The following is a 50,417-nucleotide window of genomic DNA, read 5'->3' on the forward strand; positions in this document are numbered from 1 at the left end:
CTATAACCCCAAGCGTCGACACAGCAGTGCTATGCAGCTGTCGCCAGTAGAGTATGAGAAACGCTATTTTCTGAGCTTGGAGAGTGTCTAGTAAACCAGGGGCGATTCAGAGTGAAGTCGAGTTGGCATTGGCCGAAGCCCGGCGCCTTGTGGCCGATGACCCAGTAGCTCCCATCGAATCAGACGAAGATGCAAGGGTTAGAGAGCTCCGCGCCGTGGTGGTACGTGAGGGCCAGGGGGATTTCAAGGACGACCTGCTGAAGGCATACGGTGAGAAATGTGCGATGACTGACTGTGCAGTTGTTCAGATCTTGGAGGCCGCACATATCAAGCCCTATCGAGGCCCGGAGACGAATCGTGTAGATAATGGGCTGCTGCTACGGGCTGACATCCACACCCTGTTCGACAAGGGGCTACTTTGGGTCGACGAGCATTTTCTGATTCAGATATCAAACCGATTGCACGGCAGTGAATACGCCATTCTTTCCGGGAAACCACTGCGTATGCCCAGCGATGCATCAAGCAGACCCCACCCGGATCACCTTGCTGCTCACCGTAGAGCGATTCTCAAAATTTAGATGGATACTAACCCGCAACGGTTTGAATCGCCTCTAGTTTCGTAGATACCCTCAGCCCCAATTAACGCCTTCTAAGCCAGCGCGGAACAGTCCGCTTTTGGTCGTTCTCTTTCGATCATGGTTACAACGCGTGTTGGTCAAACCTGTTGACGCTGACCGAAAACTGAACCGCCCCGGTGGGTCAACTTTCAATTAAGGTCAACAGTCAAACCCGATGAAATCGTTGGTCGGGTCGAATGCAAACGGGTGGTCAAGTGAAGCGCAATTTCGCAGGCACTGATGTTGGGTCAACGTATCGAGATGACTTTTCTATCTTGATTTTCTCTTATAGCTGACACCGACAGGTTGCCTGTAGCAGCTTCCTGGATGTGGTCGCTCCACCACGCCATCATGGGGCGTCTGCGTTCTATGTAATCTGCTCGATTGTACGCGCTACGTACCTCGTCTTTATCGACGTGGGCAAGCGCAACCTCGATCAATTCAGGATCCCAGCCGTGCTCGTTGAGGATGGTGCTCGCCATAGAGCGCATCCCATGGCTTACCAGGCGCCCTTCGAAACCCATGCGTTTCAGTGCCATATTGGCGGTTTGGCTGTTGCAGTGGGTACGAGGGTTTCGGTCTGCGGGGAACACATACTCCCGATGTCCACTGTAGGGCTTGATCGCTTCCAGGAGCGCGAGAGCCTGCTCCGTGAGCGGGACAATGTGCGCGCGGCGCTTCTTCATGCGCTCCGCAGGAATCGTCCAGATCTTCTTCTCGATGTCGATATCTGCCCAGCGGGTGGTTGCTGCCTCGACTGGCCGGGTCATGGTGTGGAGCTGCCACTCGATCAGGCAGCGGGTTGTTCTTTTTATGCTGGCATTGGCGATTGACACCATGAGCTCTTTCAGCTCATCGGGGGGTAGAGCCGCCATGTTTTTCTTTTTCGGTTTCTTGAAGACGGAGCGGATTCCGCTGAGCGGGTTCGCGTGAATCAGTCCCGAGTTGACCCCGTAGGTCATGATCTCGTTGAGCCGCTGCGTCAGCCGCTTCACGGTTTCAAGGCTGCCCTTGGTTTCGAGTGGTCGGAGCAGATTGATGACTTGCGGTGCGCTGATGGCTGAGATCGGTGTGGAGCCCAAGTCCGGGAATATGTGCAATGTTAGCGAGCGCCAGATGTCCTCAGCGTAGGCCGGCGTCACAGCATCCTTCTTCAGTTCATACCAGGACGTCGCCACGTTCTGGAGTGTGTGCTCAGTCGCAGCTTGTTTAGCTTGCAGCACAGCATCCCGTTTCTCTTTAGGGTCGATGCCGTGGGCAAGTGCTTCCCTCGCTTCAACGGAACCCTTGCGTGCTTGCGCCAACGAGACTTCGGGGAAGGTTCCCAGTCCCATGTTGATCCGCTTCTTCGTCACAGGGTGTCGGTAGTTGAAGTTCCATAGCTTAGAGCCATTGCTTCTCACTCGCATTTGAAGTCCGCCGCCATCAAATAGGACATAGTCCTTTTCAGCAGGCTTGGCAGATTTGACTTTGAGTTCAGAGAGGCGGGTAGCTTGTGCGCACATTGGCATTCCAGACTTGATTTTGGCATTCCAAAAATTAGCACCTACGGGCTTGGAATGCCATCTGGAATGCCAAAAGGTGTAGCTGCTCATGGACGTCCGTGGACGCCGATGGCCTTGAAAGTCGCGTATTCTCTGGCTTTCAGGCACAAAAAAAGACGTCCGTGGACGTCTTTAGATGTAAATGTGGTGGAGCCGGGGGGATTTGAACCCCCGTCCGCCAGTACTCCGCTGTCGGTACTACATGCTTAGCCGTGTCTACTGATTTAATCCGCAGCCGCCCGACGGGCAGGGTGCTTTGGATGAGTTGGGTAAGTTTTAGTCGCTTTGCCCCCAACGTGCTACACGACGATCCTGTTCTGTATGACAATCATTTCGGGTTTACAGGCATCCCCTGATGATTGCTGGAGCCGAAGCTACCAGGAGAGCGGGCTCAGCTGCTTACGCAGCGAGAGCGTAACCCTCGTAGTTTTCGTCATTGGCAACTATAGAAAGTTGCAACAGTGGATTTACGAGTTCTGTTACCAACTCGGCATGCACCTAGAGTTTCGCTACCGGCGTCGAATCCTAATCGGCCCCACACTAGCTCTAGCTAACGCACCTTACGGCACGTGAGGCGAGTATACGCCATTGCGCGGGCGACGTCGACAACTGGTCCGGTCGCCCGCACCAGGGGTCACGATCCGCTGCCGCCGCTGCCTTTTTCAGTTTTTTCCAGGCGCTCCAGCACTTTGCTGGTGATGGCGATGCATTCTTTGGTGTCGCCCGAGGCCTGCGCGGCCTTGGCTTTGTCGACGTGCTCGGTCAGGGCTTTGTCCAGGCCTTCGGAGGTGGCGCCGGCGGTGGCCATGCTGTCATCGATCTTTTGCAGGTTAGTGGTGCAGAGGTCGTCGGCGGCAAACACCGGCGATGCCAACAAGGTGGCGGCCGCGAACAGGGCCGATAGCGCGGTACCTTTCATGGGTGTCTCCTTCTAAGGCCTCTGGAAGGTGGGCCTGTTAAGTGGACTGCGCAGATTTGGCGTGGGTTCAATCGGGATGCTGGCAGGGCGATATGATGCGGCTGTAGGGGGATTCTGAACTTGAAACTAAATGCTTCGTGGTGGATGGGTTTGGGAATTATCCTACTGGCGCTGCAGCGGTTTCTCTGTTGTCGATGATGGGCGTTGGGGCTAGTTTCCCTGGGTCGCTGAGGTTTGGCGATCGGGTGTGAGAGCCCGGCGATTACATCGTGCCTTTGTTATGGCAGCCGTTCGTGGGCAGGCTTCGGCCTGGCCGGAATCCCGATGTTCGCCGGTCTCTCACCCCGCGTTCGGCTGCCGCCTTCTGTCTGTGAGAGGAAAGAGGGTGACGGCTCCGCATATGAGCTCGGAGAAATCACCATGAAGAAACTCGTTCCAGATCCACCCAGCCAAATGTCGCCACGTCCGTTCTATACCATCGACAACAAGGTCCCTTCACCGGAGGCGTTGCTGTACGCCATTCAGCTGATGCGCGGGATTGAAGACACGTTGGACGAATACATTTGCGGCAATGCCGGTGAGCCGGGGATCGGCATGCTGGTGAATTCGGTGCATAACGTGCAGATGAGTAGGGCGTTGGCGGAGCTGGTGTTGGCGCGCGAGCCGTGATGTTAGTCAGTTGAGGCCAGTGGGGTCGCTGCGCGACCCATCGCAGGCAAGCCAGCTCCTACAGGGGGGGTGTGCAGCTTTCGAGGGCAGTGTTAGCTCTGAGGTAGGAGTGGGTGAGCAGGGCATTTTTGGCGCCTGTGCGATCGAGCGCCGCCCGCGCGGCGCATCGCGAGCAACGCTCGCTCCTACGTCTGTTTCGGGCCAGTCACGCCTGTGCCTGCGCGCGCGATCGCCTCGTTTGTTCGACGCGATATCGCGCCATGCGCCAAAGGCGGTCGCGCGCATATGCCCCAGGAATAATTGGCCCGAAACAAACGTAGGAGCGAGCGTTGCTCGCGATGCGCCGCGCGGGCGGCGCTCGATCTCATAGGCGCTGAAAACGCCTTGGCGAACACACCACACACCACCCCTAGCCGATGCTAGGCATCAGATAACACGCGGGCGGGTGACGCGGTCTACCAGGTACACCAGGCCGTGGTAGTCGATGCCGCTGTGGCTCGACAACCCGATTTCGCAGGTGCGGCTGGTGGAAATGCCTTCGCTGCAATACTGCACCGCATCCTTCAGGCTGCGCAGCGCGTGGGCATTGAGCTCCGGCGTGGTGAAGCCTTTATCACCGGCAAACCCGCAGCAGTGAATACCTTCCGGGATCACCACCTGGTTGCTGCAACGCCGCGCCAGGTCGATCAGCGCTTGGCTTTCGCCCAGGTGCTGGGTGCTGCAGGTCACGTGCACGGCCACCGGCTCGTCCTGGGGGGTGAACTCCAGTTTGTCCAGCAGGTGGGTGCGGATGAAGCGCACGGGGTCGTACAGGTCCAGGCGGGTGTCGCCCAGGTCTTGCACCAGGCGCAGGGTGCACGGGCTTGTGTCGCAGTAGATCGGGTCGAGGCCGCCGCGGCTGGCGTGCAGCAGGGCGTTGATCAGTTCCTGGCGCTTGTGCTCGGCCTGCTCTGGGTAACCTTTGGAGGCGAACGGTTGGCCGCAGCAGAGGCTGTCGGCATTGTCGGGGAACACGACTTGGTAACCGGCTTTTTCCAGCAGGGTGCGGGTTTTGTCCAGCAGCGAGCTTTGCTCGCGGTCGGCATAGGCGGGGCCCATCACGCGCGAGACGCAGGCGGCCAGGTACACGACGCGGGGGCGGGCGTCGTTGCTCGCTGGGCCGAAGTCGATGGCGCGCAGCGGCTGGGGCATGGCGGGCGTCCATTGGGGCAGCCGGCCGTTGCTGGCGTTGCTCAGCGATGCGGTCAGGCGGCTTAGGCGTGGGGCGCCGAGCAGCTTGCGGGCGGTGTTGGCGGCGGTGAGGGTGAGGCGGGCGCCACTCAAGGCCGTGTGGAAATGGTCGGCCAGCCAGTCGGCGGTTTTTTCGTGCTCGGCGGCCTGGCTGCGCAGCTTCTTCACCAGCTCGCCGGTGTTGATGCCGACTGGGCAGCGCTGGGCGCACAAGCCGGTGGCGGCGCAGGTGTCGAGGCCTTGGTATTGGTAGGTTTTGAGCAGTTCACGGGTATCGAGGCCGGCGCGTTTCTTGGCCTGGATATCACGCCACATGACGATGCGCTGGCGTGGGCTGAGGGTCAGGCCTTTGGAGGGGCACACGGGCTCGCAGAAGCCGCACTCGATGCACTTGTCGACGATTTCGTCGGCAGCCGGCAGGGGCTTGAGGTTTTTCAGGTGGATGTCTGGATCGATGCTCAACACTACGTCGGGGTTGAGGATGCCGTTGGGGTCGAGCAGGCGTTTGAGTGCCCACATCAACTGGTAGGCGTCATGGCCCCACTCCAGTTCCACGAACGGCGCCATGTTGCGCCCGGTGCCGTGCTCGGCCTTCAGCGAGCCACCGAACTCCACGGCCACCAGCTGTGCGACGTCGTCCATGAAGGCTTGGTAACGCGCGACTTCTTCGGCGCTGTTGAAGCCCTGGGTGAAGACGAAGTGCAGGTTGCCCTCAAGGGCATGGCCGAAAATGATCGCCTCGTCATAGTGGTGCTTGTCGAACAGCTGAATCAGGCGGTTGACGCCCTCGGCCAGTTGCTCGACGGGGAAGGTGACGTCTTCGATGATCACTGTGGTGCCGGTCTGGCGCACGGCGCCGACGGCGGGGAAGGTGTCTTTGCGGATTTTCCACAGCTGGTTGTACACCGCTGGGTCTTCGCTGAACTCGACCTTTTGCTCCAGGGGGTAGTCGGCAATCGATGCCATTACGTGGTGCAGTTGTTCGTGCAGCAGCGTCTGGCTGGCGGCGCGGGATTCGATCAGCAGCGCGCAGGCATTGTCTGACAGGCCTTTTACCCACAGGGGCATGCCGGGCATGTTTTGCACCGAGCGCAGGCTGCGGCGGTCGAGCAGTTCGACGGCGGAAACGGGCTGGCGCTTGAGCACGGTTACCGCGCGGCAGCAGCTCTCGACGCTGGGGAACACCAGCAAGGCGCTGGCCTTGTGCGGGTGGTCAGGCACGGTGTCGTAGGTGACGGCACTGATGAAGCCCAGCGTGCCTTCAGACCCAACCAGCAAGTGCTGCAGGATATCGAGTGGCTGGTCGTAGTCCACCAGCGCATTGAGCGACAGGCCGGTGGTGTTCTTCAGCCGGTACTTGTGGCGGATGCGGTCTGCCAGTTCGGTGTTGGCGCGGGTTTCGCGGCCCAGGCGGGCCAGGGCTTCCAGCAGGTCGGCATGGCTGTGCTCGAAGGCCGCGACGCTGGCCGGGTCTTCGCTGTCCAGGCGGGTGCCGTCGGCCAGTACCAAGCGCAGGCCCGCGAGGGTGTGATAGGTATTTTGCGCAGTGCCGCAGCACATGCCGCTGGCGTTGTTGGCGACGATGCCGCCGATTTTGCAGGCGTTGATCGAGGCGGGGTCTGGGCCAATCTTGCGGCCATAGGGGGCCAGCCAGGCGTTGGCCTGGGCGCCGATGACGCCGGGCTGCAGGCGGATCTGCTCGCCCTGGCCGCGGATCTCGCGGCCGTTCCAATTGTCGCCGAGCACAATCAGTACCGAGTCGCTGATGGCCTGCCCAGACAGGCTGGTGCCGGCGGCGCGGAAGGTCACCGGCACGCGCTCGCGCTGGGCCAGCTGCAGCAGGCCGACCACTTCGTCTTCAGACTCGACGCGCACCACCAGCTTGGGGATCAGCCGATAGAAGCTGGCATCGGTGCCAAAGGCCAGGGTGGAGGTCGGGTCATCGAAACGGCGTTCGGCAGGTATCAGGCGCTCGACATCACGCAGGAACGCAGCGGGCAGGCTCATGCAATCTCCTCGCGGGGCCACGGCGTCTGGTGCGCCGCATGCCCCGGTCAATCAGGCGGTGTTTCGTGGGGGCGCGTTCAGGCGCCCAGTTCGCGGACCAGCGAGTCGCGGGTGATTTCGCTGATCGACTTGGCACCGGTCAGCACCATGGCCACGCGCATTTCCTTCTCGAACAGTTCGAGCAGGTTCTTCACCCCGGCTTCGCCATGCACGGCGAGGGCCCAGAGGAAGGCGCGGCCGATCAGCACGGTGTCGGCGCCCATGGCGATCATGCGCACCACGTCGAGGCCGCTGCGGATGCCGGAGTCGGCGAGAATCTTCAGGTCGCCTTTCACCGCGTCGGCAATCGCCGGCAGGGCGCGGGCGCTGGACAACACGCCGTCGAGCTGGCGGCCGCCGTGGTTGGACACGACGATGCCGTCAGCACCGAACTTGACCGCGTCGCGGGCATCGTCGGCATCCAGGATGCCCTTGATGATCATCGGGCCTTCCCAGAAGTCGCGGATCCACTCCAGGTCTTTCCAGGAGATCGACGGGTCGAAGTTGTTGCCCAGCCAGCCGATGTAGTCGGCCAGGCCCGTGGGGTTGCCACGGTATTTGGAGATGTTGCCGAGGTCGTGCGGGCGGCCCATCACGCCGACGTCCCACGCCCATTCAGGGTGGGTCATGGCTTGCAGCACGCGGCGCATCGGCCCGTTTTTGCCGCTCATGCCGGAGTGGGCGTCGCGGTAGCGGGCGCCGGGTACGGGCATATCGACGGTGAACACCAGGGTCTTGACCCCGGCCGCCTTGGCCCGCTCCAGCGCATTGCGCATGAAGCCGCGGTCCTTGAGCACGTACAGCTGGAACCACATCGGCCGGTTGATGGCTGGGGCGACTTCCTCGATCGGGCACACCGACACCGTGGACATGGTGAACGGGATGCCGTGGGCCGCGGCGGCGCGTGCGGCCTGGACTTCGCCACGGCGGGCGTACATGCCGGTCAGGCCGACCGGGGCTAGGGCCACGGGCATGCTCAGGGTTTCGTCGAACAGCTGGGTTTCCAGGCTGAGCTCGGACATGTTCTTCAACACGCGCTGGCGTAAGGCGATGCTAGCCAGGTCCGAGACGTTGTGGCGCAACGTGTGCTCGGCGTAAGCGCCGCCGTCGGCGTAGTGGAAGAGGAAGGGGGGCAGCTTGCGTTGGGCCGCGGCGCGATAGTCGGTAGAGGCGGAAATGATCATGGATTCTCGCAGCGTTGCTTGAGGGGATTGCCGGGCGCAGCGTGGCGCCCGGCCCCTTTCACTTTAGTGATGAACCAGCATGCCGGTCAGCCAGTAAGCCTGGATCAGGGTGATCAGGCCCACGATGGTGGCGAAGAACAGGCTGTGCTTGACGGTGAAGCGGAACAGGTCGGATTCCTTGCCCACCAGGCCGGTGGCGGCGCAGGCCACGGCGATGGACTGTGGCGAGATCATCTTGCCGGTCACGCCGCCGCTGGTGTTGGCGGCCACCAGCAGGGTGTCGTTTACCCCGATCTGGTGTGCGGTGGTGGCTTGCAGCGAGCTGAACAGGGCGTTGGACGAGGTGTCCGAGCCTGTCAGGAACACGCCCAGCCAGCCGAGGAACGGCGAGAAGAACGGGAACGCGGCGCCGGTGCCGGCCAGGACCAGGGCCATGGTCGAGGACATGCCCGAGTAGTTGGTGACGAAGGCGAAGGCCAGCACCATGCCGATCGACAGGATCGGCCAGCGCAGTTCCCAGAACGTCTCTTTGAAAGTGGTCAGACCAGTTTTGAAGTTGATCTTGAGCACCGCCATGGAGATCAGCGCCGAGAGGAAGATCGCGGTGCCGGTGGCGGAGATCGGGTCGAGCTTGAACACCGCTGGCATGGCGGTCGGCGCGGCAACGATCGGCGCGGTCTTGATCACCAGTTGGTCAAGGTGCGGGATGGCGAAGTTGAACACGAAGTTGTACATCGCACCGCCTGGCGCGAATGCGGCCTTGAATGGCTTCAAAGTCCAGATGGTGACCAGCACGGTGAGGATCAGGAACGGCGACCAGGCCTTGAAGATCTCGCCGAAGCTGTAAGGGCTTGGCTGGCTGCCGCCGGATTGCACGACGGCGGCGCCGACGCTGCCCTTGGCTTGTGCGAACGAGCGCTTGGGCTGCCAGACTTTGAGGAACAGGGTCAGGCAGATCAGGCTGGCCAGGGCCGAGGTGATGTCCGGCAGCTCTGGGCCGATGAAGTTCGAGGTGAAGTACTGGGTAACCGCGAAGCTCAGGCCGGCGACGAGGGCGGCGGGCCAGGTTTCTTTCACGCCGCGCAGGCCGTCCATCATGAACACCAGCCAGAACGGCACGAACAGCGACAGCAGCGGCAGTTGGCGGCCGGTCATGGCGCCAATGTGGAAGGCGTCGATGCCGGTGACCTGGCCGGCCACGATGATCGGGATGCCCAGCGCGCCGAAGGCGACCGGCGCGGTGTTGGCGATCAGGCACAGGCCGGCGGCGTACAGCGGGTTGAAGCCCAGGCCCACCAGCAGTGCGGCAGTGATAGCCACCGGGGCGCCGAAGCCGGCCGCGCCTTCGAGGAAGGCACCGAAGCAGAAACCGATCAGCAGCACTTGCAGGCGCTGGTCGTCGGTGATCGACAGCACCGAGCTGCGGATCACTTCGAACTGGCCGCTCTTGACCGTGAGTTTGTACAGGAACACCGCGGCAACGATGATCCAGGCAATCGGCCAGAGGCCGTAGAGGAAGCCATAACCCGCGGCGGCGAAGGCCATGTCGACAGGCATCTGGAAGGCGAAGATCGCCACCAGGATCGACAGCGCGAGGGTGATGCTGCCGGCGACGTGGCCTTTGAGGCGGAACACGGCGAGGGCGAGGAAGAAGAACACGATAGGGATGACCGCCGCCAGCGCGGACAGGCCAAGACTACCAAGCGGGCTATAGAGTTGTTGCCAGGTTTGCATATGGGGTGGCCCCTAATTGTTGTTGGTCAGCACTGGCATTGGATAATTGGTAAGACCAATTTACAATGTCTGGGCGCTAGGTTAAAAGCGCTGTCGTGGGTGTGTCAATTTGTCCGACACAAAACTTTGGTCGCGTGCCGATGAGCGGGCGTCTGATGGCCTTGGAAAAACCCAGGGTGATGGGTGTGTGCGCGGCGCGGATCGGCGAGAATAGGGCCCCCTGAAATTTGCCGGGGGTTTGTGGAGAGCATGTGATGGTTTTTGATCAGGTCCGCCAACGGCGCCTGTCCGACGACATCGTCGATCGGTTGGAAGGGATGATTCTCGAAGGCACGCTGACCTCGGGCCAGCGCTTGCCGGCTGAGCGCGTTCTGGCCGAACAGTTCGGTGTGTCGCGCCCGTCACTGCGTGAGGCGATTCAGAAGCTGGTGGCCAAGGGGCTGCTGATCAGCCGCCAGGGCGGTGGCAACTTTGTTGCTGAATCGCTGGGGTCGACGTTCAGCGACCCGCTGTTGCAGCTGCTTGAGCACAGCCCTGAAGCGCAGCGCGACCTGCTCGAATTTCGCCATACCCTCGAGGCGTCCTGCGCGTATTACGCGGCCCAGCGCGCCACCGAGCCTGACCGTGCACGGCTGAAAGAGGCTTTTGACACGCTGCAGGACTGCTACACCCGCGTTGACGAAGTGACCCGGGCAGAGGAGGGCGCCGCTGACGCGCGCTTCCACCTGGCGATAGCCGAGGCCAGCCATAACGCGGTCTTGCTGCATACCATCCGCGGTTTGTTCGACCTGCTAAAGCGGAACGTGGTGACCAATATCGGTGGCATGTACCAGCAGCGGACTGAAACGCGGGACATGCTGATCAGTCAGCACCGGGAGCTGTACCTGGCGATTGTCGAGGGCAGGGCGGAGGATGCTCGGGAGGTTTCCAGCCGGCACATTTTGTATGTGCAGGAGGTGCTGGAGGAGGCGCACGAAGAGGCCGGAACAGGCTAAAGAAGATCTAGTCTTCCTTGCCCTTGTTACGCACGGCACGCTGCAGCTCGCGGTTGGAATCGCGTTCGCGCACGGTGTCGCGCTTGTCGAATTCCTTCTTGCCCTTGCCAAGCGCGATCTCGCACTTGATCAGGTGCTTGCTCCAGTACAGCGCCAAGGCCACACAGGTGTAGCCTTTCTGCGCCACGGCCGCTTCCACCCGCTCGAGCTCGCGCTTGTTCAGCAGCAGCTTGCGTGAGCGGATAGGGTCGGCGATGACGTGGGTGCTGGCCGTGGTCAGCGGGGTGATGTGGCTGCCGAACAGCCAGGCTTCGCCATCCTTGAGCAGCACGTAGCTGTCGGTCAGGTGCGCCTTGCCGGCCCGCAGGCTCTTTACTTCCCAACCGGACAGGACCAGCCCGGCCTCGAACTTGTGTTCGATGAAGTAATCGTGTCGCGCTTTCTTGTTTTGCGCGATGGTCCCGGTCGGATGTTTCTTTTGTTTAGCCATAGGGGCGGCATTATAGGCAACTCGATGCGTGGTCGGCTATGGGATTTCGGTGTGCTTGAGCCACCGCAATGAATACCGGACAATACAGGCCCTGTCGTAGGTACAGAACCTGCTTTTGGCACGCTGCGAAGCGCCGCCACCCAGCCTTGGAAGTGACGCCTGGATGACTACCCATATTCAACGCTCCGCCCTGCTGCCGTATCCCGCCCAGGCGCTTTACGATCTGGTCAATGACGTGGCCAGCTATCCGCAATTTCTGCCGTGGTGCTCGGCATCGACGGTCATCGAAGCCAGTGATACGCACATGCGCGCCAAGCTGGAGGTTGCCAAAGGTGGCATGAGCCAGCATTTCGTCACGCACAATGTGCTGGTGCCTGGGCAGTCCATCGAAATGAACCTGGAAGAGGGGCCGTTCTCCCAGCTGCACGGTGTGTGGGTGTTCAAGCCGCTGGGCGAGAAGGCCTGCAAGATCAGCCTGGACTTGTCCTTCGATTATGCCGGGCCGTTGGTGCGGGCGACGTTGGGGCCGCTGTTCAATCAGGCCGCCAACACCTTGGTAGATGCCTTCTGCCAGCGCGCCAAGCAGCTCAATAGCTGAGTAGTGGCGCACAAAAAAGCCCGGGCCAAGGCCCGGGCTTTTTTATGACCGCCGCGCTTACTGCGGGGAGGTTTCCAGCGGTGCCGGCGTCGGGACCGGAGTGGTCTCGATGGTGTCGATCTCGCGCTGGATGGATTCTTCCACCGAACCGGGTTTGGCCGGTTTCTCTTCAGGCTGCGGCGTGGCCTGCTCTGGCTGGGTCGCCGGGCTGACCGTGGTGTCGCTGCTGCCACCAAGGATTTCCTGGTCGCGGCTCACACCTGGCATGAAGTCGCCAGACAGGCTGACCAACTGGTCGCTTTCGTTGAAGAAAATGCTCATGCGCTCTTGCTGGCGTTTTCCACCACCAGGCTGCAGGCTGTACAGGTAGTCCCAACGGTTGGTGTTGAACGTGTCCTGAATCAGGGGGTTGCCCATGATAAACCTTACTTGCCGTCGGGTCATTCCCGGGCGTAATTGGTCTATCATGTCCTGCGTGACGACATTGCCCTGCTGGATGTCGATTTTGTAAACCCCGGGAAACGAGCAACCGGCGAGTGCGAGCAGTCCCACTAGGGTGAGGCTGGTTAGCAAGAGCTTGGTGTTTTGCATCGGTGGGCGACTTCCACTATCTTGGCTGGACAACGTAAACCCCGATCATACCCGTATTAAGAGAAGCTGCGAAGCAGCATCGGCGAGAAAGCTGACCATGGTTGAAAATAGCGAATTACGCAAAGCCGGTCTCAAGGTTACCCTGCCTCGAGTAAAGATCCTTCAGATGCTCGACTCTACCGAGCAGCGTCACATGAGTGCCGAGGATGTCTACAAGGCCTTGATGGAGGCTGGTGAGGACGTCGGCCTGGCCACCGTCTACCGCGTACTGACCCAGTTCGAAGCGGCGGGTCTGGTGGTTCGCCACAACTTCGACGGCGGTCATGCGGTCTTCGAACTGGCGGATGGCGGTCACCACGACCACATGGTCAACGTGGAGAACGGTGAAGTCATCGAGTTCATGGATGCTGAAATCGAGCGGCGTCAGCGCGAGATCGTGGCCGAGCATGGCTACGAGCTGGTGGACCACAACCTGGTCCTCTATGTGCGTAAGAAAAAGTAACGATTTCGATCGTTATAAATAGCAAAGGCGACCTTCGGGTCGCCTTTGTGCTTTTGGGGTAGGAGCAGCCTTGTGCTGCGAAGAGGCCGGTGGCAGCGGCACAGTCCTACTGTGTTTTCACCGGCCTCTTCGCAGCACAAGGCTGCTCCTACAGGTAAGCGTAGGCCAGTTATTAAGCAGGTAATGCATAGGTCAGTCATTAAGCAGGTGAGGTGTAGGCCAGTCCATTAAGCAGTTAATGCATAGGCCAGTCACTAAGCCTTGCCGCTGACTACCATCTTGCGTGCATGTGCCAGGGATTCCTTGGTCAGGTCGATGCCGCCCAGCATGCGCGCCACTTCCTCGACCCGTTCGCGTTTACCCAGGCTGGCCACCGCCGTGTGGGTGGTGTCGCTGTGGCGCACCTTGTGCACGAACAGGTGGTGATGCCCTTGTGCCGCGACCTGTGGCAGGTGAGTCACGGTCAGTACTTGGCCGCGGTCACCCAGCCGGCGCAGCAGTTGGCCGACGATCTCGGCGGTGGGGCCGCCGATGCCGACGTCGACTTCGTCGAACACCAGGGTGGGGATGCGCGAGGTCTGTGCAGTGATCACCTGGATCGCCAGGCTGATGCGTGACAGCTCGCCACCCGAGGCGACCTTGGCCAGGCCTTTGAGTGGCTGGCCGGGGTTGGCGCTCACCAGCAGTTCGATTTGCTCAAGGCCGTGGGGCGACAGGTCGTTGCCTTCGTTGGGGGTAAGCTCGATGCAGAAGCGCCCACCCGGCATACCCAGGCGTTGGACTTCTTGCTCGACCGCGACCGCCAACTGTTGCGCGGCCTGCTGGCGCAAGGCGCTCAGCTCGCGAGCCCGCTCTTTATAGTGCTGGGCATAGGCGGCCAGCTCTTCGCCCAGGCGTTCGATCGATTCGTCGCTGGCGTTCAAGCCTTCCAGCTCTTCCATCAAGCGCTGCTGCAGATGCGGCAGTTCGGTGGGGTGCACGCGGTGTTTGCGGGCCAGGGTGTAGATCGTGTCGAGGCGCTCTTCCAAGGCCTGCAGGCGCATGGGGTCGGCGTCGAAGTGATCCAGGAAGCGGTTGAGCTCGCCCACGGCTTCTTCGACCTGAATCTGCGCGCTGGCAATCAGGTTGGCGGCTTCGCCCAGTGCCTTGGGTGAGTTGGTGGCGGCACCCAGCCGATTGAGGCTGGAGGTGAGGGCGCTGAGCACGTTGCCCGAGTCGCTCTCGCTGCACTGGTCGATGACCTGGCGGCAGATGCCGAACAGGGCTTCGGCGTTGGTCAGGTTTTTGTGTTCCTGCTCCAACTGCACCAGCTCGTTTTCGCCCAGGCCGAGGTTGTCCAGCTCCTCGAGCTGATAGCTCAACAGCTGGTGGCGGGCGCGTTGCTCATCACCGGAATTGGACAGGCGCTCCAGCTCCAGGCGGGTCTGGTTCCAGCGCTTGGCGGCCAGTTGCACCTGGCGGGCCAGGTCGATGGCGCCGGCGTATTCGTCCAGCAGGCGCCGATGGGTGTCGGTTTTGAGCAGCGACTGGTGCTCGTGCTGGCTGTGGATGTCGATCAGCAGTTCGCCAAGCGATTTGAGGTCGCTGAGCGGGCAAGGCGTGCCATTGATGTAGCCACGGCTGCGGCCTTCGGCGGTGATCACCCGGCGCAGGATGCACGGGCCGTCGTTGTCCAGGTCACGCTCGGCCAACCAGGTGCGGGCTTCGGGGATGTCTGCCAGGTCAAAGGTGGCGAGGATGTCCGCCTTGTCTGCACCGGGGCGCACCACGCCGCTGTCTGCGCGGTCGCCGAGGGCCAGGCCGAGGGCGTCGAGCATGATCGATTTGCCTGCGCCGGTCTCGCCGGTGATGACGGACATGCCGCGGGCAAGCTCGAGGTCGAGGTGTTCGACGATGGCGTAGTTGTGAATGGACAGGTGCACCAGCATGGGGGCGGCTCCCGAAGGTTCAGGTCTGGTTATTTATACAGTACTTTTTTCCACCCTGACAATGCCCGCTCACAGATTCTCATGTGGCCCGGAAAACCACGCTGCCCCTTGAAGCTGGTTTTTCCGGCCCCATATAGCCGACAACAAAGGCGAGCCTGGCTCGTAATCCAGAAATTTGCGCAGGAGAGACCCAATGGCTGACGAACAGCTGAATGAGAAAGACCTTAACGTCGAAGAAACCGGTGCAGATGCTGTCGGCGCCCGTGTTCTGGAGCTCGAGGAACAGCTGGCCGCCGCCAAGGATCAGTCGCTGCGCGCTGTTGCCGATTTGCAGAACGTGCGCCGCCGCGCCGAGCAGGATGTCGAGAAGGCCCACAAGTTCGCCCTGGAGAAGTTCTCCAGCGACCTGCTGCCGGTGATCGACAGCCTGGAACTGGCCCTGACGCATTCCAGTGACGAAGATGAGCAGGTCAAGGCCATCCGTGAAGGCGTCAAGCTGACCCTCAAGATGTTCCAGGACACCCTCAAGCGCTACAACCTCGAAGTCGTCGATCCGCATGGTGAGCCGTTCAATCCAGAGCACCACCAGGCCATGGCCATGCAGGAAAACGGCGAAGTAGAGCCGAACAGCGTGTTGAACGTGTTCCAGAAAGGCTACCTGCTCAACGGCCGCCTGCTGCGCCCCGCCATGGTGGTGGTCAGCAAGGCGCCAAGCGCAGCTCAGCCTTCGATCAATGAACAGGCTTGAAATCCGCCGGGGCAACCCCATCTAGGTGTCAAGCCTTCAAGTATTACCGCAGTTGGCCAAAGTAGTCGCTGCTACCAAATTCAAGTTTCGGGAGATTTAACATGGGTAAAATCATCGGTATCGACCTGGGGACCACCAACTCGTGCGTCTCCATCCTGGAAAACGGTAACGTCAAAGTCATCGAAAACGCCGAGGGTGCGCGTACTACCCCTTCGATCGTGGCGTACGCCAACGATGGCGAAATCCTGGTGGGTCAGTCGGCCAAGCGCCAGGCTGTCACCAACCCGCACAACACCCTGTTCGCAGTGAAGCGCCTGATTGGCCGCCGCTTCGAAGAGGATGTCGTGCAAAAAGACATTCAGCTGGTTCCGTACAAGATCGCCAAGGCCGACAACGGTGACGCCTGGGTTGAAGTTAACGGCCAGAAAATGGCACCGCCGCAAATCAGCGCCGAAGTGCTGAAGAAAATGAAGAAGACCGCCGAAGACTACCTCGGCGAGCCTGTCACCGAAGCGGTCATCACCGTTCCGGCCTACTTCAACGACAGCCAGCGCCAGGCTACCAAAGACGCCGGCCGCATCGCCGGTCTGGACGTCAAGCGCATCATCAACGAGCCGACCGCTGCTGCACTGGCGTACGGCATGGACAAGGCCAAGGGCGACCACACTGTCATCGTTTATGACCTGGGTGGCGGTACCTTCGACGTTTCGGTCATCGAAATCGCCGAAGTCGACGGTGAGCACCAGTTCGAAGTACTGGCGACCAACGGTGACACCTTCCTGGGTGGCGAAGACTTCGACATGCTGCTGATCGACTACCTGGTCGAGGAGTTCAAGAAAGAGTCCGGCATGAACCTGAAGGGCGACCCTCTGGCCATGCAGCGTCTGAAAGAAGCCGCGGAAAAGGCCAAGATCGAGCTGTCTTCCGCTCAGTCGACCGACGTCAACCTGCCGTACATCACTGCAGACGCCACCGGTCCTAAGCACCTGAACGTGAAGATCTCCCGCGCCAAGCTGGAGTCGCTGGTAGAAGGGCTGGTGCAGCGCACCATCGAGCCTTGCCGCATCGCGCTGAAAGACGCTGGCATCGAAGCCAGCAAGATCGACGACGTGATCCTGGTCGGTGGCCAGACCCGTATGCCGCTGGTACAGAAAACCGTTGCTGACTTCTTCGGCAAGGAAGCACGCAAGGACGTCAACCCGGACGAAGCCGTCGCCATGGGCGCCGCTATCCAGGGTGCCGTTCTGGCCGGTGACGTCAAAGACGTTCTGCTGCTGGACGTCAGCCCGCTGACCCTGGGTATCGAAACCATGGGTGGCGTGATGACCGCGCTGATCGAGAAAAACACCACCATCCCGACCAAGAAGTCGCAGGTGTTCTCGACTGCCGACGACAACCAGGGCGCAGTGACCATTCACGTGCTGCAGGGTGAGCGTAAGCAAGCTTCGCAGAACAAGTCGCTGGGCAAGTTCGACCTGGCTGACATCCCGCCAGCACCGCGTGGTGTTCCGCAGATCGAAGTGACCTTCGACATCGACGCCAACGGCATCCTGCACGTCGGCGCGAAAGACAAGGCCACCGGCAAGACCCAGTCGATCGTGATCAAGGCCAACTCCGGCCTGTCCGACGAAGAAATCGAGAAAATGGTGCGTGATGCCGAGGCCAACGCCGAGGAAGACCGCAAGTTCGAAGAGCTGGCCGGTGCCCGTAACCAGGGTGACGCGCTGGTTCACTCGACCCGCAAGATGGTTGCAGATGCAGGTGACAAGGTTACCGCTGAAGAAAAAACTGCCATCGAAGCTGCAGTCGTTGCCCTGGAAGCCGCTGTAAAAGGCGACGACAAGGCCGCGATCGATGCCAAGGTCGAAGAGCTGTCCAAGGTGTCGGCACCGGTTGCCCAGAAGATGTACGCCGAGCAGTCGGCCGAACAGCCTCAGGGCGGCGCGCAGCAGGCCGAGCCGGAAGCCAAGCACGATGACGTGGTTGACGCCGAGTTCGAAGAAGTAAAAGGCGACGACAAGAAGTAATCGTTGCATGTTGTCGGCCAGCTCACCGGCGGTTGTCGGTGAGCTGGTAGGATGTCGCCGCGCGGGGGCTTGCTCCCGCGTTGGCGTATCTGGAATTCGAGAATTTTTACAGCATCTGTCAGGGCCATTCGTGGTGTTTGGGCAGGTGCTGATGGCGCGGCGCAGATGCCGAACGCCCAACAAGGTGCAAATGACCTATGTCCAAGCGTGATTATTATGAGGTCCTGGGTGTCGAGCGCGGCGCCAGTGAAGCTGACCTGAAAAAGGCCTATCGCCGCCTGGCGATGAAGTTCCACCCGGACCGCAACCCAGGCGACAAAGAGTCGGAAGACAAGTTCAAGGAGGCCAACGAGGCCTACGAAGTGCTGTCTGATGCCAGCAAGCGCGCGGCGTTCGACCAGTACGGCCACGCCGGCGTCGACCCAAGCATGGGCGGCGGTGGTGCAGGCTTCGGCGGCGCCAACTTCTCTGACATCTTTGGTGATGTGTTCAGTGACTTCTTCGGTGGCGGCGGCGGCCGCGGCGGCGGTCGTGGTGGTGCCCAGCGTGGCAGCGACCTGCGCTACACCCTGGAGCTGAACCTGGAAGAAGCGGTGCGTGGCACCACGGTCAGTATCCGCGTGCCGACGCTGGTCAATTGCACGCCTTGCGACGGTTCTGGCGCGAAGAAGGGCTCGACCCCGTCGACCTGCCCGACGTGCGGCGGTATTGGCCAAGTGCGTATGCAGCAAGGCTTCTTCTCGGTGCAGCAGACCTGCCCGCGTTGCCATGGCCAGGGCAAGATCATTACCGACCCTTGCAATTCGTGCCATGGCGAAGGCCGTGTCGAGGAATACAAGACGCTGTCGGTCAAGGTGCCGGCAGGTGTCGATACCGGCGACCGCATTCGCCTGTCGGGCGAAGGCGAGGCCGGTACCCACGGTGGCCCGACCGGCGACCTGTACGTGGTGATCAATGTGCGTGAGCACGAGATCTTCCAGCGTGATGGCAAGCACCTGTACTGCGAAGTGCCGATCAGCTATACCGATGCAGCGCTGGGTGGCGAGCTGGAAGTGCCAACCCTCGATGGCCGCGTGAAGCTGAAGATTCCGGAAGGTACCCAGACCGGCAAGCAGTTCCGCTTGCGTGGCAAGGGTGTTGCGCCGGTGCGCGGTGGCGGTGCCGGTGACCTGCTGTGCCGTGTGGCGGTGGAAACCCCGGTCAACCTCAGCCGTCGTCAGCGCGAGCTGCTCGAAGAGCTGCGTGATTCGCTCGAAGGCGACAGCTCCCATTCGCCTAAGGCCAGTGGCTGGTTCGACGGTGTAAAGCGCTTCTTCGGCGATCTCTGACAAGGAAATAGCGATGCGACGTATTGCAGTGATGGGTGCAGCAGGGCGGATGGGCAAAACCCTCATCGAGGCCGTGCAGCAAACGCCAGGAGCCGGGTTGACGGCGGCGATCGATCGCCCTGACAGCTCGCTGGTCGGGGCTGATGCAGGTGAGCTGGCGGCCCTCGGTCGGATCGGCGTGCTGCTGTCCGATGACCTGGCCAAGGTTGCCGACGAATTCGATGTGCTGATCGACTTCACCCACCCTTCGGTAACCCTGAAAAACCTGGCCTTCTGCCGCAAGCACGGCAAGGCGATGATCATCGGCACCACCGGTTTCAGCGTCGAAGAGAAGCAATTGCTGGCTGACGCGGGCAAGGAAATCCCGATCGTGTTCGCTGCCAACTTCAGTGTGGGCGTCAACCTCAGCCTCAAGCTGCTGGACATGGCGGCGCGGGTGCTGGGTGATGATGTCGACATCGAGATCATCGAAGCGCACCACCGTCACAAGGTCGATGCGCCGTCGGGTACTGCGCTGCGCATGGGCGAAGTGGTTGCCAATGCGTTGGGCCGTAACCTGCAGGAAGTGGCGGTGTATGGCCGTGAAGGCCAGACCGGCGCGCGTGATCGCAAGACCATCGGCTTCGCCACCGTGCGTGCCGGTGATGTGGTGGGTGACCACACCGTGCTGTTCGCTGCTGAAGGCGAGCGCCTGGAGATCACCCACAAAGCGTCGAGCCGCATGACGTTCGCCAAGGGCGCGGTACGTGCCGCGCTGTGGCTGGACGGGCGGGAGCCGGGCCTGTACGACATGCAGGACGTTCTGGGGCTGCACTGATCCTTGCTGAGTTGCTGATGGCCCAATTGCCGGCAAGCCGGCTCCCACGGGGGAGTGCAAGCCTTCGGGTTGGTGCTGACTGGTGGGAGCCGGCTTGCCGGCGATGGGGTGCAAGGCACCCCCTGTCGCAATCATGTGTTTTAGAGGCACATATACGGTAGACCCAAAAAGCACTTTTCTGTAAGCTACAGCTTTAGTGTGTCCACTAAAAGCGCGCAGCGAATTGAATTCAGCACATGAAAGCGGGGTGACGTGTCCATACGTCACTCCGCTTTTTTGCAACCTGCGATCGCCCTTTCATGCTTGATTTACGGGAGGTCTTCTTGACAAAGCCAGCCATACTCGCCCTTGCCGACGGCAGTATTTTTCGCGGTGAAGCCATCGGTGCCGACGGTCAGACCGTTGGTGAGGTGGTGTTCAACACCGCTATGACCGGCTACCAGGAAATCCTTACAGACCCTTCCTACGCCCAGCAAATCGTTACCCTGACCTATCCGCACATCGGCAACACCGGTACTACCCCGGAAGACGCCGAGTCGAACCGTGTCTGGTCTGCCGGCCTGGTCATCCGTGACCTGCCGCTGCTGGCCAGCAACTGGCGTAACACCCAGTCGCTGCCGGACTACCTCAAGGCCAACAACGTCGTCGCCATCGCTGGCATCGACACCCGTCGCCTGACCCGTATCCTGCGTGAAAAGGGCGCTCAGAACGGTTGCATCCTCGCCGGTGACAACATCAGCGAAGAAGCCGCCATCGCCGCCGCCCGCGGCTTCCCAGGCCTCAAGGGCATGGACCTGGCCAAGGTCGTCTCCACCAAAGAGCGCTACGAGTGGCGCTCCAGCGTGTGGGAACTGAAAACCGACAGCCACCCAACCATCGAAGCTTCCGAGCTGCCGTACCACGTGGTCGCCTTCGACTACGGCGTCAAGCTGAACATCCTGCGCATGCTGGTGGCCCGTGGCTGCCGCGTGACCGTGGTGCCTGCCCAGACCCCGGCCAGCGAAGTGCTCGCGCTCAACCCCGATGGCGTGTTCCTGTCCAACGGCCCTGGCGATCCGGAGCCTTGCGACTACGCGATTCAGGCAATCAAGGAAATCCTTGAAACCGAGATCCCGGTGTTCGGCATTTGCCTCGGCCACCAGCTGCTGGCCCTGGCCTCCGGCGCCAAGACCGTCAAGATGGGCCACGGCCACCACGGTGCCAACCACCCGGTCCAGGACCTGGACACCGGCGTGGTCATGATCACCAGCCAGAACCACGGTTTCGCCGTCGACGAAGCCACCCTGCCGGGCAACGTCCGCGCCATCCACAAGTCGCTGTTCGACGGTACCCTGCAGGGCATCGAGCGCACCGACAAGAGCGCGTTCAGCTTCCAGGGCCACCCTGAAGCGAGCCCAGGCCCGACTGACGTCGCGCCACTGTTCGATCGTTTCACCGATGCCATGGCCAAGCGCCGCTGAGCATCCTGCATCAAGGCCCCGGGCCGGCTTGCGCCGCGCCCGGAAGCGCCTGACCCAGATTGTTCAAGACGGCTTGCCGACTGACCCGCGGATTTGAGTGACAACCATGCCAAAACGTACAGACATCAAAAGCATCCTGATTCTCGGCGCTGGCCCGATCGTGATCGGCCAGGCCTGCGAATTCGACTACTCCGGCGCCCAGGCTTGCAAAGCCCTGCGCGAGGAAGGTTTCCGCGTCATCCTGGTGAACTCCAACCCGGCCACCATCATGACCGACCCGGACATGGCCGACGCCACCTACATCGAGCCGATCAAATGGCAGTCGGTGGCCAAGATCATCGAAAAAGAGCGCCCAGACGCGGTGCTGCCGACCATGGGTGGCCAGACCGCGCTGAACTGCGCCCTGGACCTGGAGCGCCATGGCGTTCTGGAAAAGTTCGGCGTAGAGATGATCGGTGCCAACGCCGACACCATCGACAAGGCAGAAGACCGCTCGCGCTTTGACAAGGCGATGAAGGACATCGGCCTGGAGTGCCCGCGCTCCGGTATCGCCCACAGCATGGAAGAGGCCAATGCGGTCCTCGAGAAGCTCGGCTTCCCGTGCATCATCCGCCCGTCGTTCACCATGGGCGGCACCGGTGGTGGTATCGCCTACAACCGTGAAGAATTCGAAGAAATCTGCGCCCGTGGTCTGGACCTGTCGCCGACCAAAGAGCTGCTGATCGACGAATCGCTGATCGGCTGGAAGGAATACGAGATGGAGGTGGTCCGTGACAAGAAGGACAACTGCATCATCGTCTGCTCGATCGAAAACTTCGACCCGATGGGCGTGCACACCGGTGACTCGATCACCGTTGCGCCAGCGCAGACCCTGACCGACAAGGAATACCAGATCATGCGCAACGCCTCGCTGGCGGTGCTGCGTGAAATCGGTGTCGAAACCGGCGGTTCCAACGTGCAGTTCGGTATCTGCCCGAACACCGGCCGCATGGTCGTGATCGAGATGAACCCGCGCGTATCGCGTTCGTCGGCCCTGGCTTCCAAGGCTACCGGCTTCCCGATCGCCAAGATCGCCGCCAAGCTGGCCGTCGGCTACACCCTCGACGAACTGCAAAACGACATCACCGGCGGCCGCACCCCGGCGTCGTTCGAGCCGTCGATCGACTACGTCGTCACCAAGCTGCCACGCTTCGCCTTCGAGAAATTCCCGAAAGCCGACGCCCGCCTGACCACCCAGATGAAATCTGTGGGTGAAGTCATGGCCATCGGCCGTACCTTCCAGGAATCCCTGCAGAAAGCCCTGCGCGGCCTGGAAGTCGGTGCCTGCGGCCTGGACCCGAAAGTCGACCTGGCCAGCCCAGAAGCTGCCAGCATCCTCAAGCGCGAACTGACCGTGCCGGGTGCCGAGCGTATCTGGTATGTCGCTGACGCCATGCGTTCGGGCATGACCTGCGAAGAAATCTTTGCCCTGACCGGCATCGACATGTGGTTCCTGGTTCAGATGGAAGACCTGATCAAGGAAGAAGAGAAGGTCAAGACCTTGGCCCTGTCGGCCATCGACAAAAACCTGATGCTGCGCCTCAAGCGCAAAGGCTTCTCGGACCAGCGCCTGGCCGTACTGCTCGGTATCACCGACAAGAACCTGCGTCGCCACCGTCACAAGCTGGAAGTGTTCCCGGTCTACAAGCGCGTCGACACCTGCGCCGCCGAGTTCGCCACCGACACTGCCTACCTGTATTCGACCTACGAGGAAGAGTGCGAGGCCAACCCGTCGACCCGCGACAAGATCATGATCTTGGGTGGCGGCCCTAACCGTATCGGCCAAGGTATCGAGTTCGACTACTGCTGCGTACACGCGGCGCTGGCCCTGCGTGAAGACGGTTACGAGACCATCATGGTCAACTGCAACCCAGAAACCGTCTCCACCGACTACGACACCTCCGACCGCCTGTACTTCGAGCCGCTGACCCTGGAAGACGTGTTGGAAGTCTGCCGCGTCGAGAAGCCGAAAGGCGTCATCGTGCACTACGGCGGCCAAACCCCGCTGAAACTGGCCCGTGCCCTGGAAGAAGCTGGCGTACCGATCATCGGTACCAGCCCGGACGCCATCGACCGTGCCGAAGACCGTGAGCGCTTCCAGCAGATGGTTCAGCGCCTGAACCTGCTGCAGCCGCCAAACGCTACCGTGCGCAGCGAAGAAGAAGCGATCCGCGCTGCGGGCGGTATCGGTTACCCACTGGTCGTGCGCCCGTCGTACGTACTGGGGGGTCGCGCCATGGAAATCGTCTACGAACTGGACGAACTCAAGCGCTACCTGCGTGAAGCGGTACAAGTGTCCAACGACAGCCCGGTGCTGCTCGACCACTTCCTCAACTGCGCCATCGAGATGGACGTGGATGCGGTCTGCGACGGCACCGACGTGGTGATCGGCGCGATCATGCAGCACATCGAGCAGGCGGGTGTGCACTCCGGTGACTCGGCGTGCTCGCTGCCACCGTACTCGCTGCCGGCTCATGTGCAGGACGAAGTCCGCGAACAGGTCAAGAAAATGGCCCTGGAGCTGGGCGTGGTCGGCCTGATGAACGTGCAGCTGGCCCTGCAGGGCGACAAGATCTACGTGATCGAAGTCAACCCGCGCGCCTCGCGTACCGTACCGTTCGTCTCCAAGTGCATCGGCACTTCGCTGGCGATGATCGCGGCCCGCGTCATGGCTGGCAAAACCCTGAAAGAGATCGGTTTCACCAAAGAAATCATCCCGAACTTCTACAGCGTCAAGGAAGCCGTCTTCCCGTTCGCCAAGTTCCCAGGGGTTGACCCGATCCTCGGCCCTGAGATGAAATCGACCGGTGAAGTCATGGGTGTTGGTGACAGCTTCGGTGAAGCCTTCGCCAAGGCCCAGATGGGTGCCAGCGAAGTGCTGCCGACCGGCGGTACTGCGTTCATCAGCGTGCGTGACGACGACAAGCCACAAGTGGCTGGCGTTGCCCGCGACCTGATCGCCCTGGGCTTCGAAGTGGTTGCCACTGCCGGCACCGCCAAGGTTATCGAGGCGGCTGGCCTGAAAGTGCGCCGTGTGAACAAAGTGACCGAAGGTCGCCCGCACGTGGTCGACATGATCAAGAACGACGAAGTGTCGCTGATCATCAACACCACCGAAGGCCGTCAGTCGATCGCTGATTCCTACTCGATTCGTCGCAATGCGCTGCAGCACAAGATTTACTGCACCACCACCATTGCGGCCGGTGAAGCCATCTGCGAAGCGTTGAAGTTTGGTCCTGAGAAGACCGTTCGTCGCTTGCAAGATCTGCATGCAGGACTTAAAGCATGAGCATTACCAAGTACCCGATGACCGTCCAGGGCGCTCGCGCCCTGGAAGAAGAGCACCTGTTCCTGAGCAAGACCGAGCGCCCGCGCCTGAGCCAGGCGATTGGTGAGGCGCGCGAGCTGGGCGATCTCAAGGAAAACGCCGAATACCATGCCGCCCGTGAGGAGCAGGGCATGGTCGAGGCGCGTATCCGCGACATCGAAGGCCGCCTGCAGAACTCGGTCGTGATCGACGTGACCACGATCCCTCACACCGGCAAGGTGATTTTCGGCACCACCGTGGTGCTGGCCAACACCGAAACCGATGATGAAGTGACCTACCAGATCGTCGGCGAGGATGAAGCCGACGTGAAACAGGGCAAGCTTTCGAGCGGCGCACCCATTGCCCGTGCCATCATCGGCAAGGAAGAAGGTGATACCGTCGTCGTCAAGACGCCAAGTGGCACGGTCGAGTACGAGATTGTCGAAGTCAAACACATCTGATCGGCGCCTGCGGGCGCCATCCCTTGAAGGGATCCTCTGGCAGCTGGCCCAGGTGTTCTGGGTCGGCGGCTTGTGGGTGTTTCATGTGGGGCTGGTGCCCGCGCTCAAGGTCACTGGCCTGGCGCCCCTGCTGGTGCAGGATGTCGCTGGGCAGATCGACCGCTGGTTGATTGGCGTGGCCTTGCTAGGCTTGTTGACCCAGCTGGCGGTATTGGCGAGGGTAGAGGGGCTGTCTGCCTGGTGGCGGCAGTTCCGTGGCCAGATGCTGTTGCTCGGCTTCGGTGCTTGTGTGGGGTATTACACCTTGCGCTACGGCATTTCAGTGGGCGAGCGCTGGCAGATGTTTTGTTTCCTGGTACTGGGTTTTTCCGGCATCGTGCTGGTGGCCCAACCCGTACCGGTCAGGGCGCGCCAGGCGCGCCACTGATCGGAGCCGCTATTATTTGAAGCGGTGGATGTTGGACAGCTGTTTGTTCGGCTGTGGGTTCTTCCGGTAGATCAGCGCTTTCTTGCCGATGGTCTGCACCAGTTCGGCGCGGCCAACCTTGCACAATTCGGCAATGGCGGCGGCTCGTTCTTCACGATCTTCGGAGCGAATCTCGACTTTGATCAGTTCATGATCGGCGAGTGCGCGTTCCAGTTCGGCGGCAACGCCTTCGTTAACACCGTTGCCAGCAACGATCAGGACCGGCTTCAGGTCATGACCAATGGACTTGTATTGCTTCTTCTGCTCGTTATTGAGCGGCATAATCTGACCCTTTCCGTCTGATTCTGTAAAATTGACAGGCATTTTACCCGAGGGCCCCTGGCTCCGCCCAGTCAATCACGACGCATATCATCGAGGTGCCCCGTGGTACAACGTTCCAAAAGCAGCGCTAACTGGCTGCGAGAGCATTTTAACGACCCTTTTGTGAAGCAAGCGCAGAAGGATGGCTACCGCTCGCGTGCGAGCTACAAACTGCTTGAGATCCAGGAAAAGGACCGTTTGATCCGTCCTGGCATGAGTGTGATCGACCTCGGCGCAGCCCCGGGTGGCTGGTCGCAGGTGACCAGTCGTCTGATTGGTGGCCAAGGGCGCCTGATCGCCTCCGACATCCTGGAAATGGACTCGATCCCTGACGTTACCTTCATTCAAGGCGACTTCACCCAGGATGCAGTCCTGCAGCAGATCCTCGACGCAGTCGGTGATTCTCATGTAGACCTTGTGATTTCCGACATGGCCCCCAATATGAGTGGTACGCCTGAAGTGGATATGCCGCGCGCCATGTTCCTGTGCGAATTGGCACTGGACCTGGCAACCCGCGTGCTCAAGCCTGGTGGTGACTTCCTCATCAAGATTTTCCAGGGCGAAGGCTTCGACATGTACCTGAAGGACGTGCGCACCAAGTTCGACAAGGTACAGATGCGTAAGCCGTCGTCTTCGCGGGATCGTTCGCGTGAGCAGTACCTGCTGGGTAAAGGTTTCAAAGGCGTGTGAAAGGCGTGCCACGGGGTGGTCGATAGTTAATTCCAATCGGCCGCTCCGTCTGTATCGTCCGAACTTCGTGTAGTCTAGGTTTCACAAAGGGTTACAGACGGTGCCTGCGGATGCGTAGGTAATGTAGTAAGTTAGGGCGATGAATATCATGCGAGGCACGGCTGCGTCGTGCGCCGGCCTCAGAGGGTAGCGAATTGAACGACATGGCAAAGAATCTGATCCTGTGGTTGATCATCGCAGCTGTCCTGGTGACAGTGATGAACAACTTCTCCAGCCCTAACGAGCCGCAGACCCTCAACTACTCCGACTTCATCCAGCAGGTTAAAGACGGGAAAGTCGAGCGCGTGACCGTCGACGGCTACATCATTACCGGCAAGCGTGCCGACGGCGACAACTTCAAGACCGTGCGCCCGGCCATTACCGACAACGGCCTGATCGGCGACCTGGTCGACAACCACGTGGTCGTCGAAGGCAAGCAGCCTGAACAGCAGAGCATCTGGACGCAGTTGCTGGTCGCCAGCTTCCCGATCCTGGTGATCATTGCCGTGTTCATGTTCTTCATGCGCCAGATGCAAGGTGGCGCGGGCGGTAAGGGCGGGCCGATGAGTTTCGGCAAGAGCAAGGCGCGCCTGCTGTCCGAAGACCAGGTCAAGACCACCCTGGCTGACGTCGCCGGTTGCGACGAAGCCAAGGAAGAAGTCGGCGAGCTGGTCGAGTTCCTGCGCGACCCGGGCAAGTTCCAGCGCCTCGGCGGTCGTATTCCGCGCGGCGTGCTGATGGTTGGCCCACCCGGTACCGGTAAGACCCTGTTGGCCAAGGCCATCGCAGGTGAGGCGAAAGTGCCGTTCTTCACCATTTCCGGTTCGGACTTCGTCGAAATGTTCGTCGGTGTCGGTGCGAGCCGTGTGCGTGACATGTTCGAACAGGCCAAGAAGCACGCCCCGTGCATCATCTTCATCGACGAAATCGACGCCGTTGGTCGCCACCGTGGCGCCGGCATGGGCGGTGGTCACGATGAGCGTGAGCAAACCCTCAACCAGTTGCTGGTAGAGATGGACGGCTTCGAAATGAACGATGGCATCATCGTCATTGCCGCCACCAACCGTCCGGACGTGCTGGACCCTGCGCTGCTGCGTCCTGGGCGCTTCGACCGTCAGGTCGTTGTGGGCCTGCCAGACATCCGTGGCCGTGAGCAAATTCTTAAAGTGCACATGCGCAAGGTGCCGATTGGCGAGAACGTCAACCCGGCGGTCATTGCCCGTGGTACCCCAGGCTTCTCCGGTGCAGACCTGGCCAACCTGGTCAACGAAGCTTCGCTGTTTGCCGCGCGCTCCAACAAGCGCCTGGTCGAAATGAAAGAGTTCGAGCTGGCCAAAGACAAGATCATGATGGGCGCCGAGCGCAAAACCATGGTCATGTCCGAGAAAGAAAAACAGAACACCGCCTACCACGAAGCCGGTCACGCCATCGTCGGTCGACTGGTGCCTGAGCATGACCCGGTCTACAAGGTGTCGATCATCCCCCGTGGTCGTGCCCTGGGTGTCACCATGTTCCTGCCTGAGGAAGACCGTTACAGCCTGTCCAAGCGCGCGCTGATCAGCCAGATCTGCTCGCTGTACGGCGGCCGTATCGCCGAAGAAATGACCCTGGGCTTCGATGGCGTCACCACCGGTGCCTCCAACGACATCATGCGCGCCAGCCAGATTGCCCGGAACATGGTCACCAAGTGGGGCCTTTCCGAGAAACTCGGCCCGCTGATGTATGCCGAAGAAGAGGGCGAGGTGTTCCTCGGTCGTAGCGCCGGCAGCCAGCACGCCAGCGTCTCGGGTGAAACCGCCAAGCTGATCGACTCGGAAGTGCGCAGCATCATCGACCAGTGCTACGCCACGGCCAAGCAGCTGCTCACCGACAACCGCGACAAGCTCGATGCCATGGCCGAAGCGCTGATGAAGTACGAGACCATTGACGCCGACCAGATCGACGACATCATGTCGGGCCGTACCCCTCGCGAACCGCGGGATTGGGATGGTGACTCGGCTTCGGGCAACCCTGCAGCTCAGGGTGACCGCCCGGAATCGCCAATCGGCGGCCCAGCGGCTCAACACTAAGGGCATCTATGAGTTCAGTGCAGTACCCAACCCGGTTGCCTTGCGGCAACCGGGTTCTTGATTTGTCGCGTACCCATGTCATGGGTATTCTCAATATCACCCCCGACTCATTCTCCGATGGCGGGCGCTTCAGCCAGCGCGATGCTGCGCTGCGCCATGCCGAAGCCATGGTTGCCGCGGGCGCCACGCTGATCGACATCGGTGGCGAATCGACGCGCCCTGGCGCGCGTGCGGTGTCCGTGATCGAAGAAATCGAACGCGTGGCACCGATGGTCGAGGCGATCAACAGTCGTCTGGACGTGGTCATTTCGGTCGATACCTCCACGCCTGCGGTCATTCGTGAATCCGCACGGCTGGGGGCTGGCCTGATCAACGACGTTCGTGCCCTGGAGCGCGATGGCGCCCTGGATGCGGCGGCGGACACCGGCCTGCCGGTGTGCCTGATGCATATGCGCGGTGAGCCGGGCAATATGCAGGACGACCCGCACTACGATGATGTGACGGCCGACGTAACGCGATATCTTGAACAGCGGATGGCCGCCTGTGCTGCGGCGGGCATCCCTGCAGACAAAATCATTCTTGACCCGGGCTTCGGTTTCGCCAAGACATTGGCGCATAACCTAAGCCTGTTCAAACACATGGAAGCGCTCTATCGCCTTGGGCGCCCACTGCTGGTGGGTGTTTCACGAAAGAGCATGATCGGCCTGACGCTGGATCGTCCGGTCGGCGAGCGTCTGTACGGCAGCCTGGCGCTGGCAGCGTTGGCCATGACCAAGGGCGCGAGCATCCTTCGCGTCCATGATGTGGCCGAAACTGTCGATGTAGTGCGCATGATCGCTGCGGTACAAAACGCCGAATAAGAATATTGGAGCCGCTATGAGCAGAAAATACTTTGGTACCGACGGCATTCGTGGCCGCGTCGGCGAATACCCGATCACGCCGGACTTCATGCTGAAACTCGGCTGGGCCGCCGGCATGGCCTTCCGCAAGCAGGGCCATTGCCGTGTGCTGGTGGGCAAGGACACGCGTATTTCCGGTTACATGTTCGAGTCCGCGCTCGAGGCGGGGCTGTCTGCAGCCGGTGCCGACGTGATGCTGCTCGGGCCGATGCCGACGCCGGCCATCGCCTACCTTACGCGTACGTTCCACGCCGAAGCCGGTATCGTCATCAGTGCCTCGCACAACCCGCACGACGACAACGGCATCAAGTTCTTCTCCGGGCAAGGCACCAAGCTGCCTGACGAAGTCGAGCTGATGATCGAGGAATTGCTCGATCAGCCCATGACGGTGGTCGAGTCGAGCAAGCTGGGCAAGGTTTCGCGCATCAACGACGCCGCCGGCCGCTACATCGAGTTCTGCAAGAGCAGCGTGCCCTCGAGCACCAGCTTCGAAGGCCTCAAGCTGGTGGTCGATTGTGCCCATGGTGCCACCTACAAGGTCGCGCCGAGCGTGTTCCGCGAGCTGGGTGCTGACGTGACCATTCTGCATGCTCAGCCAGATGGCCTGAACATCAACGAAGGGTGCGGTTCGACCCATATCGAGTCGCTGCAGGCGGCCGTGCTGGTCGGTCATGCTGACCTGGGCATCGCCTTTGACGGCGACGGCGATCGGGTGCTGATGGTCGACCACACCGGTGCCATCATCGACGGTGACGAACTGCTGTTCATCATCGCCCGTGATCTGCACGACCGCGGCAAGCTGCAGGGCGGGGTAGTGGGTACGCTGATGAGCAACCTGGGCCTTGAGCTCGCGCTCAAGGATCTGGATATCCCGTTTGTGCGGGCCAAGGTCGGCGACCGTTACGTCATGGCCGAACTGCTCGAGCGCGAGTGGCTGATCGGTGGCGAAAACTCCGGGCATGTCGTGTGCTGCAACCACACCACCACCGGTGATGCGATCATTGCCGCGCTGCAGGTGCTGATGGCGCTCAAGCGTCGCGGCGAAACCCTGGCCCAGGCCCGTCAGGCCCTGCGCAAGTGCCCACAGGTGCTGATCAACGTGCGCTACGGGGCAAGCAAGGTCGACCCGCTGGAGCACCCAGCAGTCAAGGAAGCCAGTGCCAAGGTGACCGAGGCGATGGCCGGTCGCGGGCGTGTGTTGCTGCGCAAGTCGGGTACCGAGCCGTTGGTGCGCGTGATGGTCGAAGGCGATGACGAAAGTCAGGTTCGCGCCCATGCCGAAGCGCTGGCGAAACTGGTCGGCGAAGTTTGTGTCTGAAGGCGCTTGCCAGCGCAGATCTGGTTGGGTAAGATCTGCGCCCACTTTGACCGACGAGGTAAAGCATGCGTCGCCCTATGGTAGCTGGTAACTGGAAGATGCACGGTACCCGCGCCAGCGTCGCTGAGCTGACCGAGGGCTTGAGCAATCTCGCCCTGCCGAGCGGAGTGGAAGTCGCGGTGTTTCCACCGGCCTTGTTCATCAATCAAGTGATTGATGGCCTGGCAGGTAAAGAAATAACTGTCGGCGCACAGAATTCTGCTGTACAACCCGAACAGGGTGCGCTTACCGGCGAAGTTTGTCCGGAACAGCTGGCCGAAGTGGGCTGCAAGTTGGTGTTGGTTGGGCATTCGGAGCGTCGCCAGATCATTGGTGAAACCGACGAAGTGCTTAACCGCAAGTTTGCAGCCGCACAGGCTAAAGGTTTGAAGCCGGTGCTGTGCATAGGGGAAACCCTTGAAGAGCGCGAGGCTGGCAAGACACTCGAAGTTGTCGGGCGTCAACTAAGCAGTATCATCGAAGCGTTCGGTGTTAAGGCTTTTGCCAATGCAGTAATTGCTTATGAGCCTGTATGGGCCATCGGCACTGGCTTAACGGCCACGCCACAGCAGGCTCAGGATGTGCACGCCGCCATCCGTAGTCAGCTGGCGGCAGAAGATGCTGAAGTGGCTGCGAAGGTGCAGCTGCTCTACGGCGGCAGCGTGAAGGCGGCCAATGCGGCCGAACTGTTCGGCATGCCGGATATCGATGGGGGGCTCATTGGTGGAGCGTCCCTGAACGCAGACGAATTCGGTGCAATTTGTCGCGCCGCAGGAAACTGAACAAATGCTGGAAACAGTCATCGTTGTTTTTCATCTGTTGGCAGCGCTGTCGCTAGTAGTGCTGGTACTGTTACAACAGGGTAAAGGTGCGGAAGCAGGTGCATCTTTCGGCGCAGGGGCCTCAAACACTGTGTTCGGAAGCCAAGGTTCTGCAACCTTCCTAAGTAAATTCACTGCAATACTCGCTGCCACTTTCTTTTTGACAGCACTTGGGTTAGGATACTTCGCCAAGGAACAAGCTCAAAAGCTGAACCAGGCGGGCCTTCCAGATCCAGCAGTATTGGAAGTGAAAGAGCAGAAGCCGGCAGTAAATGATGATGTACCGGTGCTCCAACAGCAGAAGAGCGAAACTGCCCCTACAACGGGTGATGTACCTCCTCCGGCAGAAGAGCAGAAGTAACGGGTTTCAAATGTAGTATTGCCGAGGTGGTGGAATTGGTAGACACGCAACCTTGAGGTGGTTGTGCCCATAGGGTGTAGGGGTTCGAGTCCCCTTCTCGGTACCAATTGAAGCAAGAGAGCCCGCTTTATGCGGGCTTTCTTGTAGGTGGAGGTCGGATTGACCCAGCACTGGGTTCAGTCTTATACTTTCGCCCCAGCTTTGTCGCGGGGTGGAGCAGCTTGGTAGCTCGTCGGGCTCATAACCCGAAGGTCGTTGGTTCAAATCCAGCCCCCGCAACCAGCTTCAGCGGAGCCCCTTTTCAGGGGCTTTTTGCTAGCCGAACAGTTTTCGGCGTCGTTGTCCAACGGCGCTTTCAGGGATGGGCGCTTCGCCCATTTTTTATTTGCACAGCATGCACGAGGGGGTTCAGGTGTCGAGCAAGCTAGAACAGTTGCAGGCCTTGTTGGCCCCGGTTGTCGAGGGTCTGGGCTATCAGTGCTGGGGGATCGAGTACGTTTCCCAGGGTAAGCATTCGGTACTGCGCATCTACATCGATAAGGAAGACGGGATCCTGGTTGACGACTGCGAAGCAGTCAGCCGTCAGGCCAGCGCCATTCTTGATGTGGAAGATCCGATCAGCAGTGAATATACCCTTGAAGTGTCGTCTCCAGGCATGGATCGCCCGCTGTTCACTCTGGAACAGTTTGCCTCGCATGCCGGCGAACAAGTGAAGATCAAGCTGCGCTCACCCTTCGAGGGTCGTCGTAACTTCCAGGGCCTTCTCCGCGGTGTGGAGGAGCAGGATGTGGTGGTCCAGGTGGACAATCAAGAGTTCCTGTTGCCGATCGACTCGATCGACAAGGCCAATATTATTCCCAGTTTTGACTGAGACGTGCCGGGCCCGGCGGACTATCCGGGCCCAATGGCTTGCGCAAGGCGAGGCGTACGATGAGCAAAGAAGTACTGCTGGTTGTTGAATCGGTATCCAACGAAAAAGGTGTACCGCCCGGCGTCATTTTCGAAGCGCTGGAAGTGGCCCTGGCCACTGCAACCAAAAAACGTTTTGAGGACGAAGTCGACCTGCGTGTGGAAATCAACCGCCACACCGGTAGCTACGAGACCTTCCGTCGCTGGACCGTGGTCGATGAAGCCGATCTTGATGATCCGGCGATCGAGACCTGGTTGAGCAAGATTCACGAGACCCACCCTGAAGCCAAGGTCGGTGACGTGATCGAGGAGAAGATCGAGTCTATCGAGTTCGGTCGTATCGCCGCCCAGACCGCCAAGCAGGTCATCGTGCAGAAGGTCCGTGAGGCCGAGCGCGCCCAGGTGGTCGATGCCTACCGCGAACGCGTGGGTGAGATCATCTCCGGTACCGTCAAAAAAGTTACCCGCGACAACGTCATCGTTGACCTGGGCAACAACGCCGAGGCCTTGTTGGCTCGCGAAGACATCATTCCCCGCGAGACTTTCCGTGTGGGTGTGCGCCTGCGTGCACTGCTCAAGGAAATCCGCACTGAAAACCGTGGCCCTCAGCTGATCCTGTCGCGCACTGCGCCACAGATGCTGATCGAGCTGTTCCGCATCGAAGTGCCGGAAATTGCCGAGGGTCTCATTGAAGTCATGGCTGCATCCCGTGATCCGGGGTCGCGAGCCAAGATCGCCGTCCGCTCCAAGGACAAGCGTATCGACCCGCAAGGTGCCTGTATCGGCATGCGCGGTTCGCGCGTCCAAGCCGTATCCGGAGAGTTGGGTGGTGAGCGTGTGGATATCGTCCTCTGGGACGATAACCCGGCGCAGTTCGTCATCAACGCTATGTCGCCGGCTGAAGTCGCGGCGATTATCGTTGACGAGGATGCCCATGCCATGGACATCGCCGTCGCCGAAGACAACCTTGCCCAGGCCATTGGTCGTGGCGGTCAGAACGTTCGTTTGGCCAGTCAGTTGACCGGCTGGACCTTGAACGTGATGACCGAAAAGGACATCCAGGCCAAGCAGCAAGCAGAAACCGGTGACATCCTGCGCAATTTCATCGATGAACTGGAAGTCGACGAGGAGCTGGCCCAAGTGCTGGTCGACGAAGGCTTTACCAGCCTCGAAGAAATTGCCTACGTACCGTTGGAAGAAATGCTCAACATCGATGGCTTTGACGAAGATATCGTCAATGAGCTCCGCGCTCGAGCCAAGGACCGTTTGTTGACCAAGGCCATCGCTACCGAAGAAAAACTGGCAGACGCCCATCCGGCCGAAGACCTGCTCTCCCTTGAGGGCATGGACAAGGACCTGGCGGCGGAACTGGCGGTGCGCGGCGTGGTTAACCGCGAAGACCTGGCCGAGCAGTCGATTGACGACCTGCTCGACATCGACGGCATCGACGAAGAGCGTGCCGGCAAGTTGATCATGGCCGCCCGAGCCCACTGGTTCGAGTAATTAGGCGCGGCCTGAGGAGAGAAGTGCATGACGCAAGTCACGGTGAAAGAACTGGCCCAAGAGGTCGAGGCACCGGTAGAGCGCCTGCTGCAGCAGATGCGTGAGGCAGGTCTGCCGCACACCGACGCCGGTCAGGTAGTGACCGACAATGAGAAGCAGACCCTGCTGACTCATTTGAAAAGCAGCCACAAGAGCAAGGCGGAAGAGCCGCGCAAGATTACCTTGCAGCGCAAGACCACCAGCACGCTGCGTGTCGCCGGTAGCAAAAGCATCAGCGTAGAAGTACGCAAGAAGAAAGTATTCGTTCAGCGCAGCCCGGAAGAAATCCAGGCTGAGCAAAAACGCGAGCAGGACGAGCGCCGTGCGGCCGAAAACGCTGCGCGCGACAAGGTTGACGCCGAAGTTCGCCAGCGCAACGAAGAGCAGGCCCGTCGTCACGCTGATGCCGCCCCTGCGGCCCCAGCTGCCAAACCGGCTGCCGCTGCTAGCGCTGCTGCACCTGCCCCGGCACCTGTAGTCGCTGACGCGCCTGCATCGGAAGATGCCGCCGCACGTGCCGCCGAACGCAAAAAAGACGAGACCCGTCGCAACGAAAGCCGCACTCGCGATGACGACCGTCGTCGTGGCGAAGCGCCTCGTGTGTCGATCAAGGTCAAGGTCAAGGAAAAGGAAAAGGCGCCGACTCCGCGTGCTGCTCCGCGTACCACCGACGAAGAGAGCGATGGCGCTCGTCGTGGTCGTGGTGGCAAGGGCAAGCTGAAGAAGCGTAATGCTCACGGCTTCCAGAACCCGACCGGCCCCGTCATCCGTGACGTGACCATCGGCGAGACCATCACGGTCTCGGAACTGGCCAACCAGATGTCCGTCAAGGGCGCTGAAGTGGTCAAGTTCATGTTCAAGATGGGCACCCCGGTTACCATCAACCAGGTGCTCGACCAGGAAACCGCTCAGCTGATCGCAGAAGAGCTGGGCCACAAGGTGACCCTGGTCAGCGATACTGCCCTGGAAGACTCCCTGGCCGAATCGCTGAAGTTCGAAGGCCAAACCGAATCGCGTGCCCCGGTCGTTACCGTCATGGGCCACGTTGACCACGGTAAGACCTCGCTGCTCGACTACATCCGTCGTGCCAAGGTTGCTGCTGGCGAAGCCGGCGGTATCACCCAGCACATCGGCGCCTACCACGTGGAAACCGACCGCGGCATGGTCACCTTCCTCGATACCCCGGGCCACGCTGCGTTCACTCAGATGCGTGCTCGTGGTGCCAAGGCGACCGACATCGTCATCCTGGTGGTGGCGGCGGACGACGGCGTGATGCCGCAAACCCGTGAAGCCGTTCAGCATGCCAAGGCTGCTGGCGTCCCACTGGTTGTCGCAGTGAACAAGATCGACAAGCCAGGTGCTGACCTCGACCGCATTCGCAACGAGCTGTCCGTCGAAGGCGTAACCTCCGAGGACTGGGGTGGTGACACGCCGTTCGTCAAGGTTTCGGCCAAGATGGGTACCGGTGTTGACGAACTGCTCGAAGCCGTTCTGCTGCAGGCCGAGATCCTCGAACTGACCGCTACCCCGACCGCCCCAGGTCGTGGTGTCGTCGTCGAATCGCGCCTGGACAAGGGCCGCGGCCCAGTGGCCACCATCCTGGTTCAGGACGGTACGCTGCGTCAGGGCGACATGGTCCTGTGCGGCTCCAACTATGGCCGCGTACGTGCCATGCTCGACGAGAACGGCAAGCCTGTGAAGGAAGCTGGCCCGTCGATCCCGGTCGAGATCCTTGGCCTGGACGGTACCCCGGAAGCCGGTGACGAGCTGTCGGTGGTGGCTGACGAGAAGAAAGCCCGCGAAGTTGCCCTGTTCCGTCAAGGCAAGTACCGCGAGGTCAAGCTGGCCCGTGCTCACGCTGGCAAGCTGGAAAACATCTTCGAGACCATGGGTCAAGAAGAGAAGAAGACCCTCAACATCGTCCTCAAGACCGACGTACGTGGTTCCCTGGAAGCACTGCAGGGTTCGCTCGGCGGCCTGGGCAACGACGAAGTTCAGGTTCGCGTGATCGGTGGCGGCGTAGGTGGTATCACCGAGAGCGACGCCAACCTGGCGCTGGCGTCCAACGCGGTGCTGTTCGGCTTCAACGTGCGTGCCGATGCCGGTGCGCGCAAGATCGTCGAGCAGGAAGGTCTGGATATGCGTTACTACAACGTGATCTACGACATCATCGAAGACGTCAAGAAAGCCCTGACCGGCATGCTCGGCAGCGATGTTCGCGAGAACATCCTGGGTGTCGCCGAAGTACGTGACGTGTTCCGTTCGCCGAAGTTCGGCGCCATCGCTGGCTGTATGGTCATCGAAGGTACCGTGTACCGCAACCGTCCGATCCGCGTACTGCGCGAAGACGTTGTGATCTTCGAAGGCGAGCTGGAATCGCTGCGTCGCTTCAAGGACGACGCTGCCGAAGTACGTTCGGGCATGGAGTGCGGTATTGGCGTCAAGAGCTACAACGACGTCAAGGTCGGCGACAAGATCGAAGTCTTCGAGAAAGTCCAGGTGGCTCGTACCCTCTAAGGGCGAGCTTGCCGCAAGCCCCCGCTACAGGGCGGTTGGCGGCGCCTTTATAGGTAGCGCCCGGTCAGGCATCAGCCTGACCGGGCGTTTGCCGCTTTAAGTTACAGGTAGCAAGAATGGCCAAAGAATATAGCCGTACCCAACGTATCGGTGATCAGATGCAGCGCGAGCTGGCTGAACTGATCCGCCGCGAAGTCAAGGACCCACGTGTGGGTCTGGTGACCATCACTGCCGTGGACGTCAGCCGCGACCTGGGCCATGCCAAGGTGTACATCACCGTCATGGGCGAGGAAACGCCAGACGCCGTGAAGCAGTCGCTGAAAGCGCTGAACAGCGCCGCCAGCTTCCTGCGTCTGCACCTGGGGCGTTCGATGCAACTGCGCAGCGTGCCCCAGCTGCATTTCCACTTCGATGAAAGCGTCAGCCGCGGTGTACACCTGTCGGCGCTGATCGAGCGTGCAGTGGCCGAAGACCGCTTGCACAAGGATACAGACGAGCTGGACACCAAGGAGTAAGCGGTGGCCCAGGTCAAACGTATTCGCCGCAACGTCAGCGGCATCATCCTGCTCGACAAGCCGCTCGGCTTTACCTCCAACGCGGCACTGCAGAAGGTCCGCTGGTTGCTCAATGCGGAGAAGGCTGGCCACACTGGCAGCCTCGATCCGTTGGCCACCGGCGTGCTGCCACTGTGCTTCGGTGAAGCGACCAAGTTTTCGCAGTACTTGCTCGATTCCGACAAGGGCTACGAAACCGTCATGCAGATGGGGCAGACTACCAATACTGCCGATGCTGAAGGCGAGGTTTTGCAGACCCGTGAGGTGACCGTTGGTCGTGCCGACATCGAGGCCCTGCTGCCACGTTTTCGCGGCCCGATCAGCCAGATACCGCCAATGTACTCGGCACTCAAGCGCGATGGTCAGCCGCTGTACAAACTGGCACGTGCTGGAGAGGTAGTGGAGCGCGAGGCGCGTTCTGTTACTATTAACCGCTTGGAGTTGCTCGAGTGCGAAGGCACCCGTGCACGGCTCAGTGTAGGATGCAGCAAAGGCACCTATATCCGCACCCTGGTGGAGGATATCGGCGAAGCCCTTGGCTGTGGCGCCTATGTCGCAGAGTTGCGCAGGACCCAGGCCGGGCCCTTCGCACTGGCACAGACGGTGACCCTCGAAGCACTCGAACAGGCCCATGCCGAAGGCGGCAACGAAGCGCTTGATCGCTTCCTGATGCCTTCCGACAGCGGGTTGCAGGACTGGCCAATGGTCAGCCTGTCTGAACACAGTGCGTTCTACTGGCTGCATGGGCAGGCAGTACGCGCGCCGGATGCGCCGCAGTTTGGCATGGTCCGGGTACAAGATCACAACGCGCGCTTCATCGGTATCGGTGAAGTGAGTGAAGACGGGCGCATTGCGCCACGTCGGTTGATTCGGTCGGAATGACCGAAACCGCAGGGCGAGGCTTCGGCTGAACCCTACGGAATCAAGGGTGGCTGTCAGTAGGCACGGTCACACCTTTCTTATTAATACAGGGATTTGTCCCTGGCCTATTGGACCCCGTTCGCGGGATCCGTTATCAGGAGAAGCCAAATGGCCCTCAGCGTTGAAGAAAAAGCTCAAATCGTTACCGACTTCCAGCAAGCAGCTGGCGACACTGGTAGCCCGGAAGTTCAGGTTGCTCTGCTGACCGCGAACATCAACAAGCTGCAAGGCCACTTCAAGGCCAACGGTAAAGACCACCACTCGCGTCGTGGCCTGATCCGTATGGTTAACCAGCGTCGTAAGCTGCTGGACTACCTGAAGGGCAAAGACACCACTCGTTACAGCGCCCTGATCGGTCGCCTGGGCCTGCGTCGCTAATAGCGGCCTGGTCAGTGGTGTGCATGGCGTCTCATGCATTGGCAACGCTGCCTGGCAGCGTTGTCTTTGGGCGCGCCATGCGTATCTCCGAGGCTGGCAGCCTGGTTACGTTGTGCGGTTTTCCGCGCTTCGGCCAGGCTCCCAGCCTCGTGTTGTATCTGGACGGTCAATGGGGCCGATTCCCCGTTCTGCCCAAGAATTCGCAAGAAACCAGTTCCCCCAAGAGCCACTGAAAAGGTAGGAAACCGTGAACCCGGTAATCAAGACATTCCAGTTCGGTCAATCGACCGTTACTCTCGAAACGGGCCGTATTGCCCGTCAGGCCACCGGCGCAGTGCTGGTCACTGTAGACAACGACGTCACCGTGCTGGTGACCGTGGTCGGTGCCAAGCAAGCCGATCCAGGCAAGGGTTTCTTCCCTCTGTCGGTCCACTACCAGGAAAAGACCTACGCCGCCGGCAAGATCCCAGGTGGTTTCTTCAAGCGTGAAGGCCGTCCTTCCGAGAAAGAGACCCTGACCTCGCGCCTGATCGACCGTCCGATCCGTCCGCTGTTCCCTGAAGGCTTCATGAACGAAGTCCAGGTCGTCTGCACCGTGGTTTCCACCAGCAAGAAGACCGATCCGGACATCGCTGCGATGATCGGTACCTCGGCTGCCCTGGCAATCTCCGGCATTCCGTTCGAAGGCCCGATCGGCGCCGCCCGCGTTGCTTTCCACGAAAGCACCGGCTACCTGCTGAACCCGACCTACGAGCAACTGGCTGCCTCGAGCCTGGACATGGTCGTTGCCGGTACCTCCGACGCCGTTCTGATGGTTGAATCGGAAGCCCAAGAGCTGACCGAAGACCAGATGTTGGGCGCTGTTCTGTTCGCCCACGACGAATTCCAGGCTGTTATCCAGGCTGTTAAAGAGCTGGCCGCCGAAGCTGCCAAGCCGACCTGGGACTGGAAACCTGCCGTTGCCAACACCGAGCTGTTCAACGCCATCCGCGCTGAATTCGGCGAGGCTGTTTCGCAGGGCTACACCATCACCGTCAAGGCCGACCGCTACGCGCGCCTGGGCGAGCTGCGCGATCAGGCGATCGCCAAGTTCTCCGGTGAAGAAGGCCAGCCATCGGCTTCCGAAGTCAAAGAAATCTTCGGCGAAATCGAATACCGCACCGTTCGCGAGAACATCGTCAACGGCAAGCCGCGTATCGATGGCCGTGACACCAAGACCGTTCGCCCGCTGAACATCGAAGTCGGCGTCCTGCCGAAGACTCACGGTTCGGCGCTGTTCACCCGTGGCGAAACCCAGGCCCTGGTCGTTGCGACCCTGGGTACTGCCCGTGACGCCCAGCTGTTGGACACCCTCGAAGGCGAGAAGAAAGACCCCTTCATGCTGCACTACAACTTCCCGCCGTTCTCGGTTGGCGAGTGTGGTCGTATGGGCGGTGCTGGCCGTCGCGAAATCGGCCACGGCCGTCTGGCTCGTCGCTCGGTCCAGGCCATGCTGCCTGCCGCTGACGTGTTCCCGTACACCATCCGTGTGGTTTCGGAAATCACCGAGTCCAACGGTTCGAGCTCGATGGCTTCGGTCTGCGGTGCTTCCCTGGCACTGATGGACGCGGGTGTGCCGATGAAGGCGCCGGTTGCCGGTATCGCCATGGGCCTGGTCAAGGAAGGCGAGAAATTCGCGGTCCTGACCGACATCCTGGGTGACGAAGACCACCTGGGCGACATGGACTTCAAGGTTGCCGGTACCGCCAAAGGCGTTACTGCACTGCAGATGGACATCAAGATCAACGGCATCACCGAAGAGATCATGGAAATCGCCCTGGGCCAAGCCCTGGAAGCGCGCCTGAACATCCTCGGTCAGATGAACCAGATCATCGGCCAGTCGCGTACCGAGCTGTCGGCCAACGCTCCGACCATGATCGCGATGAAGATTGACACCGACAAGATCCGTGACGTCATCGGCAAAGGCGGCGCCACCATTCGCGCCATCTGCGAAGAGACCAAGGCTTCGATCGACATCGAAGACGACGGCTCGATCAAGATCTTCGGCGAAACCAAGGAAGCAGCTGAAGCAGCCCGTCAGCGCATCCTGGGCATCACTGCCGAGGCCGAAATCGGCAAGATCTATGTAGGTAAGGTCGAGCGCATCGTTGACTTCGGTGCCTTCGTCAACATCCTGCCTGGCAAAGATGGCCTGGTGCACATCTCCATGCTGAGCGATGCTCGCGTCGAGAAAGTCACCGACATTCTGAAAGAAGGTCAGGAAGTCGAAGTGCTGGTACTGGACGTGGACAACCGCGGCCGTATCAAGCTGTCGATCAAAGACGTTGCCGCGGCCAAGGCCTCCGGCGTCTAAGCGACTGACGCGCAATAGAAAAAAGAGCCCTTCGGGGCTCTTTTTTTTCGCCTGACGGGAACCTTTTGTACAGTTGCATCTTGCACGCAGGTTTACCTCGCAGGTTGCAAAATGCACGACTCATGCAACTGGATGAAAATGCTAACTCATTGATTTGTAAGCATTTAAGCGAAGCGGAAAAGCTGGCACAGCACATGCAACTACCTTCATACCTGCAGCCAGGAACAACGGCGCAGACCTTTCGAAAAACAGGAGTGACTCACATGAAGAAGTTCGCCATTGCTGCCGCTACTGCTACCGCTCTGACCCTGACCATGGCTAATGCGGCATTTGCCCAACAGTCCACCCAGGCCCCTATGACGCTGGCGGCCGGTGAGGTGACCAAAGCCAAGGAAGCTACTTCCGATACTTGGATCACCACCAAGGTGAAGGCTGACCTGATGACCGAGAAAGGTGTACCTGGCAGCGACATCAAGGTTGAAACCAACAAAGGTGTCGTATCGCTGTCCTCTGATGTGGCAGTGACTGACGCGCAGAAAGAGATGGCAGTTGCCATCGCCAAGAAGATCAAAGGTGTTCAGGCCGTTTCGGCTGATGGCCTGAAGTCCGAATAAGGGACGTCCCTCGGCCAAAAGGATTTGGCCACCAACACAAAAAGCCCCGGCAACCTGCCGGGGCTTTTCTTTGGCTGCTTCAAAAGCCCGGGTTGCGGGCGATTACATCGCTTTCGAAGCAGTCCTGCTCGGCGATCAGCGGCTCAACCAGTGGGCGGCTGTCGCGAAAGTGTGCCGTCTGGGTGTGTGCTTCATAGGCGGCGTCGTCCTGGTAGATCTCGTAGAGGTAGATGACCTCGGGGTCTAGGCGGTCCTGGGAGACGTCGAACACCAGGCACCCTGGCTCGTTGGCCACTGATGCAGCGGCATTGACCTTGATGGCCGTCAGAAAAGCCTCGGCGCAACCGGGCTTCACGCGTGTCTTGATAAACAGGCTATACACATGGCACTCCTTTTGTTTTACATTCTTATGTGAATTGTATACAAAAGTGGAGTCGCGCCAATGTCTGAATTGCCTGAACGCCCTGGTCGCTTTAACGGCTTGCGCCACATTGCCTTATTGGTACCCAACCTTGAGGAGTGCGAGCGCTTTTACGTCGACGTGCTGGGCATGGAGGTGCTCAACCGCGCCAATGAAGACCTGGTCTACCTGACCTGCGGTAACGACAACCTGTCATTGGGGCGCGGCGCCGGGGCCGCTAATGGCTTGCAGACGCTCGATCACTACGGCTTCATCGTCGACAGTGTGGAGGAGCTGGAGGCTTGGTATCAGTACTTCAAGGCGCACGGGGTGACCCTGCTGGACCGCCCGTTCAACCACGGTGACGGGGCGCGCAGCTTCCATTTGCTGGACCCGGCGGGGAACAAGGTGCAACCGCTGTATCACCCGGCAGTGTCGGGGCAGCGGCTGGTTTGAATGCATGGCCTTGCGGTGACTGTACTGGCCTCTTCGCGGGTGAACCCGCTCCCACCCGAACTGTGTAGCCTCCAAATCTAGCGCAGATCCTGTGGGAGCGGGTTTACCCGCGAAGGGGCGAGCACTGGCTCATTCGGCATCCAGGTGCATCGGTGTAATTACCCGGCCATCACTCTCGGCCTTGCCCAGGGTCGTGTCGATGAAGTACACCCGGTCATCTTCCAGCTTGCCTTTGTCCACCAGGTAGTCCTTGATGCTGCTGGCCCGCTCCTGGCCCAGCGTGCGTAGCAACGCGGCACTTTCGGCCCAGGACTTGATCACCGCCTCGCGCAGCTTGGCAGTGCGCTCGTCGCGGCCAAGTTGTTCCCATTCGGCCGGTGGTTGCTGCTTCAGGCGGGTGCGGTAGATGCCTTCGAGCATCGCCGGCTTGTCGCTGTCGTCGACCACCAGCATCGAAGCATTGGCAGGCACCTTGTCGCCACGACGTTGCAGGATCTTGTACCAGGTGGCCTGGTATTCGCGGTCCAGGCGCTGCTGGGCGATCAGCGGGCCGTCGCTGGTCTGCGCACTGGTGCCTTCGATTTCCAGACGCAGTTCCGGGCGCTCTTTGAGCGCCGAGGCCAGTTTGTCCAGGGAGGACTGAGCATCGCCCGTGAGCTCACTCGAGCCCGGGGCGAACGCGACAGTGCCAAGGTCTTCGGAACCCCCGCCAGCAATCAGCCCGCCGATAAACTTGAAGGGTGCCTGGGCCGCGCGCAGCACCAGGTTGCGCAGGGTTTGCCAGACGATCGGCATGACGCTGAACTGCGGGTTGTTGAGGTCACCGGTCACCGGCAACTCGATGGAAATCTTGCCCTCGGTGTCCTTGAGCAGCGCGACCGCCAGGCGGATCGGCAGGTCCACGGCATCTGGGCTGTCGACCTTCTCGCCCAACTGCAGTTGCTCGACCACCACTTTGTTCTCGGCCTTGAGCTGGCCGTTGGTGATCAAGTAATGCAGGTCGAGGTTGAGCCGCCCCTTGCGGATACGGAAGCCCGCGAACTTGCCGGAGTAGGGCGTCAGCGTGGTCAGTTCGACCCGCTTGAAGCTGGTGGCGATATCCAGGCTGGCCAGCGGGTTGAACGGGTTGAGCGCGCCTTTGATGGTGACCGGGGCATAGCGGTCGACCTTGCCCTTGATGTCCACCTTGGCCGGGTTCGGCTTGCGGTTGTCGATGGTGCCGATCTGGCCGTTGAGCTGCTGCACGGCGGTGGCGAAGTTGGGCGTAAGGGACAGGTCGGCGAAGTTGGCCGAGCCGTCATTGATGTCGATCTGGCCAATATGGATGCCCAACGGCTTGTCGCTGCTGGCCGGTTTCGCGGCCTTGGCTGCCGGCGCATCGGCCGGCTGCGGGATTAGCAGGTCGTTGACGTTGGTGGTGCGGTCTTCGTTGATGATGAAGCGAGCATAGGGCTGCAGCAAGGTCACCTTGTCGATCGACAGGGCATCACCGTGCACATAGGACAGGCCATCGACATTCACCTGCTGCCATTTCACGAAGTCGCGGCTCTTGATCGTGTCGAGGGTATGCAACTGGTTGACCTGGGCCTTGCCGGTGACGTTAAAGGCCAGTGGCTCGGTGCTTTTCAGGTCGACCTTGAGGTCGCTGGCAAGCATGCCGCTGCGCAGCTCCAGCAGAATGAACGGGCTGATGTAGGCCTGGGCCACACGCAGGTCGATGTCGCGTGTGCTGACATCCAGCTTGGCCCAGACAGGCGCCAGATTCACTTGGCCGGCAGCCTGCAATTTGCCTTGTTTGCCCACGCCGGTGTCGAGTTTGAGCGTGAAAGGCGACTGGTTGAGGCTGTCGAAGCCTTGCAGGTCGACATTGAGCGGGCCGACATCCAGTGCCACCGGTTCTTTCTGGCTACGGTCTGCCAGGTGCACGTTGTAGTTGCGCAGCTGGACGTCCTTGAGCAGCACTTGCCACGGCTTGCTCGGCGCTTGGGCGGCTTTTTCTGCAGGCGTAGGTTCGGCGGCGGCGGGCTCGGCCTTTTCTTTCGGCGTGGCCTTGGCCGGTTGGCTGGCGAACAGCTTCTGCCAGTCGAGCTGGCCGTCTTTTTCCAACGCGGCCCAGGTTTCGAGCTTGTCGCTGCGAATCTTGCCGACGATGACTTTTTGCTTGGCCAGGTCGATAGAGGTGTCGCTGACTTCGAGGTTGGCCAGGCGTACCAGTTGGCGGCCATCCGGAGCCTTGATGGCGAACGGCGCCACTTTTACCGAGGTGTTGTCCAGCAGCAGCTCGGTCTCTTTGGACAGGTTGAAGGTGTAATGAGTGTCGAGGCTGATGACGCCTTCTTCCAGCACCAGTGGTACGGCGTCACGCACATACGGCCAGAACGCCTTCATCTTGCCGTCGGTGACCTTCAGGGTGCCTTCGGAAGCAATGGGCGAAAGGCTGATTGTGCCACTCCAGTCGATCTGCCCGCCGTACGGGCCCTTCGCTACCAGGGTCATGTCGGCATTGTCGTCCGGGAGAGTGCTGAGGTTTTTCAGCTCCAGGTTCATGTTGTCGTACAGAAACTCGATCGGCTCGCTCGGGCGCTCGTCCTGGAAGTGCAGGTAACCTTCGTTGAGCTTGATGCTGCCGATGCGCAGCGGGAATGGGTCGCTGGGCGGCTGCTCGGGCTTGGCTTCGCTGGGGGGCAGCTTGAACAACTGGGTCAGGTTGAGCTGCCCGCCCTTGGCGAACAGCACTTCGCTGCGCGGTTTGTCGAGCTCTACCGCCGTCAGGTGCAAGGCGCCATTCCACACGCTGTCGAGCGCAAGGTTGGCATAGAGCCGCTCGAAGCCGACCTGTTCCTTGCCAGGTTCGCCAATTTGCAGGCCCCACAGGGTCAGTTCGAGGCTGAAGGGGTTGAGCTCGATGCGCTGCAGGTGAGCAGGCACGGTGGCATATTGCGCCAATTGCTGATTGGCAATGCGCAGTGCGACACCGGGGAGAATGAGGAAGCCGAGCAGGCTGTAGAGGGCTACGAGAGCCACCATGGCGCCGAGGGCGCGAATCAATCCTTTGTACATGTGTCGCTTCGTCTGTCTAAGCAGGAGTGCTTGGAGTATGGCAGGTTAAATCAGTTCCGCTGAGGCGACCGATTCGCCTCATTCGATGCCCATTCGCCGTTTCGCTCGGTGCGCCGAACCATCGCGCATGGCCCAGCGCAAAACCGGTGCAGTGCGTTGCAGGCCGAGGCGGATCAGGCGCCGCTGCAATGGCCCGTGCTGCAGCCCGAGCATGGCTTGGGCCCAGTCGGGCAGCAGGTCGATGCCGGCGTTCAGCATGAGCTTGCCGACAGGTTGTGCCAGGCGGCTGGGCGCCGGGGCGGCAAGCAGGATGTCGACCACCTCATGGCTACGGGCATCGCACTGCAGCTGCGGGCGCATGTGCCTGAGGTAGTCCTCGACCTGCTGGCAGGAGCGCGGCACATCGCGCGCGCCCAGGCGTTCGGCGATCAGGGCAATCTCGTTGTAGTAGGCATCCTGCTCGGCGCGGGGCAGGTGCGGGTTGCGGTAACGCAGGTGGGCCGCGAGGAAGCTGCTGACTTCGGCCACATGCACCCAGGTCAGCAAGCCAGGATCACTGGCGGCATACGGGCGGCCATCGGCGGCGGTGCCGGTGACTTGCAGGTGGATGGTGCGGACTTTTTCGATCAGCCACTCGGCGTCGCGGGTCGAGCCAAAGGTGGTGCCGGAGATGAACTGGCTGGTGCGACGCAAGCGGCCGAGCAGGTCTTGGCGAAAGTTCGAATGGTCCCACACGCCGGCCAACGCCAGCGGGTGCAGCAGTTGCAGCATGAGGGCACTGATACCGCCGACCAGCATGCTTGGGAAATCGCCGTGCACTTGCCAGCTGATGCTCTGCGGGCCAAACAGCCCAGGGTCGCCCTTGGGCGATTCCAGGTCGAGCTGGCCGAGGGCCAGCCCGGTAAGGCTCATGACCTGGGTTTCGATGCGGCGGCGAAGGGCTTCCATGGCGACCTGTCGTTCAGGGCGGCCATGAAAGGGGCCGCCAGCTAATGGTTGAGACGTTTGTCGATCAAGCCCTGAACCACACTCGGGTCGGCCAGGGTCGAGGTATCGCCCAGGTTTTCCAGCTCGTTGCAGGCGATTTTGCGCAGTATACGCCGCATGATCTTGCCCGAGCGGGTTTTGGGCAGCGCCGGTGCCCACTGGATCAGTTCCGGTTTGGCGAAGCTGCCGATTTCCTTGCTGACCAAGGCCAGCAATTCGGCCTTGAGCGCGTCGCTGGGGTCGACGCCGTTCATGGGGGTGACAAAGGCATACACACCCTGGCCCTTGAGGTCATGGGGGTAGCCCACCACCGCGGCCTCGGCGACGCTGTCGTGCAACACCAGGGCGCTTTCCACTTCGGCGGTGCCGATGCGGTGGCCGGAGACGTTGATCACGTCGTCGATGCGCCCGGTGATCCAGTAATCGCCGTCGGCATCGCGGCGTGCGCCGTCGCCGGTGAAGTAGTAGCCGGGCATGGGTTTGAAGTAGGTTTCGACCATGCGCTGGTGGTCACCATAAACGCTGCGAATCTGCCCGGGCCAGCTGGCTTTGATGGCCAGCACGCCAGCGCCAGGGCCTTCAATGGGGGTGCCTTTTTCATCCAGCAGCACCGGCTGTACGCCGAACATCGGTTGGGTCGCGCAACCCGGTTTGAGCCGTTGCGTGCTGGGCAGGGGCGTGAGCATGATGCCGCCGGTTTCGGTCTGCCACCAGGTATCGACGATCGGGCAGCGCTTTTGGCCGACTTCCTCGAAGTACCATTCCCACGCTTCCGGGTTGATCGGTTCGCCGACGCTGCCGAGCAGGCGCAGGCTTTTGCGTGAGGTGCTCTGGAGTGGCCCGGAGCCTTCGCGCATCAGGGCGCGCAAGGCCGTTGGCGCGGTGTAGAAGATGTTGACCTGATGCTTGTCGACCACCTGCCAAAAGCGCGAGGTGTCGGGGTAGTTGGGTACCCCTTCGAACATCAGCGAAATCGCGCCATTGGCCAGCGGGCCATAGACGATGTAGCTGTGGCCCGTGACCCAGCCTACATCGGCGGTGCACCAGAACACTTCGCCCTCGTGGTAATCGAACACCACCTTGAAGGTCATGGTGGCCTGCAGCAGGTAGCCGGCAGTGGTGTGCAGGACGCCCTTGGGTTTGCCGGTGCTGCCGGAGGTGTAGAGGATGAACAGTGGGTCTTCGGCCGCCATCGGTTCAGGTGGGCAGTCGTCGCCAGCGTGTTCCGTCACCTGGTGATACCAGAGGTCGCGGCCCTCGCTCCAGGCCACATCACCCCCCGTCCGCCGGACAACGAATACGCTGCTGACATTCGGGCAACTGGCCAGGGCCTTGTCGACGTTCAGCTTCAGTGGAATGCGCTTGCCACCGCGGATGCCTTCATCGGCGGTGATCACGGTACGGCAGTCGGCATCGAGGATGCGGTCACGCAGGGCATCGGGCGAGAAGCCGCCGAACACCACCGAGTGCACGGCGCCCAGCCGGGTGCAGGCGAGCATGGCGAAGGCGGCCTTGGGAATCATCGGCATGTAGATGCACACCCGGTCGCCTTTCTTCACGCCGCGTGCCTTCAGGGCGTTGGCCAAGCGGCAGACCTGGCGGTGCAGTTCGCGGTAGGTGATGGCTTTGGCGTCTTGCGGGTCGTCGCCCTCCCAGAGCAGGGCAGTCTGTTCACCGCGTGTGGCCAGATGGCGGTCGATGCAGTTGTAGCTCACGTTCAACTGGCCACCGTCGAACCAGCGTGCCTGGCCGGTTTTCAGGTCGCACTGGTGCACGCTCGACCAGGGTTTGATCCAGTCCAGGCGTTTGGCTTGCTCGGCCCAGAAGGTGTCGGGGTCTTCCACCGATTGGCGGTAGAGGCGGCGGTAATCGTCGTCAGTGAGGGCGGCGGACTGGCTGACGGCCAGGGCCTGGGGGTAGTCGCGGATATCGAACATGGCGGGTGGTCCTTGCGCTTGTCGGGGGCGATGGACTGCAACGGCTATTCGATGGACAAGTGTAGTCAGGCGGGGTTCGTCTGGATGAGAAAGACAAAGGGCCCACCATGACGGTGAGCCCTTTGTGGGGGTCAGTTGGCGGACGGGCGACCGACCTTCCAATAAATGTAACCGAGCCCGATTGGCGCGATGAAGATGGCCAAGAACCAGCACATGAACATGGTGATGACCTTGACCAGCAGCATAAGCAGCGCGGGCACGACGAACAGGTTGTTGCCCATGATGAAGCCGACGATGCTTTCGTAAACGAAGCGCGCGTAGGGATACAGCAGCGTGCTGATCACCGCCATGCTGATTTCGCCAACGGGCAGATCGGGCGAGGCGTTGACTTTGCCGCTGATGAAAATCGCGCCGATGATGGCGCCGAACACCAGTTGACGGAAGTAATAGCCTGATTTCATGCTGCCAAATATCGTGGCCTTCAGCCTGTCCATAAGATCCCTCTCATACTCGGATTTGTTGAAGTGGCGCACCTTAGCAAGATGTAACCGTATGTGCCAGGCCGTGAATGAGAAGGCGTGATGGGTTTCTGTGGGGTAAGGGCCGCTGAGCGGCCCCTGTGTCATCAACCGCGGTGACGGCCGCGGAAGTAGTTGATCAGGCCCTGGGTAGAGCCATCTTCGGCGCTGTCTTCCAGGCTGCCGACAAGGCGCTGGTAGACACCTTTGCCCAGCTCTTTGCCCAGCTCCACACCCCATTGGTCAAAGGCGTTGATGCCCCAGATCACGCTCTGCACGAAGACCTTGTGCTCATACATCGCCACCAGTGCGCCCAGGCGGCGTGGGCTGATGCGCTCTACCACCAGGGTGTTGCTCGGGCGGTTGCCCGGGATCACCTTGTGCGGGGCCAGCTTTTCGATGTCGGCTTCGTTCAGGCCTTTGGCGCGCAGCTCGGTCTCGGCTTCATCGCGGGTTTTGCCGAGCATCAGCGCCTGGCTCTGCGACAGGCAGTTGGCGTACAGCCACTGATGGTGGTCGGCCACCGGGTTGAAGCTCACCACCGGCACGATGAAGTCAGCAGGAATGAGGTGGGTACCCTGGTGCAGCAACTGGTGGTAGGCGTGCTGGCCGTTACAGCCCACGCCACCCCAGATCACCGGGCCGGTTTCGGTATGCACCGGCGTTCCATCCTGCAGGACGCTCTTGCCATTGGACTCCATGTCCAGCTGTTGCAAGTGCTTAGTGATGTTGCGCAGGTAGTGGTCGTACGGCAGGATCGCGTGGCTGCGGGCGCCCCAGAAGTTGCCATACCAGACGCCCAGCAGGGCCAGCAGCACCGGCATGTTCTTGTCGAACGGCGCGGTCTGGAAGTGCTGGTCCATGGTGTAGGCACCCGACAGCAGCTCCTTGAAGTTGGCGGTGCCGATGGCCAAGGCGATCGGCAGGCCGATGGCCGACCACAGCGAATAGCGCCCACCGACCCAGTCCCACATCGGGAAGATGTTCTCTTCACGGATACCGAAGGCGACGGCG

Annotated in this window: 43 protein-coding genes, 2 tRNA genes and 1 other RNA gene; 30 read left to right on the plus strand and 16 right to left on the minus strand. The window is 60.8% G+C overall.

Annotated elements, in window-relative coordinates:
• Positions 1 to 128 precede the first annotated feature (128 nt).
• On the plus strand, positions 129 to 578 hold the full coding sequence (locus HU750_RS25130; protein ID WP_202883860.1) for an HNH endonuclease: 450 nt from the start codon (positions 129 to 131) through the stop codon (positions 576 to 578).
• Positions 579 to 865: 287 nt separating this feature from the next.
• On the opposite strand, the gene HU750_RS25135 is transcribed toward HU750_RS25130, so the two are convergent.
• The 3 genes from HU750_RS25135 to HU750_RS25145 all read right to left on the minus strand — a co-directional run bounded on the left by HU750_RS25135 (position 866) and on the right by HU750_RS25145 (position 3,080).
• Positions 866 to 2,122 (minus strand): integrase domain-containing protein, encoded by a 1,257-nt coding sequence (locus HU750_RS25135; RefSeq protein ID WP_186683028.1) that lies wholly within the window; start codon positions 2,120 to 2,122, stop codon positions 866 to 868.
• Positions 2,123 to 2,306: 184 nt separating this feature from the next.
• Positions 2,307 to 2,698, minus strand: a transfer-messenger RNA (tmRNA) gene (ssrA, locus tag HU750_RS25140).
• 97 nt (positions 2,699 to 2,795) lie between these two features.
• A complete protein-coding gene (locus tag HU750_RS25145; protein WP_085274245.1) occupies positions 2,796 to 3,080 on the minus strand; it encodes a PA2433 domain-containing protein in 285 nt (94 codons plus the stop codon).
• 420 nt (positions 3,081 to 3,500) lie between these two features.
• Here HU750_RS25145 and HU750_RS25150 point away from each other — a divergent pair, with 420 nt between their 5' ends.
• Positions 3,501 to 3,749 (plus strand): hypothetical protein, encoded by a 249-nt coding sequence (locus HU750_RS25150; RefSeq protein ID WP_186683011.1) that lies wholly within the window; start codon positions 3,501 to 3,503, stop codon positions 3,747 to 3,749.
• Between the two features lie 426 nt (positions 3,750 to 4,175).
• On the opposite strand, the gene HU750_RS25155 is transcribed toward HU750_RS25150, so the two are convergent.
• From HU750_RS25155 to HU750_RS25165, 3 genes are all read right to left on the minus strand, one after another.
• Positions 4,176 to 6,986 (minus strand): FAD-binding and (Fe-S)-binding domain-containing protein, encoded by a 2,811-nt coding sequence (locus tag HU750_RS25155; protein WP_186683013.1) that lies wholly within the window; start codon positions 6,984 to 6,986, stop codon positions 4,176 to 4,178.
• Between the two features lie 77 nt (positions 6,987 to 7,063).
• A complete protein-coding gene (gene lldD, locus HU750_RS25160) occupies positions 7,064 to 8,209 on the minus strand; it encodes an FMN-dependent L-lactate dehydrogenase LldD (RefSeq protein ID WP_027595047.1) in 1,146 nt (381 codons plus the stop codon).
• A 63-nt stretch (positions 8,210 to 8,272) separates the two neighbouring features.
• Complete coding sequence (locus HU750_RS25165; protein WP_027595046.1) at positions 8,273 to 9,943, minus strand: lactate permease LctP family transporter; 1,671 nt, start codon at positions 9,941 to 9,943, stop codon at positions 8,273 to 8,275.
• 254 nt (positions 9,944 to 10,197) lie between these two features.
• On the opposite strand from HU750_RS25165, the gene HU750_RS25170 reads away from it, so the two are divergent.
• On the plus strand, positions 10,198 to 10,938 hold the full coding sequence (locus tag HU750_RS25170) for an FCD domain-containing protein (protein WP_186683015.1): 741 nt from the start codon (positions 10,198 to 10,200) through the stop codon (positions 10,936 to 10,938).
• Positions 10,939 to 10,945: 7 nt separating this feature from the next.
• Here the strand turns inward: HU750_RS25170 and smpB are convergent, their stop codons facing one another.
• Entirely contained in the window at positions 10,946 to 11,428 is a 483-nt protein-coding gene (gene smpB / locus HU750_RS25175) for an SsrA-binding protein SmpB (protein WP_012312633.1), read from the minus strand.
• Positions 11,429 to 11,591: 163 nt separating this feature from the next.
• Here smpB and HU750_RS25180 point away from each other — a divergent pair, with 163 nt between their 5' ends.
• Positions 11,592 to 12,026, plus strand: a complete 435-nt coding sequence (locus HU750_RS25180) for a type II toxin-antitoxin system RatA family toxin (protein ID WP_085274241.1) — start codon at positions 11,592 to 11,594, stop codon at positions 12,024 to 12,026.
• A 57-nt stretch (positions 12,027 to 12,083) separates the two neighbouring features.
• Here HU750_RS25180 and bamE read toward each other — a convergent pair whose 3' ends face one another.
• Positions 12,084 to 12,617 carry an outer membrane protein assembly factor BamE domain-containing protein gene (bamE, locus tag HU750_RS25185; protein ID WP_027595043.1) on the minus strand — a complete coding sequence of 178 codons (534 nt, stop codon included), beginning with the start codon at positions 12,615 to 12,617 and terminating at the stop codon, positions 12,084 to 12,086.
• A gap of 97 nt (positions 12,618 to 12,714) precedes the next feature.
• Here bamE and fur point away from each other — a divergent pair, with 97 nt between their 5' ends.
• Positions 12,715 to 13,119, plus strand: coding sequence for a ferric iron uptake transcriptional regulator (gene fur / locus HU750_RS25190; RefSeq protein WP_027595042.1), 405 nt, complete (start codon positions 12,715 to 12,717; stop codon positions 13,117 to 13,119).
• Between the two features lie 254 nt (positions 13,120 to 13,373).
• Here the strand turns inward: fur and recN are convergent, their stop codons facing one another.
• The gene (recN, locus tag HU750_RS25195; RefSeq protein ID WP_099455350.1) at positions 13,374 to 15,047 is read right to left on the minus strand and encodes a DNA repair protein RecN; all 1,674 of its coding nucleotides are present in this window, start codon (positions 15,045 to 15,047) and stop codon (positions 13,374 to 13,376) included.
• A gap of 193 nt (positions 15,048 to 15,240) precedes the next feature.
• On the opposite strand from recN, the gene grpE reads away from it, so the two are divergent.
• From grpE to HU750_RS25235, 8 genes are all read left to right on the plus strand, one after another.
• Positions 15,241 to 15,795 (plus strand): nucleotide exchange factor GrpE, encoded by a 555-nt coding sequence (gene grpE / locus HU750_RS25200; protein ID WP_186683017.1) that lies wholly within the window; start codon positions 15,241 to 15,243, stop codon positions 15,793 to 15,795.
• 101 nt (positions 15,796 to 15,896) lie between these two features.
• Positions 15,897 to 17,822: a molecular chaperone DnaK gene (gene dnaK / locus HU750_RS25205; RefSeq protein WP_085274240.1), complete on the plus strand. Its 1,926-nt coding sequence runs from the start codon at positions 15,897 to 15,899 to the stop codon at positions 17,820 to 17,822.
• 197 nt (positions 17,823 to 18,019) lie between these two features.
• Positions 18,020 to 19,150: a molecular chaperone DnaJ gene (gene dnaJ / locus HU750_RS25210; protein WP_027595038.1), complete on the plus strand. Its 1,131-nt coding sequence runs from the start codon at positions 18,020 to 18,022 to the stop codon at positions 19,148 to 19,150.
• A gap of 13 nt (positions 19,151 to 19,163) precedes the next feature.
• Complete coding sequence (gene dapB / locus HU750_RS25215) at positions 19,164 to 19,967, plus strand: 4-hydroxy-tetrahydrodipicolinate reductase (RefSeq protein WP_027595037.1); 804 nt, start codon at positions 19,164 to 19,166, stop codon at positions 19,965 to 19,967.
• A gap of 323 nt (positions 19,968 to 20,290) precedes the next feature.
• The gene (carA, locus tag HU750_RS25220) at positions 20,291 to 21,427 is read left to right on the plus strand and encodes a glutamine-hydrolyzing carbamoyl-phosphate synthase small subunit (protein ID WP_027595036.1); all 1,137 of its coding nucleotides are present in this window, start codon (positions 20,291 to 20,293) and stop codon (positions 21,425 to 21,427) included.
• A 106-nt stretch (positions 21,428 to 21,533) separates the two neighbouring features.
• Positions 21,534 to 24,755, plus strand: coding sequence for a carbamoyl-phosphate synthase large subunit (gene carB, locus HU750_RS25225; protein ID WP_027595035.1), 3,222 nt, complete (start codon positions 21,534 to 21,536; stop codon positions 24,753 to 24,755).
• Positions 24,752 to 25,234: a transcription elongation factor GreA gene (gene greA / locus HU750_RS25230; RefSeq protein WP_008098898.1), complete on the plus strand. Its 483-nt coding sequence runs from the start codon at positions 24,752 to 24,754 to the stop codon at positions 25,232 to 25,234. The genes carB and greA overlap by 4 nt, the downstream gene beginning before the upstream one ends.
• Positions 25,212 to 25,661, plus strand: a complete 450-nt coding sequence (locus HU750_RS25235) for an MFS transporter (protein ID WP_081717511.1) — start codon at positions 25,212 to 25,214, stop codon at positions 25,659 to 25,661. Before greA ends, HU750_RS25235 begins: the two co-directional genes overlap by 23 nt.
• Positions 25,662 to 25,673: 12 nt before the next feature.
• Here HU750_RS25235 and HU750_RS25240 read toward each other — a convergent pair whose 3' ends face one another.
• The gene (locus tag HU750_RS25240; protein ID WP_027595032.1) at positions 25,674 to 25,982 is read right to left on the minus strand and encodes a YhbY family RNA-binding protein; all 309 of its coding nucleotides are present in this window, start codon (positions 25,980 to 25,982) and stop codon (positions 25,674 to 25,676) included.
• 102 nt (positions 25,983 to 26,084) lie between these two features.
• On the opposite strand from HU750_RS25240, the gene rlmE reads away from it, so the two are divergent.
• From rlmE to HU750_RS25320, 16 genes are all read left to right on the plus strand, one after another.
• Positions 26,085 to 26,711 carry a 23S rRNA (uridine(2552)-2'-O)-methyltransferase RlmE gene (rlmE, locus tag HU750_RS25245; protein ID WP_027595031.1) on the plus strand — a complete coding sequence of 209 codons (627 nt, stop codon included), beginning with the start codon at positions 26,085 to 26,087 and terminating at the stop codon, positions 26,709 to 26,711.
• Between the two features lie 203 nt (positions 26,712 to 26,914).
• Positions 26,915 to 28,819, plus strand: a complete 1,905-nt coding sequence (ftsH, locus tag HU750_RS25250; RefSeq protein ID WP_027595030.1) for an ATP-dependent zinc metalloprotease FtsH — start codon at positions 26,915 to 26,917, stop codon at positions 28,817 to 28,819.
• An 8-nt stretch (positions 28,820 to 28,827) separates the two neighbouring features.
• Positions 28,828 to 29,679: a dihydropteroate synthase gene (folP, locus tag HU750_RS25255; protein WP_027595029.1), complete on the plus strand. Its 852-nt coding sequence runs from the start codon at positions 28,828 to 28,830 to the stop codon at positions 29,677 to 29,679.
• Between the two features lie 16 nt (positions 29,680 to 29,695).
• A complete protein-coding gene (gene glmM, locus HU750_RS25260) occupies positions 29,696 to 31,036 on the plus strand; it encodes a phosphoglucosamine mutase (RefSeq protein ID WP_027595028.1) in 1,341 nt (446 codons plus the stop codon).
• Positions 31,037 to 31,101: 65 nt separating this feature from the next.
• Positions 31,102 to 31,857: a triose-phosphate isomerase gene (gene tpiA / locus HU750_RS25265; RefSeq protein ID WP_027595027.1), complete on the plus strand. Its 756-nt coding sequence runs from the start codon at positions 31,102 to 31,104 to the stop codon at positions 31,855 to 31,857.
• A gap of 4 nt (positions 31,858 to 31,861) precedes the next feature.
• Positions 31,862 to 32,257 carry a preprotein translocase subunit SecG gene (secG, locus tag HU750_RS25270; RefSeq protein WP_186683018.1) on the plus strand — a complete coding sequence of 132 codons (396 nt, stop codon included), beginning with the start codon at positions 31,862 to 31,864 and terminating at the stop codon, positions 32,255 to 32,257.
• Positions 32,258 to 32,277: 20 nt separating this feature from the next.
• Positions 32,278 to 32,363: transfer RNA gene (locus tag HU750_RS25275), tRNA-Leu, on the plus strand.
• Positions 32,364 to 32,462: 99 nt separating this feature from the next.
• Positions 32,463 to 32,539, plus strand: a tRNA-Met gene (locus HU750_RS25280).
• 130 nt (positions 32,540 to 32,669) lie between these two features.
• Positions 32,670 to 33,128: a ribosome maturation factor RimP gene (rimP, locus tag HU750_RS25285; protein WP_033694237.1), complete on the plus strand. Its 459-nt coding sequence runs from the start codon at positions 32,670 to 32,672 to the stop codon at positions 33,126 to 33,128.
• Positions 33,129 to 33,187: 59 nt separating this feature from the next.
• Positions 33,188 to 34,669, plus strand: a complete 1,482-nt coding sequence (gene nusA / locus HU750_RS25290; RefSeq protein WP_027595024.1) for a transcription termination factor NusA — start codon at positions 33,188 to 33,190, stop codon at positions 34,667 to 34,669.
• Between the two features lie 27 nt (positions 34,670 to 34,696).
• Positions 34,697 to 37,225 (plus strand): translation initiation factor IF-2, encoded by a 2,529-nt coding sequence (gene infB / locus HU750_RS25295; RefSeq protein ID WP_085274238.1) that lies wholly within the window; start codon positions 34,697 to 34,699, stop codon positions 37,223 to 37,225.
• Positions 37,226 to 37,341: 116 nt separating this feature from the next.
• Entirely contained in the window at positions 37,342 to 37,740 is a 399-nt protein-coding gene (gene rbfA / locus HU750_RS25300) for a 30S ribosome-binding factor RbfA (protein WP_027595022.1), read from the plus strand.
• Positions 37,741 to 37,743: 3 nt separating this feature from the next.
• Positions 37,744 to 38,661, plus strand: a complete 918-nt coding sequence (gene truB, locus HU750_RS25305) for a tRNA pseudouridine(55) synthase TruB (RefSeq protein WP_027595021.1) — start codon at positions 37,744 to 37,746, stop codon at positions 38,659 to 38,661.
• A 147-nt stretch (positions 38,662 to 38,808) separates the two neighbouring features.
• Positions 38,809 to 39,078, plus strand: a complete 270-nt coding sequence (gene rpsO / locus HU750_RS25310; protein WP_012274241.1) for a 30S ribosomal protein S15 — start codon at positions 38,809 to 38,811, stop codon at positions 39,076 to 39,078.
• 247 nt (positions 39,079 to 39,325) lie between these two features.
• Positions 39,326 to 41,431: a polyribonucleotide nucleotidyltransferase gene (pnp, locus tag HU750_RS25315; RefSeq protein ID WP_027595020.1), complete on the plus strand. Its 2,106-nt coding sequence runs from the start codon at positions 39,326 to 39,328 to the stop codon at positions 41,429 to 41,431.
• Between the two features lie 263 nt (positions 41,432 to 41,694).
• On the plus strand, positions 41,695 to 42,045 hold the full coding sequence (locus tag HU750_RS25320; protein ID WP_012274238.1) for a BON domain-containing protein: 351 nt from the start codon (positions 41,695 to 41,697) through the stop codon (positions 42,043 to 42,045).
• 79 nt (positions 42,046 to 42,124) lie between these two features.
• Here the strand turns inward: HU750_RS25320 and HU750_RS25325 are convergent, their stop codons facing one another.
• Entirely contained in the window at positions 42,125 to 42,427 is a 303-nt protein-coding gene (locus HU750_RS25325; RefSeq protein ID WP_027595019.1) for a heme-binding protein, read from the minus strand.
• 60 nt (positions 42,428 to 42,487) lie between these two features.
• Between HU750_RS25325 and HU750_RS25330 the strand changes: the two genes are divergently transcribed.
• A complete protein-coding gene (locus tag HU750_RS25330) occupies positions 42,488 to 42,901 on the plus strand; it encodes a VOC family protein (protein WP_186683020.1) in 414 nt (137 codons plus the stop codon).
• Positions 42,902 to 43,030: 129 nt separating this feature from the next.
• On the opposite strand, the gene HU750_RS25335 is transcribed toward HU750_RS25330, so the two are convergent.
• The 5 genes from HU750_RS25335 to HU750_RS25355 all read right to left on the minus strand — a co-directional run.
• Positions 43,031 to 45,961: a DUF748 domain-containing protein gene (locus HU750_RS25335; RefSeq protein ID WP_186683022.1), complete on the minus strand. Its 2,931-nt coding sequence runs from the start codon at positions 45,959 to 45,961 to the stop codon at positions 43,031 to 43,033.
• A 78-nt stretch (positions 45,962 to 46,039) separates the two neighbouring features.
• Complete coding sequence (locus tag HU750_RS25340; protein ID WP_099455344.1) at positions 46,040 to 46,909, minus strand: oxygenase MpaB family protein; 870 nt, start codon at positions 46,907 to 46,909, stop codon at positions 46,040 to 46,042.
• Between the two features lie 41 nt (positions 46,910 to 46,950).
• Entirely contained in the window at positions 46,951 to 48,885 is a 1,935-nt protein-coding gene (acs, locus tag HU750_RS25345) for an acetate--CoA ligase (protein WP_186683025.1), read from the minus strand.
• A 131-nt stretch (positions 48,886 to 49,016) separates the two neighbouring features.
• A complete protein-coding gene (locus tag HU750_RS25350; RefSeq protein ID WP_225935674.1) occupies positions 49,017 to 49,346 on the minus strand; it encodes a hypothetical protein in 330 nt (109 codons plus the stop codon).
• A 164-nt stretch (positions 49,347 to 49,510) separates the two neighbouring features.
• On the minus strand, positions 49,511 to 50,417 hold a 907-nt coding region (locus HU750_RS25355), incomplete at its 5' end, for a phosphoglucose isomerase-related protein (RefSeq protein ID WP_514132429.1).

It is taken from the genome of Pseudomonas sp. SWRI50 (assembly GCF_014269095.1).
Lineage (GTDB): Bacteria > Pseudomonadota > Gammaproteobacteria > Pseudomonadales > Pseudomonadaceae > Aquipseudomonas > Aquipseudomonas kermanshahensis.

What these genes read in the sequence shown, in the direction of transcription:
- HU750_RS25135 (WP_186683028.1), bottom strand. Translation starts at nt 2,122, where the DNA reads ATGTGCGCACAAGCTACCCGCCTCTCTGAACTCAAAGTCAAATCTGCC.
- HU750_RS25145 (WP_085274245.1), bottom strand. Translation starts at nt 3,080, where the DNA reads ATGAAAGGTACCGCGCTATCGGCCCTGTTCGCGGCCGCCACCTTGTTG.
- HU750_RS25150 (WP_186683011.1), top strand. Translation starts at nt 3,501, where the DNA reads ATGAAGAAACTCGTTCCAGATCCACCCAGCCAAATGTCGCCACGTCCG.
- HU750_RS25155 (WP_186683013.1), bottom strand. Translation starts at nt 6,986, where the DNA reads ATGAGCCTGCCCGCTGCGTTCCTGCGTGATGTCGAGCGCCTGATACCT.
- lldD (WP_027595047.1), bottom strand. Translation starts at nt 8,209, where the DNA reads ATGATCATTTCCGCCTCTACCGACTATCGCGCCGCGGCCCAACGCAAG.
- HU750_RS25165 (WP_027595046.1), bottom strand. Translation starts at nt 9,943, where the DNA reads ATGCAAACCTGGCAACAACTCTATAGCCCGCTTGGTAGTCTTGGCCTG.
- HU750_RS25170 (WP_186683015.1), top strand. Translation starts at nt 10,198, where the DNA reads ATGGTTTTTGATCAGGTCCGCCAACGGCGCCTGTCCGACGACATCGTC.
- smpB (WP_012312633.1), bottom strand. Translation starts at nt 11,428, where the DNA reads ATGGCTAAACAAAAGAAACATCCGACCGGGACCATCGCGCAAAACAAG.
- HU750_RS25180 (WP_085274241.1), top strand. Translation starts at nt 11,592, where the DNA reads ATGACTACCCATATTCAACGCTCCGCCCTGCTGCCGTATCCCGCCCAG.
- bamE (WP_027595043.1), bottom strand. Translation starts at nt 12,617, where the DNA reads ATGCAAAACACCAAGCTCTTGCTAACCAGCCTCACCCTAGTGGGACTG.
- fur (WP_027595042.1), top strand. Translation starts at nt 12,715, where the DNA reads ATGGTTGAAAATAGCGAATTACGCAAAGCCGGTCTCAAGGTTACCCTG.
- recN (WP_099455350.1), bottom strand. Translation starts at nt 15,047, where the DNA reads ATGCTGGTGCACCTGTCCATTCACAACTACGCCATCGTCGAACACCTC.
- grpE (WP_186683017.1), top strand. Translation starts at nt 15,241, where the DNA reads ATGGCTGACGAACAGCTGAATGAGAAAGACCTTAACGTCGAAGAAACC.
- dnaK (WP_085274240.1), top strand. Translation starts at nt 15,897, where the DNA reads ATGGGTAAAATCATCGGTATCGACCTGGGGACCACCAACTCGTGCGTC.
- dnaJ (WP_027595038.1), top strand. Translation starts at nt 18,020, where the DNA reads ATGTCCAAGCGTGATTATTATGAGGTCCTGGGTGTCGAGCGCGGCGCC.
- dapB (WP_027595037.1), top strand. Translation starts at nt 19,164, where the DNA reads ATGCGACGTATTGCAGTGATGGGTGCAGCAGGGCGGATGGGCAAAACC.
- carB (WP_027595035.1), top strand. Translation starts at nt 21,534, where the DNA reads ATGCCAAAACGTACAGACATCAAAAGCATCCTGATTCTCGGCGCTGGC.
- greA (WP_008098898.1), top strand. Translation starts at nt 24,752, where the DNA reads ATGAGCATTACCAAGTACCCGATGACCGTCCAGGGCGCTCGCGCCCTG.
- HU750_RS25240 (WP_027595032.1), bottom strand. Translation starts at nt 25,982, where the DNA reads ATGCCGCTCAATAACGAGCAGAAGAAGCAATACAAGTCCATTGGTCAT.
- ftsH (WP_027595030.1), top strand. Translation starts at nt 26,915, where the DNA reads ATGGCAAAGAATCTGATCCTGTGGTTGATCATCGCAGCTGTCCTGGTG.
- folP (WP_027595029.1), top strand. Translation starts at nt 28,828, where the DNA reads ATGAGTTCAGTGCAGTACCCAACCCGGTTGCCTTGCGGCAACCGGGTT.
- glmM (WP_027595028.1), top strand. Translation starts at nt 29,696, where the DNA reads ATGAGCAGAAAATACTTTGGTACCGACGGCATTCGTGGCCGCGTCGGC.
- tpiA (WP_027595027.1), top strand. Translation starts at nt 31,102, where the DNA reads ATGCGTCGCCCTATGGTAGCTGGTAACTGGAAGATGCACGGTACCCGC.
- secG (WP_186683018.1), top strand. Translation starts at nt 31,862, where the DNA reads ATGCTGGAAACAGTCATCGTTGTTTTTCATCTGTTGGCAGCGCTGTCG.
- nusA (WP_027595024.1), top strand. Translation starts at nt 33,188, where the DNA reads ATGAGCAAAGAAGTACTGCTGGTTGTTGAATCGGTATCCAACGAAAAA.
- infB (WP_085274238.1), top strand. Translation starts at nt 34,697, where the DNA reads ATGACGCAAGTCACGGTGAAAGAACTGGCCCAAGAGGTCGAGGCACCG.
- rbfA (WP_027595022.1), top strand. Translation starts at nt 37,342, where the DNA reads ATGGCCAAAGAATATAGCCGTACCCAACGTATCGGTGATCAGATGCAG.
- rpsO (WP_012274241.1), top strand. Translation starts at nt 38,809, where the DNA reads ATGGCCCTCAGCGTTGAAGAAAAAGCTCAAATCGTTACCGACTTCCAG.
- HU750_RS25320 (WP_012274238.1), top strand. Translation starts at nt 41,695, where the DNA reads ATGAAGAAGTTCGCCATTGCTGCCGCTACTGCTACCGCTCTGACCCTG.
- HU750_RS25330 (WP_186683020.1), top strand. Translation starts at nt 42,488, where the DNA reads ATGTCTGAATTGCCTGAACGCCCTGGTCGCTTTAACGGCTTGCGCCAC.
- HU750_RS25335 (WP_186683022.1), bottom strand. Translation starts at nt 45,961, where the DNA reads ATGTACAAAGGATTGATTCGCGCCCTCGGCGCCATGGTGGCTCTCGTA.
- HU750_RS25340 (WP_099455344.1), bottom strand. Translation starts at nt 46,909, where the DNA reads ATGGAAGCCCTTCGCCGCCGCATCGAAACCCAGGTCATGAGCCTTACC.
- acs (WP_186683025.1), bottom strand. Translation starts at nt 48,885, where the DNA reads ATGTTCGATATCCGCGACTACCCCCAGGCCCTGGCCGTCAGCCAGTCC.
- HU750_RS25350 (WP_225935674.1), bottom strand. Translation starts at nt 49,346, where the DNA reads ATGAAATCAGGCTATTACTTCCGTCAACTGGTGTTCGGCGCCATCATC.